This window comes from Kitasatospora sp. Root107, assembly GCF_001424875.1.
Taxonomy (GTDB): Bacteria; Actinomycetota; Actinomycetes; order Streptomycetales; family Streptomycetaceae; genus Kitasatospora.
The window spans coordinates 559,894-609,499 of the sequence record NZ_LMCT01000012.1 but is presented as its reverse complement, the minus strand read 5'-3'; the positions used below and the strand labels follow the sequence as shown (position 1 = coordinate 609,499).

At 72.2% G+C, this 49,606-nt stretch carries 48 protein-coding genes and 2 pseudogenes (1 of these 50 cut by a window edge); 24 read left to right on the top strand and 26 right to left on the bottom strand.

The window, feature by feature from the left end; genetic code table 11:
• Window positions 1-29 precede the first annotated feature (29 nt).
• The 3 genes from ASC99_RS14560 to ASC99_RS14550 all read right to left on the bottom strand — a co-directional run bounded on the left by ASC99_RS14560 (window position 30) and on the right by ASC99_RS14550 (window position 1,630).
• The gene (locus ASC99_RS14560; RefSeq protein WP_057231973.1) at window positions 30-698 is read right to left on the bottom strand and encodes a response regulator transcription factor; all 669 of its coding nucleotides are present in this window, start codon (window positions 696-698) and stop codon (window positions 30-32) included.
• 86 nt (window positions 699-784) lie between these two features.
• On the bottom strand, window positions 785-1,036 hold the full coding sequence (locus ASC99_RS38510) for a hypothetical protein (RefSeq protein ID WP_057231971.1): 252 nt from the start codon (window positions 1,034-1,036) through the stop codon (window positions 785-787).
• 270 nt (window positions 1,037-1,306) lie between these two features.
• The gene (locus tag ASC99_RS14550) at window positions 1,307-1,630 is read right to left on the bottom strand and encodes a hypothetical protein (RefSeq protein ID WP_157531522.1); all 324 of its coding nucleotides are present in this window, start codon (window positions 1,628-1,630) and stop codon (window positions 1,307-1,309) included.
• A 296-nt stretch (window positions 1,631-1,926) separates the two neighbouring features.
• Here ASC99_RS14550 and ASC99_RS14545 point away from each other — a divergent pair, with 296 nt between their 5' ends.
• A complete protein-coding gene (locus ASC99_RS14545) occupies window positions 1,927-2,931 on the top strand; it encodes a LuxR C-terminal-related transcriptional regulator (protein ID WP_235502500.1) in 1,005 nt (334 codons plus the stop codon).
• A 138-nt stretch (window positions 2,932-3,069) separates the two neighbouring features.
• Window positions 3,070-4,233 carry a low temperature requirement protein A gene (locus tag ASC99_RS14540; protein ID WP_162257877.1) on the top strand — a complete coding sequence of 388 codons (1,164 nt, stop codon included), beginning with the start codon at window positions 3,070-3,072 and terminating at the stop codon, window positions 4,231-4,233.
• Here the strand turns inward: ASC99_RS14540 and ASC99_RS14535 are convergent.
• Complete coding sequence (locus ASC99_RS14535) at window positions 4,223-5,203, bottom strand: DUF5937 family protein (RefSeq protein ID WP_057231963.1); 981 nt, start codon at window positions 5,201-5,203, stop codon at window positions 4,223-4,225. The two genes, ASC99_RS14540 and ASC99_RS14535, sit on opposite strands and share 11 nt — an antisense overlap.
• A gap of 131 nt (window positions 5,204-5,334) precedes the next feature.
• Here ASC99_RS14535 and ASC99_RS14530 point away from each other — a divergent pair, with 131 nt between their 5' ends.
• Window positions 5,335-6,573, top strand: coding sequence for an MFS transporter (locus ASC99_RS14530; RefSeq protein ID WP_063857080.1), 1,239 nt, complete (start codon window positions 5,335-5,337; stop codon window positions 6,571-6,573).
• 52 nt (window positions 6,574-6,625) lie between these two features.
• On the opposite strand, the gene ASC99_RS14525 is transcribed toward ASC99_RS14530, so the two are convergent.
• Entirely contained in the window at window positions 6,626-8,107 is a 1,482-nt protein-coding gene (locus ASC99_RS14525) for an MFS transporter (protein ID WP_057231960.1), read from the bottom strand.
• 88 nt (window positions 8,108-8,195) lie between these two features.
• Between ASC99_RS14525 and ASC99_RS14520 the strand changes: the two genes are divergently transcribed.
• On the top strand, window positions 8,196-9,164 hold the full coding sequence (locus tag ASC99_RS14520) for a YafY family protein (protein WP_057232197.1): 969 nt from the start codon (window positions 8,196-8,198) through the stop codon (window positions 9,162-9,164).
• A 128-nt stretch (window positions 9,165-9,292) separates the two neighbouring features.
• Here ASC99_RS14520 and ASC99_RS14515 read toward each other — a convergent pair whose 3' ends face one another.
• Window positions 9,293-9,844 carry a heme-binding protein gene (locus ASC99_RS14515; RefSeq protein WP_057231958.1) on the bottom strand — a complete coding sequence of 184 codons (552 nt, stop codon included), beginning with the start codon at window positions 9,842-9,844 and terminating at the stop codon, window positions 9,293-9,295.
• A gap of 242 nt (window positions 9,845-10,086) precedes the next feature.
• On the opposite strand from ASC99_RS14515, the gene ASC99_RS14510 reads away from it, so the two are divergent.
• From ASC99_RS14510 to ASC99_RS14500, 3 genes are all read left to right on the top strand, one after another.
• Window positions 10,087-10,320: a hypothetical protein gene (locus tag ASC99_RS14510; protein ID WP_057231956.1), complete on the top strand. Its 234-nt coding sequence runs from the start codon at window positions 10,087-10,089 to the stop codon at window positions 10,318-10,320.
• Window positions 10,321-10,412: 92 nt separating this feature from the next.
• The gene (locus tag ASC99_RS14505) at window positions 10,413-10,688 is read left to right on the top strand and encodes a hypothetical protein (protein WP_057231954.1); all 276 of its coding nucleotides are present in this window, start codon (window positions 10,413-10,415) and stop codon (window positions 10,686-10,688) included.
• Window positions 10,689-10,788: 100 nt separating this feature from the next.
• Complete coding sequence (locus ASC99_RS14500; RefSeq protein WP_057231952.1) at window positions 10,789-11,286, top strand: NUDIX hydrolase; 498 nt, start codon at window positions 10,789-10,791, stop codon at window positions 11,284-11,286.
• Window positions 11,287-11,293: 7 nt separating this feature from the next.
• On the opposite strand, the gene ASC99_RS14495 is transcribed toward ASC99_RS14500, so the two are convergent.
• On the bottom strand, window positions 11,294-11,992 hold the full coding sequence (locus ASC99_RS14495) for a class I SAM-dependent methyltransferase (protein ID WP_057231950.1): 699 nt from the start codon (window positions 11,990-11,992) through the stop codon (window positions 11,294-11,296).
• Window positions 11,993-12,050: 58 nt separating this feature from the next.
• Here ASC99_RS14495 and ASC99_RS14490 point away from each other — a divergent pair, with 58 nt between their 5' ends.
• Window positions 12,051-12,614 (top strand): GNAT family N-acetyltransferase, encoded by a 564-nt coding sequence (locus ASC99_RS14490; protein ID WP_057231948.1) that lies wholly within the window; start codon window positions 12,051-12,053, stop codon window positions 12,612-12,614.
• Window positions 12,615-12,651: 37 nt separating this feature from the next.
• On the opposite strand, the gene ASC99_RS14485 is transcribed toward ASC99_RS14490, so the two are convergent.
• Window positions 12,652-13,353: a hypothetical protein gene (locus ASC99_RS14485; RefSeq protein WP_057231946.1), complete on the bottom strand. Its 702-nt coding sequence runs from the start codon at window positions 13,351-13,353 to the stop codon at window positions 12,652-12,654.
• 160 nt (window positions 13,354-13,513) lie between these two features.
• Between ASC99_RS14485 and ASC99_RS14480 the strand changes: the two genes are divergently transcribed.
• The 3 genes from ASC99_RS14480 (at window position 13,514) to ASC99_RS14470 (ending at window position 16,633) form a co-directional block, all read left to right on the top strand.
• Window positions 13,514-14,191, top strand: coding sequence for an RNA polymerase sigma factor (locus ASC99_RS14480; protein WP_235502499.1), 678 nt, complete (start codon window positions 13,514-13,516; stop codon window positions 14,189-14,191).
• Window positions 14,188-15,069, top strand: a complete 882-nt coding sequence (locus tag ASC99_RS14475) for a hypothetical protein (RefSeq protein WP_057231941.1) — start codon at window positions 14,188-14,190, stop codon at window positions 15,067-15,069. The genes ASC99_RS14480 and ASC99_RS14475 overlap by 4 nt, the downstream gene beginning before the upstream one ends.
• Window positions 15,070-15,190: 121 nt before the next feature.
• A complete protein-coding gene (locus tag ASC99_RS14470; protein WP_157531521.1) occupies window positions 15,191-16,633 on the top strand; it encodes a protein kinase in 1,443 nt (480 codons plus the stop codon).
• Between the two features lie 67 nt (window positions 16,634-16,700).
• Here ASC99_RS14470 and ASC99_RS14465 read toward each other — a convergent pair whose 3' ends face one another.
• The 4 genes from ASC99_RS14465 to ASC99_RS14450 all read right to left on the bottom strand — a co-directional run bounded on the left by ASC99_RS14465 (window position 16,701) and on the right by ASC99_RS14450 (window position 20,352).
• Window positions 16,701-17,225, bottom strand: coding sequence for a potassium channel family protein (locus ASC99_RS14465; protein WP_235502498.1), 525 nt, complete (start codon window positions 17,223-17,225; stop codon window positions 16,701-16,703).
• A gap of 64 nt (window positions 17,226-17,289) precedes the next feature.
• Window positions 17,290-18,060 carry a hypothetical protein gene (locus tag ASC99_RS14460; protein WP_057231938.1) on the bottom strand — a complete coding sequence of 257 codons (771 nt, stop codon included), beginning with the start codon at window positions 18,058-18,060 and terminating at the stop codon, window positions 17,290-17,292.
• Between the two features lie 156 nt (window positions 18,061-18,216).
• The gene (gene tatA, locus ASC99_RS14455) at window positions 18,217-18,507 is read right to left on the bottom strand and encodes a Sec-independent protein translocase subunit TatA (RefSeq protein ID WP_057231936.1); all 291 of its coding nucleotides are present in this window, start codon (window positions 18,505-18,507) and stop codon (window positions 18,217-18,219) included.
• 270 nt (window positions 18,508-18,777) lie between these two features.
• Window positions 18,778-20,352, bottom strand: a complete 1,575-nt coding sequence (locus tag ASC99_RS14450; protein WP_057231934.1) for an MFS transporter — start codon at window positions 20,350-20,352, stop codon at window positions 18,778-18,780.
• 85 nt (window positions 20,353-20,437) lie between these two features.
• On the opposite strand from ASC99_RS14450, the gene ASC99_RS14445 reads away from it, so the two are divergent.
• Window positions 20,438-21,016, top strand: a complete 579-nt coding sequence (locus ASC99_RS14445) for a TetR/AcrR family transcriptional regulator (protein ID WP_057231932.1) — start codon at window positions 20,438-20,440, stop codon at window positions 21,014-21,016.
• A gap of 4 nt (window positions 21,017-21,020) precedes the next feature.
• Here ASC99_RS14445 and ASC99_RS14440 read toward each other — a convergent pair whose 3' ends face one another.
• On the bottom strand, window positions 21,021-21,347 hold the full coding sequence (locus tag ASC99_RS14440) for a hypothetical protein (RefSeq protein ID WP_057231930.1): 327 nt from the start codon (window positions 21,345-21,347) through the stop codon (window positions 21,021-21,023).
• A gap of 101 nt (window positions 21,348-21,448) precedes the next feature.
• Between ASC99_RS14440 and ASC99_RS14435 the strand changes: the two genes are divergently transcribed.
• A complete protein-coding gene (locus ASC99_RS14435; protein ID WP_057231928.1) occupies window positions 21,449-21,724 on the top strand; it encodes a hypothetical protein in 276 nt (91 codons plus the stop codon).
• Between the two features lie 137 nt (window positions 21,725-21,861).
• Here ASC99_RS14435 and ASC99_RS14430 read toward each other — a convergent pair whose 3' ends face one another.
• Both ASC99_RS14430 and ASC99_RS14425 read right to left on the bottom strand, forming a co-directional pair.
• The gene (locus ASC99_RS14430; protein WP_057231926.1) at window positions 21,862-23,502 is read right to left on the bottom strand and encodes a class I adenylate-forming enzyme family protein; all 1,641 of its coding nucleotides are present in this window, start codon (window positions 23,500-23,502) and stop codon (window positions 21,862-21,864) included.
• A gap of 122 nt (window positions 23,503-23,624) precedes the next feature.
• Complete coding sequence (locus ASC99_RS14425) at window positions 23,625-24,782, bottom strand: acyl-CoA dehydrogenase family protein (protein ID WP_057231923.1); 1,158 nt, start codon at window positions 24,780-24,782, stop codon at window positions 23,625-23,627.
• 189 nt (window positions 24,783-24,971) lie between these two features.
• On the opposite strand from ASC99_RS14425, the gene ASC99_RS14420 reads away from it, so the two are divergent.
• Window positions 24,972-26,141 carry a TetR/AcrR family transcriptional regulator gene (locus ASC99_RS14420; RefSeq protein WP_063857079.1) on the top strand — a complete coding sequence of 390 codons (1,170 nt, stop codon included), beginning with the start codon at window positions 24,972-24,974 and terminating at the stop codon, window positions 26,139-26,141.
• A 58-nt stretch (window positions 26,142-26,199) separates the two neighbouring features.
• Here the strand turns inward: ASC99_RS14420 and ASC99_RS14415 are convergent, their stop codons facing one another.
• On the bottom strand, window positions 26,200-26,517 hold the full coding sequence (locus tag ASC99_RS14415; protein ID WP_057231919.1) for a hypothetical protein: 318 nt from the start codon (window positions 26,515-26,517) through the stop codon (window positions 26,200-26,202).
• A 305-nt stretch (window positions 26,518-26,822) separates the two neighbouring features.
• Between ASC99_RS14415 and ASC99_RS14410 the strand changes: the two genes are divergently transcribed.
• Both ASC99_RS14410 and ASC99_RS14405 read left to right on the top strand, forming a co-directional pair.
• Entirely contained in the window at window positions 26,823-28,727 is a 1,905-nt protein-coding gene (locus ASC99_RS14410; protein WP_057231917.1) for an ATP-binding protein, read from the top strand.
• A gap of 43 nt (window positions 28,728-28,770) precedes the next feature.
• Window positions 28,771-31,095, top strand: coding sequence for a hypothetical protein (locus ASC99_RS14405; RefSeq protein WP_057231915.1), 2,325 nt, complete (start codon window positions 28,771-28,773; stop codon window positions 31,093-31,095).
• 186 nt (window positions 31,096-31,281) lie between these two features.
• Here ASC99_RS14405 and ASC99_RS14400 read toward each other — a convergent pair whose 3' ends face one another.
• Window positions 31,282-31,467 carry a hypothetical protein gene (locus ASC99_RS14400; RefSeq protein ID WP_057231913.1) on the bottom strand — a complete coding sequence of 62 codons (186 nt, stop codon included), beginning with the start codon at window positions 31,465-31,467 and terminating at the stop codon, window positions 31,282-31,284.
• A 111-nt stretch (window positions 31,468-31,578) separates the two neighbouring features.
• On the opposite strand from ASC99_RS14400, the gene ASC99_RS14395 reads away from it, so the two are divergent.
• The 4 genes from ASC99_RS14395 to ASC99_RS41920 all read left to right on the top strand — a co-directional run bounded on the left by ASC99_RS14395 (window position 31,579) and on the right by ASC99_RS41920 (window position 36,640).
• Complete coding sequence (locus ASC99_RS14395; RefSeq protein WP_082598315.1) at window positions 31,579-32,214, top strand: DedA family protein; 636 nt, start codon at window positions 31,579-31,581, stop codon at window positions 32,212-32,214.
• 86 nt (window positions 32,215-32,300) lie between these two features.
• A complete protein-coding gene (locus tag ASC99_RS14390) occupies window positions 32,301-34,082 on the top strand; it encodes a threonine/serine exporter ThrE family protein (RefSeq protein ID WP_235502497.1) in 1,782 nt (593 codons plus the stop codon).
• A gap of 46 nt (window positions 34,083-34,128) precedes the next feature.
• Window positions 34,129-35,199 (top strand): hypothetical protein, encoded by a 1,071-nt coding sequence (locus tag ASC99_RS14385; RefSeq protein WP_200948331.1) that lies wholly within the window; start codon window positions 34,129-34,131, stop codon window positions 35,197-35,199.
• A 205-nt stretch (window positions 35,200-35,404) separates the two neighbouring features.
• Window positions 35,405-36,640, top strand: a complete 1,236-nt coding sequence (locus tag ASC99_RS41920) for a C40 family peptidase (protein WP_057231910.1) — start codon at window positions 35,405-35,407, stop codon at window positions 36,638-36,640.
• 13 nt (window positions 36,641-36,653) lie between these two features.
• On the opposite strand, the pseudogene ASC99_RS41710 reads toward ASC99_RS41920, so the two are convergent.
• From ASC99_RS41710 to ASC99_RS14365, 5 genes and pseudogenes are all read right to left on the bottom strand, one after another.
• Window positions 36,654-36,809, bottom strand: a pseudogene (locus tag ASC99_RS41710) (non-reducing end alpha-L-arabinofuranosidase family hydrolase); the annotation flags it as partial.
• Between the two features lies 1 nt (window position 36,810).
• Window positions 36,811-37,142, bottom strand: a pseudogene (locus ASC99_RS38505) (non-reducing end alpha-L-arabinofuranosidase family hydrolase); the annotation flags it as partial.
• A gap of 1 nt (window position 37,143) precedes the next feature.
• Window positions 37,144-39,404 (bottom strand): non-reducing end alpha-L-arabinofuranosidase family hydrolase (locus ASC99_RS14375; protein ID WP_157531546.1); only part of this gene is annotated, 2,261 nt, incomplete at its 3' end.
• Window positions 39,405-39,587: 183 nt separating this feature from the next.
• Window positions 39,588-41,102, bottom strand: a complete 1,515-nt coding sequence (locus ASC99_RS14370) for a sigma-70 family RNA polymerase sigma factor (protein WP_057231908.1) — start codon at window positions 41,100-41,102, stop codon at window positions 39,588-39,590.
• Between the two features lie 92 nt (window positions 41,103-41,194).
• Window positions 41,195-42,724 (bottom strand): UDP-N-acetylglucosamine 1-carboxyvinyltransferase, encoded by a 1,530-nt coding sequence (locus ASC99_RS14365; RefSeq protein WP_057231907.1) that lies wholly within the window; start codon window positions 42,722-42,724, stop codon window positions 41,195-41,197.
• A 97-nt stretch (window positions 42,725-42,821) separates the two neighbouring features.
• Between ASC99_RS14365 and ASC99_RS14360 the strand changes: the two genes are divergently transcribed.
• Window positions 42,822-44,090: a GNAT family N-acetyltransferase gene (locus ASC99_RS14360; RefSeq protein WP_057231905.1), complete on the top strand. Its 1,269-nt coding sequence runs from the start codon at window positions 42,822-42,824 to the stop codon at window positions 44,088-44,090.
• A gap of 7 nt (window positions 44,091-44,097) precedes the next feature.
• Here the strand turns inward: ASC99_RS14360 and ASC99_RS14355 are convergent, their stop codons facing one another.
• The gene (locus ASC99_RS14355; protein WP_235502496.1) at window positions 44,098-44,871 is read right to left on the bottom strand and encodes a TetR/AcrR family transcriptional regulator; all 774 of its coding nucleotides are present in this window, start codon (window positions 44,869-44,871) and stop codon (window positions 44,098-44,100) included.
• Between the two features lie 46 nt (window positions 44,872-44,917).
• Between ASC99_RS14355 and ASC99_RS14350 the strand changes: the two genes are divergently transcribed.
• Entirely contained in the window at window positions 44,918-45,448 is a 531-nt protein-coding gene (locus ASC99_RS14350; protein ID WP_057231903.1) for an N-acetyltransferase, read from the top strand.
• On the opposite strand, the gene ASC99_RS14345 is transcribed toward ASC99_RS14350, so the two are convergent.
• The gene (locus tag ASC99_RS14345; RefSeq protein WP_063857078.1) at window positions 45,429-46,652 is read right to left on the bottom strand and encodes an MFS transporter; all 1,224 of its coding nucleotides are present in this window, start codon (window positions 46,650-46,652) and stop codon (window positions 45,429-45,431) included. The genes ASC99_RS14350 and ASC99_RS14345 overlap by 20 nt on opposite strands.
• A gap of 125 nt (window positions 46,653-46,777) precedes the next feature.
• Here ASC99_RS14345 and ASC99_RS14340 point away from each other — a divergent pair, with 125 nt between their 5' ends.
• Window positions 46,778-47,746: a LysR family transcriptional regulator gene (locus ASC99_RS14340; RefSeq protein WP_057231901.1), complete on the top strand. Its 969-nt coding sequence runs from the start codon at window positions 46,778-46,780 to the stop codon at window positions 47,744-47,746.
• A 7-nt stretch (window positions 47,747-47,753) separates the two neighbouring features.
• On the opposite strand, the gene ASC99_RS14335 is transcribed toward ASC99_RS14340, so the two are convergent.
• Window positions 47,754-48,368: a YceI family protein gene (locus ASC99_RS14335; RefSeq protein ID WP_057231900.1), complete on the bottom strand. Its 615-nt coding sequence runs from the start codon at window positions 48,366-48,368 to the stop codon at window positions 47,754-47,756.
• A 93-nt stretch (window positions 48,369-48,461) separates the two neighbouring features.
• Window positions 48,462-48,992 carry a DinB family protein gene (locus tag ASC99_RS14330; protein WP_057231898.1) on the bottom strand — a complete coding sequence of 177 codons (531 nt, stop codon included), beginning with the start codon at window positions 48,990-48,992 and terminating at the stop codon, window positions 48,462-48,464.
• Between the two features lie 133 nt (window positions 48,993-49,125).
• Here ASC99_RS14330 and ASC99_RS14325 point away from each other — a divergent pair, with 133 nt between their 5' ends.
• Window positions 49,126-49,606, top strand: the start of a protein-coding gene (locus tag ASC99_RS14325) for a DEAD/DEAH box helicase (protein ID WP_057231895.1). 2,603 nt of this gene lie beyond the right edge of the window; only the first 481 of its 3,084 coding nucleotides appear in the window; its start codon is at window positions 49,126-49,128; its stop codon lies beyond the right edge, outside the window.

Below are 49,606 nucleotides of genomic sequence, written 5' to 3'. Positions count from 1 at the left end.
GCATCGGCATGTCCGGGCTGGGTGTCGGCTCAGAGCCACCCGTGTTCGCGGGCGATCCGGATCGCGTCGCAGCGGTTGCGCCCGTGGGTCTTGGCGATCGCGGCCGAGACGTAGTTGCGCACCGTCCCGGGGGAGAGCGAGAGGGTGGCCGCGACCTCGTTGATGGTCGCCCCCTCGGCCACGTGGCCGAGCACGGTCAGCTCGCGCGGGGTGAGCGGCATCGCGGCAGGCCGGACCACCTCCGCCACCAGCCTGGGGTCGTAGACCCGTCCGCCCCGGGCGAGTTCGCGGACCGCCGAGATCAGCGCGCCCGGCGGTACGTCCTTGAGCAGTACCCCGGCGACGCCGTCGGCGACCGCGCGCTGCAGGTCGGAGGAGCGCGGCACCGCGATCAGCAGCAGCACGGCGGTGGCCGGTGCGTGGTCGCGGATCAGGGCGGCGGTGGCGGGTCCGCCGGGGCCGGGCAGATCCGGGTCGAGGACGGCGACGGTCGGCCTGGTCCGGGCGGCTTCGGCGGCGGCCTCCTCGGCGGTGGTCGACTCGGCGACGACCGCGAGGTCGGCCTCCCGGTCGAGCAGGGCGCCGAGCCCCGAACGGAACAGGTGGTGTCCGTCGGCGAGCAGGACGCTCACGGTGGGGGTCCCGGCGGTGGGGGCCGGGGCCGAGCGGAAGGGAGGGTGGTCCAGGAGGGTGATCATCCGGCTACCTCGGTGGCGTTGAAGTGTCGGGCGAACAGGCGGACTGACGAATGGTCAGGCGGAGCCGCGGGGTGCGGCGGGACGGCTCAGCCCCAGCCCCAGGTGTCCTGCGGGCCGGTGGGCAGCGGGGACGGCACAGCGGTGGCGGCGGGGATGGGCAGCGGGGTGGGCAGGCCCGTCGTGATGTTGTCGGTCATGGCCACGTCCCCCGGAGCGCCGTCGGCGGTCAGGACGACGGCGGTCGGAGCGGAACCGGCCACCTGGGCGGTGACGGCGGCACCGGTCAGAACGCTGAAACCAAGAGTGACAATCGTGATGAAACGGACCTTCTGCGACATAAGGGTGCCCGAACCTCTCGCGTTTGGCTGAACCCCGGGCTGCTTCCGGGGATCTGAGGGTGTGCGGCCGACGGTCCGTACCGGGCCCCCTGAGGGGCTGCTGTCCCGGTGTTCCGGTCCGTCGTTCTTGCCGACACCATGAGAGTGGCCGCCCGCAGTGGTCCGTGTCTCTACTCGGAGCTGGCACCAGAGTGCCGTGACACTCTGAGGCCAGCTCGGGTCACCTGCTGCCAGGGCGGGCAGAACTGCCCTGGCCTGCGCGGATGCCGGTCAGGGGTGGCTGGGCAGCTCGTGCAGACCGAGCGCGATCCTGGAGTCGGCCTCGCAGTGCAGAAGGTGCCAACCACTCAGCACGCCGCCGGTGCGGGTCAGTTCGTGCCAGGCATCGCGCAGTCCGTCCTCGGCGTCCAGCAGATTGCCGGCCGCGACGAACACCACGGCGTCCAGCACCTGCGGCGTCACCCGGATCCGCGCGTGGCTGAGCCGGGCCGGCCCCCGGAGCCCGCGCTCCAGGCCGTCCCGTACGACCGGTGCCACCGGGTGGCCGGCCGGTGGACCGGCGGGCGTCTCCAGATGGGCTCGAATCGCATACACACCTGCCAGCCTAGGCACCGACAGCGCGTCGACCGGAAGTTCGAGGTGGCATCTCTCCGCCTGGCAGCAATATGTCGCGGGTCCCGGCCCCGGACGGCAGCTTCTGTCACCGGGAGACCCGTTCGGTGTCCGGTCCTTCACGATTCGTCCATCGGACCACCGTGATTGTCCGTAAGACTGTTCTATGTTCCTGCTCGTGACGGTACGCTGACCGCCTGTCAGGGCCTGTAGATCGACCGGTTCGATTCCGGTCACGGGGAGGGTGTGATGTGGTCCGCACTTCTGGTGACAGGGCGTTGACCGCGTCCCAGCCGATGGGCCTCGACCCGTTCGGCGAAGCGGTGTACCGGACGATGCTGCTCCACCCCGAGCTGGACACCCAGGGCATCGCCGACCGGCTGGAGGCGCGCGAGCCCGAGGTCAGGGCGGCGCTCGACCACCTCGCCGACCTGGCGCTCACCAGGCCCACCGGCGCCGAGGACCGCTGGCGGGCCGTCAATCCCGAACTCGGGCTGGCCACCCTGCTGGCCCGCCAGGAGGCCGAGGCGGCCCGCCGCCAGCAGGAGATCGAGCGCAGCCGCGCCGCGATGGCCGGCCTGATCGCCGAGTACGCGAGCGTGCGCGCCCCCAGCAGCCAGTCCGGGGTCGAGCTGATCGCCGACCTCGGCGAGGTCCGCGGTCGGCTGATCCAACTCGCCTCCGACGCCGCCGTCGAGGTGCTCGCACTCGCTCCCGGCGGCCCGCAGCCGTTACAGGTCATGGAGGCCAGCCGTACCCTCGACCAGGAGACCCTGGAACGCGGCGTCCGGATGCGCACCATCTACCAGGACAGCGTCCGCAACGACCCGGCCACCGTGCAGTACGCGCGCTGGCTGCACGGCCTGGGCGGCGCCGTCCGGACCACGCCCACGCTGCCGCTGCGGATGATCCTGGTCGACAACGCCACCGCGATCGTCCCGATCGACCCGGAGGACCCGCGCAAGGGCGCCGTGCTGCTGCACAGCCCCGGCGTGATCGCGGCCCTGCGCGCCCTGTTCGAGCAACTCTGGGACCAGGCCATCACGTTGGGCGAGACCGTACAGCGCGACCCGCGCGGGCTCACCGCCCAGGAGCGCGAACTGCTCCGCCTGCTCGCCGAGGGCCTCACCGACGAGCGGGCCGGCCAGCGGCTCGGCGTCTCGCTGCGCACCGTCCGCCGGATGATGGCCGACCTGATGGTCCGGGTGGACGCCCGCAGCCGCTTCCAGGCCGGCATCCAGGTGGCCGCCCTCGGCTGGCTCGGCGAGACCACCGCGCGCTGACCGGAGGTCACCTCCGCTCCCCGTCCCGACCCTTGGACCATTGTGGTTGCCCGGAAGTGGGGCGACTGAGCACGATGGGGCCCGTGCGGGCGGGGAGCCGCCCGAGGGCCGAAGGGGGCAACGGGGATGTCGGACGACGTGGGAGACAGAGCAGAGCGGGTCGAACAGCGGGTCACCTGGGCGGAGTTGTTCTTCGACCTGGTGTGGGTCTTCGCCATCACCCAGATCGCGGTGGCGCTGGCACACGCGCACTCGCTGCTGGAGGTGGCGGCCGCGATCATGCTGTTCCTGCCGCTCTGGATGGGCTGGGTCGGGGCGGCACTGCTCGGCAACGCGACGGGGGAGAGCCTCGACGGGGTGCACGGGCGGCTGCTGGTGTTCGCGCTGGCGGCCTGTGGGCTGGGCATGAGCGTGGCGGTGCCGGACGCCCTGGGGGACCGGGGTGTGCTGTTCGGGGTCTGCTACGTGCTGATGCGGCTGATCCTGTGGCAGCGGATGCGGCGCTGGCCGACCTTCGGCGGGCTGCGGATCGAGCCGTTCTCGGTCAGCCTGCTGGTGAGCGGGCCGCTGTTCCTGCTCGGCGCCTTCCTGGACAGCGGACCGCGCCAAGTCCTGTGGGCGGCCGGGGCGCTGATCGAGGTGCTGGGCACCACACTGCTGGGCAAGCGGCTGGACCGCGCCAGGTTCGAGACCTCCCATCTCCCGGAGCGGTTCGGCCTGTTCGTCATCATGGCGCTCGGCGAGACGGTGATCGCCTCCGGCGGGCACGTCTCGGACGGCCACCTCGGTACGGTCGCCCTGCTCACCCTGGGAGTGGCGTTCGTACTGATCGTGCAGCTCTGGTGGGCCTACTTCCACTACAGCGCCCCGGCCGCCCGGCACAGTCTGGACGTCGACCCGGTGCAGGCCAGGATCGTCCGGGACGTGTTCAGCTACGCGCACCTGGCGTACGCGGTGGCCATCATCCTGATGGCGGTCGGGCTGGAGGAGCTGCTCGCGCACCCACGTCAACATCCGCACGAACTCCCGCAGTTCATGCTGGCGCCGGGAGCGGCGCTCTACCTGGCCGGGTTCTGCTACGCCCGCTGGCGGATGTTCGGCGCGGCCGCGGTGCCGCGTACGGCGGGCGCCCTGGCCTGTCTGGCCCTGGCCTCGGTCGCCTCGGCGCTGCCGCAGGCGGTCACGGCGGTGCTGGTGGTGCTGGTGCTCGGTGCGGTCAACGGGGTGGAGGCGTTCATCGTCGAGACCGGCCGCCCGCTGCTGCTGCTCCGGATGCCGGGCCGCCGGAGGGTCACGGAGTAGGGCTCGCGCCGAGCAGCGCCTCGCCGAGCGGGGTGCGCAGGTAGAGCACGGTGCGGCCGGTGCGGTGCGAGACGGCCAGGCCGGCCGCGCGCAGTGTGGTGAGGTGGTGCGAGACGGTGGGGGCCGGCATGCCGGTGCGGGCGGCGAGTTCGGTGGTGGAGGCGGGTGCGCCGAGCTCGGCCAGCAGGGCGGCCCGGGAGCGGCCGAGCAGGGCGGCCAGCGCGTCGGGCGCCCGGTCGCGGGGGCTCTCCCAGAGCGTGGCGATGCCGCGCGGCGGGTAGACCAGGCCGGGCTGACGGGGCGGGGTGCTCTGGGAGAAGACGCCGGGCCAGACGAAGACGGTGGGGACCAGGATCAGACCCCGGCCGCCGTCCAGGGTGCGGGTGGCCTCGTAGAAGCGGTGCCTGACCCGGAGGGTGTCGTCGGACCAGCTGACCTGGGGGTGCAGCGCCTCGAAGAGTTCGGCGGCGCCCCCGTGCGCTATCGACCGGGCGCGGTACAGGACTTCGCCCTCGACCAGGCGCTGGATCCGGCTCCAGTGCGGCCGGATGGCGACCTCCCAGTAGGCCCAGATCTGGTCGGCGAGCCGGGCCAGCCCGTCGGCGGGGTTGCGGTGCAGGGCGGTGAGCGGGGCGGGAAGCGGGCCGGTGAGCAGCTCCAGGTCGGCCCGGACGGTCTCCGGCGGAGTGACCTCCAGCGCGGCCAACTCGTCCTCGAGGGACGGGGATTGGGTCTGCGGGACGGGCGTGAGGAAGCTCGGCACGTAGTAGGTGGGGATCGGCACCAGGGCGAACAGCAGCGAGAGGTCCACCGCCGGGAGGGCGGCCCGGGTTTCGCGGGCCCAGCCGAGGTGCAAGGGTTTGCCGCCGGGGTCCTTGAGGGCCTCGATGCTGGTGACCACCTCCCAGAGCGGCGAGTGGCCGAACCGGGTCCGGGCCAGGTCCTGGGCGGAGAACTGCAGGCTGAGCACGGTCCGCCTCCGGACGATTCGAGCAGGATGAAATCTGTGGGCGGCCCGGGGCGGCGCTGGCAGGGTCGTCCCCGCGACCGGCACTCATTTCAGCAGACCGGTCCGCGTTCTGGATGAGGGGGCCGTCGGCCATGCGTACCTTGCGGAGATTCGGCCTGCCCCGGGTGGCGGGGAACGGCGGGCTGGTCGGTGCCAGCGTGATCGACAGCCTGGGCACCGGGCTGGTGCTGGCGTTCGTGCTGGTCTACTTCGCCCGCACCACCGAGCTCGCGCTGCCGGTGATCGGCGGGGCACTCACCCTGGCCCGGCTGCTCGCGGTGCCGACGGCGGTGACGGTGGGTCCGCTGATCGACCGCTGGGGCCCGCGCAGGCTGGCGCTGGCGGGCAACCTGATCTCGGCGGTCGGCTACACGGGCTTCCTGTTCAGCCAGCAGGTCTGGCAGATCGTGGCGGCCGCCTGGCTGGCCCAGGTCGGCGCGGTGACCTACTGGACGTCGAGCACCGGACTGGTGGTGCTGGCGGCGGACGGGGCGGAGCGGCCGCGCTGGTTCGCGATGATCCACATGCTGCGCAACGTCGGCCTCGGGCTCGGCGGCGCACTCGGCGCCTTCCTGGTCGGCATCGGTGGCACCGCCGGGCTGCGCGGGGTGGTGGCGGCCAACGCGGTCAGCTACCTGGTCGCCGTCCTGCTGCTGTGGCGCTGGCGCCCGGCGGCCCGGGCGGTACCGGGCAAGGCCCCGGCCGGGGGCGGCTACCGGACGGTGCTCCGGGACCGGCGCTACCTGCTGCTGGTGGCGATCAACGTCTGCTCCGTCTTCTCGGCGCTGATCCAGAGCCTGCTGGTGGCCGTCTACATCACCGAGGGCCTGCACCGCGAGGCCTGGATCGCCGGTGCGCTGCTGGTGCTGAACGGTGCTCAGGTCGCGCTCACCCAGACCCTGGTGAGCAAGTGGCTGGAGCGGTTCCGGCCGACCAGGGTGATCGCCGTGGCCTGCGGGATCAACGCGCTGGCCTTCGGCATCTTCGCGGTGCTGACCCGCACCCCGGGCTGGGCGGTGCCGGCCGGTCTCTTCCTGGCCATGCTGCTCTACACGCTGGCGGAGACCGCCGCGACACCGTTCGCCGAGGAGCTGAGCGTCTCGCTCGCTCCCGAGCAGCTGCGCGGCCGCTACCTGGCGGTCTATCAACTCTCTTGGACCCTGGGCCAGACCGTGGCCCCCGGCCTGCTGACCCTGCTGCTCGCCGGGGGCGCGACCCGGCCGTGGCTCTTCCTGATCGGCCTCAGCCTGGCGGCGGTGCCCGCACTGCTGCTGCTGGAACGGCTGACCACCACCCGGCCGGCGCCCGCCGAGCTGGTCGCGGCGGCCTGACCACGCGGCGGGCCCGGTACGGATGCTCCGTACCGGGCCCGCTGAGCGGTCGTCAGACCAGTACGAGCTCCTGCTCCGACGCCTCGGTCTCGACGGCCGCCTGCGGCGCCCGCCGGGGCAGCGCGAAGACCAGCGCGAAGACCAGCAGCAGTCCGCCGGTCACCCACCACAGCGCGTGCTGGAAGGCGTTCACGAAGACCGGGCCCATCGCTTGGACGGCCGGGTCGGCCGCGTCCACCACGGTGAAGAACGCCACCGAGGAGAGCCCGAGGCCCAGCGCGACACCCAGCTGCTGGGTGGTGTTGATCAGCCCGGAGGCCGATCCCGAGTGCTCGCGCGGCACCTCGGAGAGCACCAGGTCGGTCAGCGGGGCGACGATCAGGCCCATCCCGAGGCCCATCACCACCAGCGGCAGCGCCATCTGCCACGGCTCGATCCCGGTCCCGTACCGGCCCGCCTCGGCCAGGTAGAGCAGCGCCCCGGCCGCCATCACCAGCGCTCCGGCCTGCAGCACCCGCCGTCCGAACCTCGGCACCAGCATCTGCACCGACAGCCCCGCCGCCACCGACACCGCGAGCGAGAACGGCACCCCGGTCAGCCCGGCCCGCAGCGCGCTCCAGCCGAGGCCGAGCTGCATGTAGAGGGTCCACACCATGAAGAAGATGCCGGAGGCGATCCCGAAGCTCAGCTGCACCCCGATGCCCGCCGCGAAGCTCTTCACCCGGAACAGCGCCAGCTCCACCAGCGGCGAACCGTCCCGCCGGGTCTTGGCCTTCTCGTACGCCACGAACAGCACCAGCACCGGCAGGCTGAGCCCCATCGAGACGAAGCCCCAGACCGGCCAGCCCGACTCCCGGCCCTGGGTCAGCGGGTAGAGCAGCATCAGCAGCCCGGCCCCGGCCAGCAGCATCCCGACCAGGTCCAGCTTCAGCGCCTGCGGAGCCCTGGACTCGCCGACGTACTTCGCGCCGAGCAGCAGCCCGGCGATCCCGATCGGCAGGTTGACCAGGAAGATGGGCCGCCAGCCCAGGCCGAACAGGTCCCACTCCGTCAGCAGCGCGCCCAGCAGCGGCCCGAGCACCGCCCCGAGCCCGACCATCGCGCCGAACATCCCGAACACCTTGCCGCGCTCGTGCGCGGGGAAGGTGACATGGATGATCGACAGCACCTGAGGCACCATCAGCGAGGCCGTCGCACCCTGCAGCACCCGGGCGGCGACCAGCATCTCCGGACTGCCGGCCAGCCCGCAGAGTGCGGAGGCCAGGGTGAAACCGGTGATCCCGACCAGGAACAGCCGTTTGCGGCCGTAGATGTCACCGAGTCGCCCACCGGTGATCAGACCGATCGCGAAGGCCAGCGCGTACCCGGCGGTGATCCACTGGAGCGTGCTGTACGTCGCGCCCAGGTCCTGCTGGATGCTCGGCATGGCGATGTTGACGATGGTGACGTCGACCAGGTCCATCAGACTGGCCGTCATCACCACGGCGAGCGCCAGCCAGCGGCGGCGGTCGAGGGCGTCCGTGACGGGTGACATGAGGGGTAACTCCTTCGGCTGGGAACGGACCGAAGGTAGCGGGCAACTAGGTCAGATCCTGACCGCTTGGTACGGCATGCTGGCCCGCATGACCGACACCCCCGCGAGGCTGCTCAGCCTGCTCTCGCTCCTCCAGACCCCGCGCGAGTGGCCAGGCAGCGAGCTGGCCGACCGCCTGCGGGTCAGCCCGCGCACCATCCGCCGGGACATCGAGCGGCTGCGCGACCTGGGCTACCCGGTGGAGGCCAGCAAGGGCGCGATCGGCGGCTACCGGCTGGTGGCCGGCGCCGCGATGCCGCCACTGCTGCTGGACGACGAGGAGGCGGTGGCCATCGCGGTCGGCCTACGGGCCGCCGCCGGGCAGGCGGTCGAGGGGATCGAGGAGGCCTCGGTACGCGCGCTGGCCAAGCTGGTCCAGGTGCTGCCCGCCCGGCTGCGCCACCGGGTCGGCTCGCTCAACGCGGCCACCGTCCCACTGGTCGGAGGCGGCCCCCGGGTCGACCCCGAGGTGCTCACCACGCTGGCCTCGGCCGCCGCCGGGCGGGAGAAGCTCCGCTTCCAGTACCGGGCCGGGGACGGCGCCGAGACCAGGCGGCTGGTCGAACCGCACCGCCTGGTCGCGACCGGTCGCCGCTGGTACCTGGTCGCCTTCGACAACGAACGGGACGACTGGCGGATCTTCCGGGTCGACCGGGTCCGCGAACCACAGCCGACCGGGGCCCGCACCCTGCCCCGCGAACTCCCGGCCGAGGACGCCGGCGCCTACGTCGCGGCCCGGCTCAGCAACCGCGCCCGCAGCTACACCGCCGTGGCCACCCTGCACGCCCCGCTCCACCGCCTCCAGGACCGCCTGGGCTACCCCGGCGACGAGGTCGAAGCCCTCGACCCGACCCGCACCCGCCTGCGCACCCGAGCCGACTCCCTGGAGTGGCTCGCCCTCCGCCTGGCGAGCCTCGGCTGCGAGTTCGAAGTCCACGAACCTGCCGAACTCCGCAGCTACTTGACCGACTTGGCCGCCCGAGCCGCTCGCGCAGCTTCGCAAGGTGGCACCACCTAGGGGCTCGGGGAACTGCGACGCCGGCCTCAGGAAAGGTCACGTATGCGTGGGTGGTCAGGCACTTTCGCATTTTGCCCGCCAGCCACGAACCATCGCAGTTCCCCGAGCCCCTGGCGTGTGGCAGCTGGTCACTTGCCGAGCGCGGCCACGCCTGCCTGGGCGAACTTCTCGTCGAGGTCCCCGCTCGGCGCGCCCGCCACACCGATGCCCGCGATCGGTGCGCCCTGGACGGCAACCGGAGCACCCCCGCCGAGGAACAGCGTGCCGGGGATGTCCTTCAGGTTCGGAGCCTGGGCGAGCCGCTTGACCAGCTCGGAGGTCGGCGCGTTCCAGGACACCGCGGTGAACGCCTTGCGCTCCGCCGACTCGTACGACTGCGGGCCGGCCCCGTCGCCGCGCAGGGTGACCAGGGTGTTCCCGTTCCGGTCCACCACCGCGACGGTGACCCGCTGGTTCTCCTGCTCGGCGGCGGCCAGCGCGGCCTGGGCGGCCTTGGTGGCGGCGGCGATGCTCAGGTGGGTGCTGGTGACCGTGTCGGACTTCTTCACGTCGGCGGCCGGCCGGGCCTCGGCGGTCTGCGGGGCGGCGGAGGCCGACAGCGCACCGAACGTGCCCGCCCCGACCGCTGCCAGGGCCACCGCGCCGGTCAGGACCCGGGTCCGAACGCTCATCTTCTGCATGGGAGTTGCTCCTCGTCGGATCGCCTTCGGAAGCCTGTGGCTCCCGCTCTGCTTCGATCCTCACCCGGCCGCAGCCCCGACCCCGTCGACGCGACAGCCGACCCGGATATCAACCGATCGGCTGATACGACACCACCCGCCCGGCGAGGGTGCGCAGTCGTGCGACCAGAGTCGGATACTGCTAGAGGGTGTCTAGGACCCCCGGGGCAAGCCGGGGCTCCGCATCAGCAGGGACGGACGTCATGCCCCAGAATCCCGAGAACCCCGAATTTCCCGAGGACTTCGACGACTTCGAGGAGGAGGCGGTGCCGGTCGTCCAGGAGGCGGTGGACAGCGAGCGGGAGGTCGACGAGCACCTGGGCGACGACTACGAGCAGCTCAGGGAGCGCCGTTCGCTCGGCGCCGATGCGGCGGACGACGCGGATGCTTCCGAGCAGGTCCGGGTGGTGGAGCTCGACGAAGACGAGTACCGCTAATCGGATAAAAGCTTAGAATCCGGGCATAACTGCCAGGCGTCCGGATCGCCGTGCACACCGCGGGGCGATCGTTCGCCGAACGGAGGTCGACGATGACCAAGCGATCCACGGGCAAGATGACCAAGCTCCGCCGGGGCACCCAGGAGCTGCTGCAACGCCGCGGCATGGTGGCCGATCCGGGACCGCAGCCACCGATGATGGCCGGCCACGCGATGGGCGCCGACTCCGGTCCCCGGCTCGGTGACGCCGCCTTCAGCCACGGCGGCCGCCGCTCGTTCGCTGCCCCGGCGATGCAGGGCGGCCCGGCCCACCACGCCGAGCTGCCCGGTCACCGGCACCGGGGCGCCGAGAAGCACTCCGCCCACTGAGCCGAGCGGGGCGGGCGTTCCGGTGATCCGGGCGCCCGCCCCGGTGCGTGCCCGGGTACGGGAGAGTGGGGGCGACACGTCGTCTGCCTGAGGAGAGTGCATGTCCGAGGAGAGCAAGACCCTGCAGCCCCGCGACCAGTGGCTGGCCTCGCTGCCCCGGGTGTACGCGGCGGCGGGCTGTCTGATCCGCGATCCGGCGGGCCGGGTGCTGATCGTGAAGGCGGGCTACCGCCCCGACTGGCAGTTCGTCGGCGGCACGGTGGACCGGGGCGAGGACGCCGCCCAGTGCGCGAGCCGGGAGCTGCTGGAGGAGACCGGCCTGGTGGGGCAGGCCGGACCGCTGCTTGCGGTGGCCTGGACCCACCCGACCGACGACCTCGAGCACCCGGCCGTGCACTTCCTGTTCGACTTCGGCACCATCCCGGCCGACAGCCCGATCACTCTCCCGGCGGGTGAGCTGGACGACTACCGCTGGGTCACCGTCGAGGAGGCGTACACCCTGCTCGGTGCGACCCGGGCGCCCCGGCTGGAGGGCGGTCTGGCCGCCCTGGCGGACGGCCGGACCAGGATGGTCACCACCCCCGCCGGCGGCTTCTGACGTACGGTCAGGCCTTGCGCCAGACGTAGGCGGCGGAGACCGGGATGCCCCGGAACCGGGACCACTTGGGCTTCAGCGCGATCCACTCGTCGCCGACCGTGCCCTCCCGCATCTCGGACAGCTGCCACCCCTCGGCCAGTGCGGCCGTGAGGTGGTCGCTGACCAGGTGCAGGTGGGTGTCGATGGCGACGTCCTCGCCCCCGTCGGTGGTGAAGTGGGTGGGCATCCCGGCCGCCATGATGAACTGCGGGTGCAGGCCGACCAGGACGCACAGCCCGCCGGGGGCGGCCAGCCGGTACGCCTCCCGGTAGAACGGGGTGAGGTCGGCCAGGTGCTCGTCCACCAGGGAGGAGATCACCAGCCCGTACCCGCCGTCCGGCAGCCCGGTGGCGGCCAGGTCGGCCTCCACCAGCCTGTCGTGTGCGCCCTTGGCGCCGGCCAGCGCGAGCATCTCGGGGGTGAGGTCGACACCGTCCACCGCGCCGACGCCCTGGGCGCGCAGCCACACCCCGGTCCGTCCCGTCCCGCAGCCGAGGTCGGCGGCCCGCCCGGCCGACGCCCAGTCGGGCACCGTCAGCCGGTCCAGCACCGCGAGGTCCATCAGGTCCTCGACGGTCCGCTCGTAGCTGCCGACCCACTGTCCGTATCCCGTCCGGACATCCACCATCGGATAGCCACGGGAGTCAAAATCCGCGAATTGCGCCATGCTCCAGAGTGTTCACGCCCCGGCGGCCCGGTCGCCAGCGATTAAAACGGAGAGACCGATGCAGCTCCTGAGCTGGCCAGAGGCCCGGCTTCCTGTCGAACTGCGCTCGCAGGTATGGGAGTTGCAGGAGTCGACATGGCCGAGCGGGCAGCCCGACCCCGGGGTGAGTCACGACCCGGTGCTGGCACCGGTGAGTCTGCTGCTGCTGGACGGCAGCCGGGTGCTGGCCGCGCTCGACCTGCTGGAGAAGGAGATCGAGCAGGCCGGTGAGCGCTATCTGGCCCGGGGGCTGAGCTGTGTGGTCACCGACCCGGCGGAGCGCGGGCGGGGGTACGGTGGACGGCTGGTGGCGGCCGCCCGGGAGGTGATCCGGGCGGGCGGGGCCGATCTCGGGATCTTCAGCTGCGACCGGCCGTTGCAGGAGTTCTACCGGTCGGCGGGCTGGCGGCCGCTGCCCGGGGCGGTCCTGGTCGGCGGTACGGCGGAGGAGCCGTTCCCGACCGACCAGCCGGGGTTCGACAAGGTGGTGCTGGCCGACCTCTGCTCGGCCCGGGCCAGGGCGGCGGGGTTCGAGCGGAGCCGAATCGCCCTCCACCCGGGCACGCACGACCGGCTCTGGTGACCCGATCGCAGCAGCCCGGCAGTCGCAGAGCCGCCGGTCAGCTGCCGGAGCCCCGGAACAGCCAGAGTTCCCGGCCGAGCGAGTCCACGCAGCTGACCTGCCGGAAGCGGTCGTCCCCGGCGGTCAGGAAGCCCTGGGCGACGCCGGTCAGCACCTCCTGCGCCACCGGGTCGGACCGGCTCCAGGCGCCGGTCAGCTGCAGGGTCTTGTCGACCAGCTCGGCCCGCTGGATCCGGGCCACGGCGGCGGTCAGCAGTGCGGCGTTGACCTCCTCCAGCTCGGCGGGGGAGAGGTAGGTCTCGGCGAGCCGGACCGGCCCGGTCGCGGCCGCGGCGGTCAGCCGGCGGCGGAGTTCGGGCAGTGCGTAGTGCCGGACGGCGGCCACCGAGTCCTCGACCGCGACCAGCCAGCGCGGTCCGGGTGAGACCTCCCAGCAGATCTCGCCGTCCACCGGCATCAGCTCGCCGATCCGGGCGTGCCAGAGCTCGGCCCCGGTCGGGGTGTTCGGGTCGGGGCGCTCGCCCGGACCCGGCCAGTCCGCCTTGGCGGTCAGGCTGAGCGTGACGGTGTAGCGCAGTGCGTACTCGTCCTGGCCGATCGGCTGTACGCCGAGCAGGGCCCAGTGGTCGGGGGCGGGGAGGCCGAACGAGCCGCGCTGGTCGGTCAGCCCCAGCGCCCGCAGGGCGGGAGCGAAGTGCTCGCGCATCCCCTCGGCGAAGAGTTCCTGAGCAGCGGTCATCGCGGCGTCCTCAATGGTGGGTGGCGGCGGAGACGCACTGGGAAGGCGTTCCGCTTCGTGTACCACCAAGTTATGTCGGGGGCAGAGCTATCCGCTGCGGGCGAACGGCCACAGTCAGGGGGTCTTTGGACCTGCCCGGGTATGCCGCATGATGTGGCGGGTGCACAGTCCCGAACCCCCGGCCCCCGACCTCGCCGAAGCCGTCCGTGCGGCGCAGCGCGGTGACGAGGACGCCTTCCGGCTGCTCTTCCGGACCGTCCAGCCCGGCCTGCTGCGCTATCTGCGGGTGCTGGTCGGCGGTGGCCCCGAGGACGCCGAGGACATCGCCTCCGAGGCATGGCTGCAGATCGCCCGTGACCTGGGCAGCTTCCAGGGGGACGCGGACGGCTTCCGGGGCTGGGCGGCGACGGTCGCCCGGAACCGGGCGATGGACCACCTGCGCCGGGTCCGCCGCCGTCCGGTCGCCGACCTGCCGGTCGAGTACCTGGCCGAGCTCGCGGCGGCCGAGGACACCGCGGGCAGCGCGGTGGCCCTGGTCTCCACCGGCGACGCGCTCGCGCTGATATCCAGGCTGCCGCCGGACCAGGCCGAGGCGGTGCTGCTCCGGGTGGTGGTCGGGCTGGACGCGGCGGGGGCGGCCCAGGTGCTCGGAAAGCGGGCGGGTGCGGTCCGGATGGCCTCGCACCGGGGTCTGCGGCGGCTCGCCAAGCTGCTGGAGCAGAGCGGTGGCCGGTCGGCCGGCATCCCCGCGCAGCAGGCCCCCGGGCCCGCCGCCGAAAAGAACTCTCCGCAGGGTGTGACAGCAGGCCGGTCCGCGACGCTGAAGGACATGAGATGAGCACCAACCGATCCCGGCGGATCGACCGGGCCACCGCCGAGCAACTGCTCGCCGGAGCCCCGGGCGACCCGTCGGCCGGTCAGGACCGGCTCGCCGGCCGTACGGTCCCCAGTGACCACGCGGCCCTCGCCGGGCTGATCGCCTCCGCTGCTACCCCCGGAGCAGGCGGCGGCGAACTGCCCGGCGAGACGGCGGCCCTGACGGCTTTTCGGACGGTGCGGGACCAGCCGACCGCAGCACCCCGGAGACGGACCACGATGGCCGCCGCCGCAACCGCGCGGGCCAGGGCATTCAGCGCAAAGGCGCTGCTCGCCGCAGGTGTGGCCACCGCGCTCGGCGGCGTCGCGGTCGCGGCGACCACCGGCGGTCTGAGCCATCTGCCGGGCGGTCTCGGCGGTGGTCCGGTGGCGCAGGCGTCGGTGAGCACGCTCCCGAGCGCGTCCGTGCCCTGGACCGAGGCTCCGAGCGGGCAACCGTTCAGCCGGTCGTCCGCCAGTGCCTCGGCCGCCAAGTCCAAGTCCGCCCGGCCCGACCCGAGCCGCAGCGACCCGGCCAGCCCGGCAGCGCCGAGCGGTACGGCCACCCCGCCCGGTACCGCTCCAGGCGCCGTGGTCGCCCCGGCCGAGCTGGAGCGGCTCTGCCGGAGCTTCACCGAACGGCAGTCGGCCGGTGACCGGGCCAAGGCCCTGCTCGGCGATCCGGCCTTCGCCCCGCTGGTCGACGCGGCGGGCGAGCCCGAGAACGTCCCGGAGTACTGCGCCCGGCTGCTCAACGCCCCGGTCTCCGGCGGCAAGTCCCCGAGCGCCCGCAGCGGTAAGAACGACTCACCGACCGCCCACCCGACCCACGAGGGTGCGGACGGAGCCGCCCAGCGGTGACCCGGGACTCCGGACGGACCACGACCCGGACCGGCTGCCCGTACGGGAGCAGCCGCTATCGTGCTCACAGCGCGAGGCGATCCGACGGCCTCCGGCCGAGTGCGGAAGGGAGCTGGTGGCGGTGATCGGACGTGCGCTGAACGGGCGTTACGAGTTGGGGGAGATACTCGGCGTCGGTGGCATGGCCACCGTCTACCGGGGCCACGACCACCAGCTGGGCCGCCCGGTCGCGGTCAAGGTGCTGAACGGCGGCCTGGCGGACGACCCCCGGTTCGCCGACCGGTTCGGCCAGGAGGCCCAGCACGCCGCCCGGCTGCACCACCCGAGGATCGTCACCGTCTTCGACTCGGGCGTCGACCAGGGCTCGCCGTACATCGTGATGGAGCTGGTGCACGGCCGGCCACTGAGCCAACTCATCGCCGAGACCACCTGGTTGCCGGTCGAGCGGGCGGTCGGGATCGCGGCCGCGGTCTGTGAGGCGCTCGAAGTCGCGCACGCCGCAGGGCTGGTGCACCGGGACATCAAGCCGGGCAACATCATGATCACCCATGACGGCGGGGTGAAGGTGGTGGACTTCGGTATCGCCAGGGCGAGTTCCTCCGGAGCCCAGCTGACCCAGACCGCCGCCGTGCTCGGCACGGCCGGCTACCTCTCGCCCGAGCAGGCCACCGCGAGCCCGCTGGACGGCCGCTCCGACCTGTACGCCGTCGGCTGCGTGCTGACCGAAATGCTCACCGGGGAAGCGCCGTTCACCGGCGACACCTCGGTCGCCATCGCCTTCCGGCACGTCACCGAGCAGCCCGCCCCGCCGTCCTACCGGCGGCCCGGACTGCCGCCCGCGCTGGACGACGCCGTGCTCCGGCTGCTCGCCAAGAACCCGGCCGACCGCCCGGCCGATGCGGCTGCGGCACGGGCCGAACTGCTGTCCGCCGTACCGGTGTTCACTCCCGCCGACCGGACCGGCGAGCTGCTCGCCGAGACCCGGGCGATGCCTCCGGTGACCGCGCCGTACCAGGACCCGCAGCGCACCTCCTTCCTGTCGCCGACGTCGTACCCGGCCGACCCCGAGCCTGGGCCTGGGCTCAGCCGACGCGCGTTCGCCTATGCGGGGGTGGGGCTGGTGGCCGTCGCCGGTGCCGCGGTGATCGGACTGCTCACGCTCGGCGGCCCCGACCCGTCCGGCGCCAGGGCGGCCTCGACGCCGAGCCCGAGCGCCAGTGAATCGGCCTCGCCGAGCCCGAGCGTCACGCCCTCCGCCAAGGCGTCCCCGAGCGTAAAGCCCTCCGCCACCCCCAAACCGGGCCCGGCCGCCGCCGTGGTCGCACTCCGCGCCGCCGTGGCCCAGGCCGACCTCGGCAAGGAGCGGGACCGGTACCGCGCCCTGCTCGACGAACTCGACCAGGCAGCCCAGGCCTTCGTCGCCCAGGAGCCGGAGGACGCCGAGAGCGCACTGCGCAACGCCCAGCGCCTGGTCCGCGACCTGGCCAAGAAGCACGCCATCGACAACGCCACCAGCCAGGCCTGGCAGACCAAGATCGGCGCCCTGATCTCCACCATCGACTGACAGCCGCTCGGGCACTGTGCTCAGGCGTCGAGCCCCTGGGCCGTAGCACTGGAGCGTCTGCCAAAAGTCACCGCTCCCGCTTGTCGGCTCGCTCGACGAAGCGGCCCCGCATTCGCCGGGTGATCGCGGTGGCCCCCGCCGTCAGGAAGACCAGCGTGTAGACGATCTGCAGCATCACCACCACCCGGGACTGCTGCCCGAGCGGCACGATGTCGCCGTAGCCCACCGTCGACATCGTGATGATCGTGAAGTAGAGGGCGTCCGTCCGCGTGTACAGGCCGAGGAACTGGCCCGGTGTCTTGGCCAGGCCGTAGTAGGCGGAGGCGAAGATCACCAGGGTCAGGCAGATCAGCAGCAGGATCATCAGGGTCGGCCGCCCCGGCAGGCCGAGCAGCTCGCGCCGGATCTCCCGCAGCAGCAAGCCCGCCAGCACGGCCAGCCCGATCGCGAAGCTGACCCAGCCGAACACCGGGTGCTCGGGGCCGAACAGGTCCAACGGCAAGGTGAAGTACAGCGTCAGCAGGACCGCCGGCCCGACCACGCAGAGGGTCAGGACGAACCGGTCCGCCACTTTGTCGGACGGCAGCTGCACTCTTCGGTCCTCTCCCAGGTGATCCGCAGTAAATCCGCTCTCCGTCGCCGCCCCGGACGCTCCGTCAGACGGTGGCGTCCGGCCGGTCGTCCAGCAGCTCCAGGACGGCCAGCGCGCCGAGCAGCCAGGCCTTGAACCGGTGCACGAACCGGCCGACCGGCCCGAGCCGCAGCCCGGCCTTCCCGGCCGCCACCCGGACGGCGCCGAACCCGGCCTCCCAGAAGCCGCGTACGGTGCCCGCCCAGCGTCCGCCCCCGCTCACCCAGGCGCCGAACGCGACCAGCACACCGAGCACCAGCACAGCCCGTACGGTGCTGCGCAGGTAGTGCACCAGTGCGTCGAAGACGGCGGTGGCCGCGTCCTGGTTCACCCCGGCGGGCAGCCGGTCCAGGTAGAGCGTGCGGGCGGCGGCCAGCGCGAGGCCGAGCACGGCGGCCCCGGCGGCCAGCCCCAGCGCGGTTATCGCGCTGCTCACCCGGCCGAGCGCGGCGTCCAGCAGCGGCCGCTGCTCCGGGGCCACCTCGTCCAGCAGGGTGCCGACCGGCAGGTGCTTCATGATCTCGGTGGTCACCCGGTCGGTGACGGCGGCCCGGACGCCCGGGTCCTCGGCCAGCGGGGTGACGGTGGCCAGGTACTGGTCGGTGTCAGTGACCTGCGAGCTGGTCCAGGCGGCGACGGCGCTGAGCGGGGTCAGCACACAGGCCAGCAGGATCAGCAGGACGGCGCAGAGAGACCTGATCCGGTGCCGTTTCCGGGGGTGCCCGGTGCCTTCCTCCAACAGGGCCAGCCGCCGGCGCAGTTCCTCCAGCTCGGCGGTCCGGTCACTGTCGGCCATCCGGTACCTCCTGATAGGTGATCAGTTCACACCAGGAGATACCAGATCAATTCGGACAGCCAGTCAGGCGCGCCGCAGCACCCGCCACGGAGACGACTCGGGCCGCCGACCCGTCACGTGGACGGATCGGCGGCCCGGGAGGACCGACCGCTGGGGTCAGGCCTTGTCAGTCGTCTTGGTGGCCTCGGCCGCCGTGGTGACGGTGGTCGGGTTGACCGCCGGCCGGGGCTGCTCGGTGGCGGTGCTCTGCGCCGTGCCGTCGGCCGGAGCCGCCGCACCGGCCGCAGGGGCGTCGTCCTCGCGCAGGGCCTTGGTCTCGGCCTTGAGAATGCGCATCGACTTGCCGAGTCCACGCGCCATGTCGGGCAGCTTCTTCGATCCGAAAAGCAGGATGACGACAGCCAGCACCACAAGGAGGTGCCAGGGTTCGAAACCGTTGCGCAGCATCCCTGACCACCGGTCCCTTCGGAAAACTCGCTGTTCATGGGCCGCGCGAGCTGCCCGGCCTCGGCCAGTATGCCTGGCAGATACCGCGAACGTATACATCGGTCGTGAAACATCGGTCAAAAACCAGGTGTTCACATGCGGTTTTCCCTGAAGGTGGTCTGGACCACTTGTCAGCCGCCGTACGCGATGATCAGGGCCGCGAAGGCGAGCGAGATCAATCACTGTAGCCACGGGCCCCCAGGGGGCTCGTGGCCAAGTGAGCGTGCCGGATCAGGCAGCCGGGATGTGCTGGGGAGCCGCGGCGAGCTGCTCCTCGGGGATCTCCTCGGCGCGGTTGGCAGGCAGGCTGCCGAGCAGGCGGTAGGCGACCGCCGCGCCGGCCAGCAGGCAGAGCACTCCGACCGCGGCGGCCAGGTGCAGGCCGTCGGTGAAGGCGATCCGGGCGGCGCCGAGCAGCTGCTCGGCGAGGTCGGCGGGCAGTTCGGTGGCGACCGTGACCGCACCGCCGAGGGTGTCCTGAGCGACCGTCAGCGCACCGTCCGACAGGCCGGCCGGCAGCGTGCCGTCCAGTCGGGCGGAGTAGACCGCCGCACCGGCGGCGCCGAGCACCGCGATCCCGAGCGATCCGCCCAGCTCGCTGGCGGTCTCCGAGGTGGCCGAGGCGGCACCGGCCTGGTGGGCCGGGGCGGCCGAGACCACCAGTTCGGCGGTCTGCATCACGGTGCTGACGCTGCCGGCGGCCAGCACCCCGGCGCCGACCAGGATCAGCGCCAGCGGCGAGTCGACCTGGACCTGGGTCAGGATGCCGAAGCCGGCCGCCCCGACCAGCATGCCGCCGGCCATCTGCACGGCGGGCCGGATCTTCCCGGCCAGCGCCCCGGAGATCCCGACCGCCGCACCGACACCGACGCTGGGCAGCAGCGCCCAGAGTGCGGCGGTCAGCGGGCTGAAGCCACGGACCAGCTGGAGGTACTGCGAGGTGAAGAGGGAGAAGCCCATCATCGCCAGCATCGCGATGGTGTTGACCGAGATCGCCCCGGTGAAGATCGGGTTGCGGAACAGCGCCAGGTCGACCAGCGGGGTGGCGGCGGTGCGCAGTCGTAGGACCAGCAGGCCGACCAGCACCAGACCGCCCACGATCGACAGAGCGGCCGTCAGGTCCCAGCCCTCGACCGCCAGTTGCTTGATGCCGTAGACCACCGGCAGGACGGCGGCGACCGAGAGCACCGCGCCGAGCAGGTCGAAGCTTCCGGCCTTGGGAGCCTTGTACTCCGGCAGCAGCGCGGGGGCGGCGAGCAGGACCAGCAGCATCACCGGCACGGCGCAGAGGAAGACCGCGCCCCAGTGGAAGTGCTCCAGCAGCAGCCCGCCGGCCACCGGGCCGAGGGTGGCGCCGGCCATCAGCACACCGCTCCAGGCGCCCATCGCGGCCTGCCGCTGCTTCGGGTCGTGGAACATGTTCCGGATCAGCGCCATGGTCGAGGGCATCAGGGTCGCCCCGGTCAGTCCGAGCAGCGCCCGGGCCGCGATCAGCTGCCCCGCGCCGTCCGCGGTGGCCGCCAGCACCGAGGCGGCCGCGAAGCCGGCCGCGCCGGCCATCAGCAGCTTCCGGCGGCCGATCCGGTCGCCCAGCGCGCCCATCGGGATCAGCAGCCCGGCCAGCACGAACGAGTACATGTCCATGATCCAGAGCTGCTGGGTGCCGCTCGGCTGCAGCTCCTTGCTGATGAACGGCAGGCCGAAGAACAGGATGCCCATGTCCATCGAGAGGACGAGGGTCGGCAGGAGGAGGACGGCGAGTCCGGTCCATTCGCGGCGGCCGGCGAGGCCGTGGGTTGCGGTCATGAGGGCAACCATACGTATGTGTCAGACGGTTGTCTAGTACGGACGTGCAAGACAATCGTCTGTTCGGACGCGTAGGCTTCCGGCCATGGGAAATCGAGAGGATCTGCTGGCCGGCGCCAAGCGCTGCCTGTTCGAGAAGGGCTACAGCCGGACCACCGCCCGGGACGTGGCCGCCGCCGCCGGGGTGAGTCTGGCCGCCATCGGCTACCACTTCGGGTCGAAGGAGGCGCTGCTCAACACCGCGATGATCGAGGCGATCGGCGGCTGGGGGGACGTGGTCGAGAAGGCGGTCGCCGAGGCCGTGCCCGAGGGGGCCACCCCGCGCGAGCGCTTCGTCGCCACCTGGGACTGCGTCCGGGGCACCCTGATCGAGTACCAGGGCCTCTGGGCGGCACAGTTCGAGGCGCTGGCCCGGCTGGACGACATGCCCGAGATTCGCGAGGCCTTCAAGGCGGTCCAGCGGGACGCCCGGCTGGGGATGGCCGCGATGTTCTCCGAGCTGACCGAGGTGCCCGACACCGAGGACGAGGTGGTGGTCGGGGCCTTCCACCAGGCCCTGCTGGCCGGCCTGGTGAGCCAGTGGCTGATCGACCCGGCCCAGTCGCTGACCGGCGCCGAGGTACTGCGCGGGCTGGAGCTGACCAGCGCCCGGGTGCTGGCCTGAGCTGCTACCCGGTGACGGTGGTCAGCAGCACCACGGCGTCGGTGTGCGCGAGCAGGCCGTGCCGCTCCTGCGGGACCGGGTGGAGCTGACCGGCCGTCAGCTCCACCCGGCGTCCCGCGATGGTCAGCGACACCCGGCCGCGCAGCACCTGGAGGCCGGCCGCGACCGGGGCGTTGTGCTCGTCCAGCGCGGTGCCCGCGGTCAGCGCGATGACGGTCTGCCGCAGCACGCCGTCGTGCAGCAGGAGGTGTGCGCTGCGCCCGTGCGGCGAGGCGGCCGCCTTTGCGGCGTGCTCCTCGGTCGCGGCCGCCAGGTCGATTCCCGTACCCATGCCGCGACCCTAGCCCGCCGGGGGCCCGGCGGCCCGGCGGCGCAACCCGAACGGGGGCGTCCGGGATGCGCGGGCGCTTCGGTGAGCCGAGGCTGGAGCACATGGCGACGTATCAGAAGTTCATGGGCGGGTTCGAGGTCAATCGAGGGCTGCTGAGCACCGGAGTGGTGCTCACCGGGGTCGGTGCGCTGGTCGGTCTGGCCGGCACCGCGATCGTCGGGGCGGCCCTGCTGTCCGCGGGTCGGGGGTGGGTCCGGCAACTGGACACCCCGCCGAGCGAGCTCGCGCACCGCACGCTCCACCAGGCGCGGGCCGCCTCGCTGGCCGGCCTGGAGGCCTGGCGGGCCGAGCAGCCGGGCGAGGTAAGCCACAACTGACCGGCTCTCTTCGGGCAGTTGCTCCACCATCTACGGCCCAGGGGCTCGGGAAGCTGCGAAAGTGCCTGACCAGCTACGTTCGGATCACCTGTTCCGAGGTCGGCGTCGCAGTTCCCCGAGTCCCTGGCGTGTGCCACTCAAGCGTGGTGCGCCAGCTCTTCGCGGAGCTGGCGCTTGAGGAGCTTGCCGGTCGGGTTGCGGGGCAGTGCCCCCGTCCGGAGGACCAGGTGCGTGGGCACCTTGAAGGCGGCCAGCCGCCCGGCGACGTGGGCCCGCAGCTCGTCCGGGCCGGCCGTCGCGCCGGGCCGCAGCACCACCACGGCCGCCACCTCCTCGCCGAGGGCGGGGTGCGGGACGCCGAGCACCGCGGCGTCGGCGACGTCCGGATGGGCTGTCAGGACGCCCTCCACCTCGATGCAGTGCACGTTCTCGCCGCCGCGGATCACCAGGTCCTTGAGCCGGTCCAGTACGTACACCTCGCCGTCCAGCACCTTGGCCAGGTCGCCGGTGCGGAACCAGCCGTCGGCGAAGGCCGCCGCCGTGGCCTCCGGGTTGCCGCGGTAGCCGCGGAACAGTGACTGGCCGCGCAGCCGGAGTTCGCCGATCTCGCCGTCCGGCAGGGTGCGGCCGGCGGGGTCGGTGATCCGCAGTTCCAGGGCGGGGGAGGGGCGGCCGATGCTCTCGGGGTGCGCCAGGTAGCGGGCGCCGAGGTTGGCGAGCACCCCGCCGCAGGTCTCGGTCAGGCCGTAGCCGTTGCGGGCCTCGACCCGGCCGTCGAAGCGGCGGGCGATCCGGCCGGCCAGCCCGGGCGGTGGGGCTGCCCCGCCGGTGTTGATCATGGTGAGTCCGGACAGCCGGTCCCCGGCGGCGTCGGCCGCGTCCAGCAGACCGAGCGCGGTGGTCGGCACCCCCGCGTACGTGGTGACCCCGTGTTCGGCGATCAGCCGACGGGCCTCCTCGGCGTCCCAGCGTGGCATCAGGACCGCGCTGCCGCCGCTCGCCATCAGCGGGAACATCGTGGTGAACGCGGCGACGTGGAAGAACGGGAAGGTCATCAGGACGGTGTGCGGCCGGACCGCCGCCAGGTCGCCGCCCGCGCAGAGCACCGAGGTGGCCGCGAAGAACCGGGGTGCGGTGGCCGCAGCGCACCAGGCCGCGTGGGTGGCCTCGACTCCCTTGGGGCGACCGGTGGTTCCGGAGGTGTAGAGCAGGGTGGCCAGGTCGGTCGGCTCGACCCGGGTCTCGGGAGCGACGCCGTCCCGGGGCAGGCCGGTCAGGTCGGTCAGCACCGGGACGCCTTGGCGGGTGGTCCAGGGCGCCACCCGCTCGGCCCGTTCCGGGTCGGCGACCACCAGTCCCGGTGCGCAGTCGTCCAGCGCGTACGCCAGCTCCTCCGCCGTCCACCAGGCGTTCAGCGGCACCGCCACCAGGCCAGCCAACTGGCAGGCCCAGAAGGCGATCTGCCACTCCGGCAGGTTGCGCATGGCGATCGCCACCCGGTCGCCCCGGCGCAGCCCGTACGCCCCCAGGCAGTGGGTGGCCAGCGAGGCGGCGGCGCCGTGGTGTTCGGCGAAGGTGTACCGGCCGGAGTCGGCGATCAGGAAGGGGCGGTCGCCGTGCGCGAGGGTGGCGTCCAGCAGCTCGCGCAGGGTGCGAGGCGCTCGCAGGTAGCGCGGGCCCTCGGGGGTGGACTCGACCTCGAAGGGCATGCCGGGGGCGCGCAGCGCGGCCTGCACCCGGGTCACCAGGGCGAGGGAGTCGGCGGGTCGAGGTGTCATCAGGTCCCCTGCGGCTGAGACGGTCGGACGGAGGTGGCAGCGGGCCGATGGGGGAACGGCCCGCTGCCGGGGCCCGGCGGAGTGGGGGTGTGGGGTCGGCCCGCCGGGCTGGTACAGGAGGCTTACAGGCCGAGCGACTTGGCGATGATGGTCTTCATGACCTCGCTGGTGCCGCCGTAGATCCGGAACACCCGGTTGTCGGTGTAGAGCCGGGCGATCGGGTACTCCAGGATGTAGCCGTAACCGCCGTGCAGCTGGAGGCACTTGTCGATCACGACGGAGGCCGACTCGGTACAGAACAGCTTGGCCGCGGCGGCGTCCGCGACGGTCAACTCACCCTGCTGGTAGAGCTCCAGGGCCTGGTCGACCATGGCCTGCTGGGCCAGCACCTGGGCCTGGCAGTCGGCCAGCGTGAACTTGGTGTTCTGGAACTCGGCCACCGCCTGGCCGAAGACCTTGCGGTCCTTCACGTACTGCACCGCGAAGCGCACCGCCGCGGCGGCCGAGGCGTACGCGCCGACGGCGATCGCCAGCCGCTCCTGCACCAGGTTGTGGGTCAGGTAGGCGAAGGCCTTGCCCTCCTCGCCGAGCAGGTCCGCCACCGGCACCTTGACGTCGGTGAAGGAGAGTTCGGCGGTGTCCGAGGTGCGCAGGCCGATCTTCTTCAGCTTGCGGCCGACGGCGTAGCCCTCGGAGGTGGTGTCCACGCAGAGGATGGAGAGCCCGGCCCGGCGGTCGGCCGGGTCGTAGGGGGCGGTGCGGCAGACCACCAGCACCAGGTCGGCCAGCACGCCGCCGGTGATGAAGGTCTTGGCACCGTTCAGGACGTAGTGGGTACCGTCATCGGCCAGCTTCGCGGTGGTGGTGATGCCCGCGAGGTCGGAGCCCGCGCCGGGCTCGGTCATCGCGATCGCGGTCATGATGTCGCCGGAGACGAAGCCGGGCAGCCAGCGCTGCTTCTGCTCCTCGTCGGCGTACTCCATCAGGTACGGGAGCACCAGCCCGGTGTGCACGCCGGACGAGCCGAAGGTGACGCCCGCCCGGGCGCACTCCTCGGTCACCACGGCCTGGTACTTGAAGCCGGTCTCGCCCGCGCCGCCGTACTCCTCGGGCACCTCGATGCCGTAGACGCCGAGCTCGCCGAGCTTGCGGTAGAAGTCCCGGGGCGGGTGGCCCTCGTTCTCCCAGCTCTCGTAGACCGGCACGACCTCCTTGGCGATGAAGTCCCGGATGGTCTCCCGGAACGCCTCGTGGTCCTCGTTGAACACGGTGCGGCGCACGCGGCGCTCCCTTCGTGGTGCCCCCTGATCGCTGGTTAAGTTAATCGCCGGTAGCTTCTGCTGTCCAGCGTTCACGCCGGTGGTTCTTCGTGCCGTTTCGCCGCTGCCTGAGCTTCTCCCGGCTGGTCAAGTGAATCCTTGCTACCCTGGGCCGACGACCGTGGGTGATCGCTTGCAGGGGGCGAGAGGATGACGACGGAGCGCGGCGTGGTCCGCCGTCCGCCGGGGCGCAAGGCGCAGATCCTGGCGGCCGCGAGTGAGCAGTTCCACCGCTCCGGGTACCACCAGGTGTCGATGGCCGAGGTGGCGGCCGGAGTCGGTATCACCGCCCCGGCGCTCTACCGGCACTTCAGGAACAAGCCCGAGCTGCTCCGCCAGACGGTCGGGGCCGAACTCGCCGGGCTCCGTAGGGCGGTGGCGGCCGGCCGGGCCGGGCCGACCGAGCTGTGCGCCCGGCTGGCCGCCGCCGCGATCGACCACCGCGCCCTGGGCACGCTCTGGCAGCGGGACACCCGGCTGCTGCCCGCCGCCCAACGGGCCGAGCTGCGCCGGGAGTTGCGGGCGGATGTCCGGCGGATGGCCGAGGTGCTGGGTGCGGCCAGACCCGAACTGGCGCGGGCCGACGCGGAGTTGCTCTGCTGGTCGCTGCTCTCGGCGTACGGCGGCCTGTCGTACCACACCTTCGCCCCGCCCCGGCGGCGGTTCGAGCGGCTGCTGACCGAGCTGGGTGCGGCGCTGCTGGACGTCCCGTTCGGCCCGCCGGGCCCGGCGACGGCACCCGCCGGGTCGGCGGAGCAGGTGGCCGCCGACAGCCGGCGGGAGGAACTGCTGGCCGCCGCCGCCCGACTGTTCCACCAGCGTGGCTTCGACAACGTGAGCACCGACCGGCTCGGGGCGGCGGTCGGTATCTCCGGGCCCAGCGTCTACAAGCACTTCGACACCAAGGCCGAGCTGTTGGCCGCCACCCTGGTACGTGGCCGGGAGCGGCTCTGGCACGAGATCTCCGGTGCGCTGGCCGGGGCCGCCACCCCGGCCGTCGCGCTGGACTCCGGGCTGCGGGCCTATCTGGACTTCGCCCGACGGCACGTCGACTACCTGGGCGTGACGGTCAGTGAGACCGAACGGCTGGCCGAGCCGGATCGGAAGGCGGCGATCGACGCCCGGCGGGACTTCCTGCGGACCTGGGTCGGGCTGCTCCGACAGGTGCGGCCCGAGTACGACAAGGCCGAGGCCCGGATCCGGGTGCACGCGATGTTCTCGCTCGTCAACGACGGAGTGCGGAACCGGCCGGGCTGTCAGCGGCCGGATCTGACGAAGTGTCTGGAAGCTTTTGCCAGAGCGGTGTTGGGAGTCGGCTGAGCAAATGCCCGTGCGGGGCAGGCCCGTTGTGGACCTGCCCCGCACGGCATGAATCGGCCTAGTAGAGCACGAAGGGGTAGTAGACGTTGTGGGCGAAGGCGCCGTTGCCCTGGATCACGCCGATACCGCCGGAATTCCCGGCCACCCCCGAGTTGTTGTTCTGGTTGGCCGCACCGGATCCGGTGGCGGCCTGCTGGGTCGCGTTGCCGTTGCCGTTGACGCTGCCGACGACGTTGCTGGAGCCGATGTTGCTCACGACGCTGCTGTTGGAGCCGTGGGCGGCACCCGCGCCGTTGTCGGCGTGGGCGGCGCCGGCTCCGAGGAGCAGAAAGGCGGCGAGGGCGGTGACGGTGGCGGCTGCGCGAATTCGGGACACGGTGGTCTCCCTGTAACTGGTGCGAATGTGGCACGTGCGGGGTGGCCGCCCCGTAACGCACCGTTGCCTGACGTCGCATGACCAGCATTCACCAGAGGCTCGGCCGACTTCAATGGTCGGCCACCCGGTTCGCCCGAACGTGTCACGGTCGGTGGCCGACTTGTTGTGAAGGCATTGTCGAAGCTGCCCGGAACGGGCAATTCCCCCCCGTCCGACCTGGTACGCAGCCGAGAATGTCCGTACCGGGCAACGGTAAAGCACAAAAAGGTAGTAGGTGGATTGTCTTACTGGCAGACTTGGGCCTCATGTCAGAAGGTCTTCAGCCCGGTCGGCTGCCGGAACAGAATCTGCGTACGACCGAGGTCGACCTCGGGGGTCTGGTCGGTGTGCTGGCCACTCATCTCTACTCCACCCCCTTGGTAGCGCTGCGCGAACTTGTCCAGAACGCCCACGATTCACATACCCGACGTCTGTTGGAGGACCCGGGCAGCGCCGCCGGGGTGATCCGGGTGCGGGCCGACCAGGCCGGCCGGACGATCTCGATCGAGGACGCCGGAGCCGGGCTGACCGAGCCGGAGATCCACGCCTACCTGGCCACCGTGGGCACCGGATACACCCGGCTGCTGCGCGATCTGACGGGTGACCAGAGCCTGATCGGCGCCTTCGGCCTCGGCTTCCTGTCGGCCTTCTCGGTGGCCGACGAGGTCACCGTCACCACCACCTCGCACCGCGAACCCGGGCTCGGCCACCGCTATCGGAGCCGGGGCGGCGAGCAGTACAGCGTCGAGCAGGTGCCGGCCCGACCGGCCCCGGGCACCGTGGTCGAGCTGCTGCTGAAGCCCGAGCACGCCCGACTGGCCGACGAGTACGCGCTCCGCGAAGTGCTCGGCAGGTACTGCGTGCTGCTGCCGATCCCGGTCCTCGTCGGCGAGGACGAGCAGCCGGTGAACGGCGTCCAGGTGCCCTGGCGCGCGGAGCTGACGGGCGATCAGTCCCCGGCTCGGATGCGGTTCGCCGCCGCCTTCGGACGGCACTTCGAGCCGCTCGCCACCCTGCCGGTCGCCCCGGTGGAGGGCGTCACCGACGCGGTCGGCCTGCTCTGGGTGCAGGACGGCGGCAGCTACGGGTCCAGCGACAACCGCGACCTCGCGGTCTACCTGCGCGGCATGCTGCTGGCCGAGGACGCCCGCGATCTGCTGCCGCCCTGGGCCGGCTTCATCGGCGGCGTGATCGAGTCGAACCGCCTCACCCCGACCGCCGGCCGGGAGGACCTGCAGCGCGACGAGCAGTACCGCGCGCTGCAACGCGTACTCGCCGACGCGGTGGTGGAGGGCCTGTACGAGATCGCCAGGCTGGAGCCGGCCGCCTGGCGGCGGATCCTGGCCCGGCACGGCCAGGAGCTGCTGGGCGCCGCGCTGGTGGACGACCGGCTGTTCACCCTGCTCGCCGACGACGTACCGGTGCCCACCTCGCAGGGTGAGCTGACGGCCGGTGCGCTGAGGGCGGCCGGGGACGGCGCGGTGCACGTCGCGCTCGGCGCGGGCGGCGGCTTCGAGGAGATGCTCTACCGCGCCATGCAGGTGCCGATCGCCAGGGGCGACCGGTACGCGGTGCTGCCGTTCCTGCGCCGGTACGCCGCGCTGCGGGAGTGCCGGCTCGTCGAGCTGGGCAGTGAGAGCGGCGACCGCGAGCTGTTCCGCGATCCCGAACGACCGCTGCCCCGGGAGGAGTTCGCCTGGCTGTCGGGTGCACTCACCGATCCCGGCGAGCGACTGGTGCCGGCCCGCTTCGATCCGCCGGGGCTGCCGCTGGTGCTCGTCCCGGACCGGGAGGCCGAGCTCAAGGCGCGGATCGAGAACGACCAGGCGGACGCCCGGATACCGTCCGCCGCACTGCAGTTGGCCCGCGCCTTCACCGCGCGGACCGACGGCACGGTCAAGGCCAGGCTCTATCTCAACCTGGCCGCACCCGCCGTCCAGCAGCTGCTGGCGGCGTACCGGGCGGGGCACACCGGCAGCGCCACGGCGGCCGGGCTGCTCCGCTCACTGAAGGTGATCATGGCGGCGGCCGCAGGCTCCGCCGCCGGGGATCTGGCCGCCGCGCTGGGGGGCGTGGGCACTGCGGTGGCGGCGCTCACGGCGGCCGTTCCCGAAGGCCCCGCCACGCCGGACGGGCCGACGGACGACCAGGACGGAACGCCGAACCGATGACCGCAGTGAACGGCCCGGGCACGCCCGGCAAGGGGGAAGCCGCATGAGCACCGACATCTGGGCCTGGGTGCACGACAGCCACGCCCGCCTGGTGGAGGCCGGCCAGCACCGGTTGGCCGCCGCACTGGCGGAGATCGCCGGGCACGCCGTCGAGGGGCGGAACGAGCAACTGGACGCGGTCTTCCCGGAGGCGCTGGCCGCCGCCCGCGCGCTCGACCTGCCGTGGGTCGAGGTCTTCCTGCGGCACTGGCGGCTGCAGAACCTGCTGAACAAGCGTCACCAAGGCGAGGCGGCGCTCGAAGAGGCGGTCTCGCTGCTGGAGTTCGCGCACCGGCCGGAGACCGAGTCCTGTCCGCAGTCGGTCTGCGCGGTGCAGGACTTCACCATCTGCCACGCCAACATCGACGGCCCCGGCTACGTGACCGAGCGGCTCGCCGTGCTGGAGGAGACCCTGGAGCGGGTCGAACCGGCCCGGGCCTGCTTCGACTGCCTCTCCCGGGAGTACGCCGACACCCTGGAGGACGACGACCGGGCCGAGGCCGCCCTCGCCCACCTGGACCGGGCCCAGGCCCGGATCCTGGCGGCGGGGGAACAGGTCTCGCTGGCCTTCGGTCACAGCCGGGCCTCCGCGCTGCACCGGCTCGGCCGGCACCAGGAGGCGCTGGACGCGTACGACACCGCCGAGGCCGGATTCCTGGCCACCCGGCGGCAGTTGGACGAGGACGACCGCCGAAAGCTTTCGGTCGGGCGGGCGCTGATGCTGGCCTCGCTGGGGCGGACCGAAGCCGCACTGGTGCAGCTGCCCGAGCCGGAGGAGGCGGAGAACTTCGCCGACATCCGGTACCGCTGGGCCTCCGCGGTGGCCGCGCTGGTCGAGGCCGACGCCTACCTCAACGACGCCGAGCTGGGTGCCCGGCTGGCGCACTGGGTCGGCTACCTGGACGCGGCCGGGTCCCACCGCCCCTGCCTGGATCTGCTGTTGGTGGCCGGACGGCTGGCCGTCCGGCGCGGCGCCCGGGAGGTGGCCAGGACGCTGGCCGGTACCGGCGAGCGCAAGCTCGGCCTGCTCCGCCGTACCGACGGAGTGGCGGACCGGGTGGCCGCGCTGCGGGCCGCTGCCGAAGCCCTGCCGGTGGCCGAACTCCCGGTGCCGGTCGAGAAGTTCCGGGACTGGATGGCCGGCCACTCGCTGGCCGGCGAGCAGGCCGCCGACCTGCTGGCCGCCGCCCACGCGGCCGCTCCGGCGACCGATCTGCTGACCGGTCTGGCCGGTGCACTGGGTGGGCTCGGCCATGCCAGGGCGGCCGCCGACCTGCTCTGGGCCCAGCTCGAAGTCGACCCGGCCAACGGGCAGTTGGCCCGGGTGCTGTTCGCCGCACTGATCGACGCGGGGGACGGCGACGGGATCCGCCGGCTGGCGGACCGGCTGATGGCGGACAGCCCAGCCGACGCGTACTGGGCCAGGGCCCGCTGGGCCGCCGCCGAAGGCCGCTGGGCCGAGGTCGGTGAGCACTGCGCCGCGATGATCGCCGAGGACCCGAGCCGGATCAACCCGCGCCGGCTCGGCGCGCTGGCCGCCGGCCGGCTCGGCGACCACGTCACCGCCCAGCGCCTCTACCAGGAGCTGCTGGAGCACGCCCTGCCGGCCGAGGGCACACCCGCCGAGCTCCAGTACCGCACCGTGCACGGCGCCGACCTCTGGCAGCTGGTGACCGCCGCCACCGCCAACCGGGACTGGGCGGTGGTCCGCTCCACCGGTGCCCTGCTCGGCATCGACTTCGAGCAGGACAGCGGACCGGTGGACGAGGAGTGGCAGGTCGTCACCGTCCGGGCCCGGCGCAGCAACGGCACCCCGGCGGATCTCCCGGCGATCCGCACCGGACCGGCGACCGCCCGGATCATGCCGGTGCTCGGCGACGACCTGACGGTCAATCACGGGGACGTGGTCGTCTTCGGCCCCACCCTGCTGAACGAGGCACCCGAGGACCAGGGCCTGGACTGGCGGCCGGCCTTCGAGCTGCTCACACTGCTCGACCCGGCGGGCTTCACCACCTGGTGGCTGGACGGGGTCTGGCCGGGGACGGTGCAGTGGGTGACCTTCCGCGAGGCGCTCACCGACGCGGGTTTCGCGGTCTGGGCCCACAGCGGGGACGGCTACACGCTGCTGGACCCGGAGACGGGGGCCTCGCTGCCCGGGGTCTACGCCGCACTCGGCGTGCCGCCGCTCGCCTCGGCGGCGGAGGCCGACGCGATCCTGAACACCCTGACCAGGGGGTGGGACCACCCGCTCAGCTGGCCCGAACTCGCCGCCGCCGCAGGGGTGGACGTGGGGCCGCACCGGGAGATCGTCGAGCGGTACGACCTTTAGCTTTTGGCAGGTGCTCAACCATTTGCGGTCCAGGGGCTCGGGGCTCTGCTGATGTGCGGCTCCGCCGCGTGGGCGAGGAGATCTGGCGTGCGGGTCACTGCGAAAGTGCCTGACCATTTACGCGCGGATCGCCTTTTCTGAGGTCGGCGTCGCGGTTCCCCGAGCCCCTGGACCGTAGATGCCGAGCTAGGCGGGTCCAGGGGTGGGGCCGTACAGGATGGTGATCAGCTCCAGGACGGCGTCCACGTGCGGCTGTTGACGGAGGGTCTGTTCGATCCGGTCCTCGATCGACTGGGGCAGCGAACGCCCGATCAGCAGGCCGCCGCGTTTGATCGAGGCGAACAGCAGCAGCTCGGCTTCGTTACTGCTCATGATCGGACAGAATGTCCGGTATGCCGGGAATCTCGGCCCTCACGCGTCGCTTACTTGGTCGATGCTTTACTGTTTCTTTGCCTAAGCTGCCGCCCTGAGGAGCGCCTGCCCGTGACCAGCCTTGCCCTCGGTCCGTCCTGGCTCGACCCGACCACGCTGATATCCACCTTCGGGCCGGTCGGCATCCTGGCCATCGTGTTCGCCGAGTCGGGCCTGCTGATCGGCTTCTTCCTGCCGGGTGACTCGCTGCTGTTCACCGCAGGGCTGCTGGTGGCGGACGGCACGTACCTGACCCAGCCGCTCTGGCTGATGTGCGTGCTGATCGTGCTGGCGGCGGTGGCCGGCGACCAGGTCGGCTATCTGTTCGGCCGGAAGGTCGGCCCGAGTCTGTTCCGCCGCCCGGACTCGCGGCTGTTCAAGCAGGAGAACGTGGAGAAGGCCGCCGCCTTCTTCGACCGGCACGGGCCGAAGGCGATCGTGCTGGCCAGGTTCGTGCCGATCGTCCGGACCTTCACGCCGATCGTGGCGGGCGTGAGCCGGATGAACTACCGCACCTTCGTGGTCTACAACATGGTCGGCGGCGTGCTCTGGGGTGCCGGGGTCACCGTGCTCGGCTACTTCCTCGGCCAGATCCCGTTCGTCCGGGAGAACATCGAGGCGATCCTGGTCGCGATCGTGCTGGTCTCGGTGATTCCGGTCGCGGTCGAACTTCTGAGGGCCCGTCGGACCGCGGCGGGGACGGGCTGACCTCAGGCTGTTGTGCATCCGGCCGTCCGATCAGGCAAGGTGGGACCGACGATCACCATGCGGACCGGGGCGGCGGAGGAGCGGCAGTGCCGAAGCGGGGCCGGGGCCGACCCGGTGGCGGCAAGAAGGTCAGGGGCGGTAGGCCGCCCCGGCCGGTGCCGAAGAAGCCGGTACTCCCAGGTGAGGCCCCGCCCACCGAGGGCCTGCTCGGCTCGGCCGCGCCCCCGCTCGAGCAGCAGACCGTCATCCCGCTGGCTCCGGCGCCGCAGCAGACCGAGGGCCTGCTCAGCCCGGCCGAGGCGGCCGAGCCGGTCTACAACCCCGAGGACACGCTGACTCCCGAGGTCTGGAAGGCGGTCGGCTTCAGTCCGCCGACCGGGATCGCCGTCCCGACGCTCCGTCAGGGCGCGCCCGGCGAGGCCCCCTGGCCGGACCGGATGCGCACCCTGCTGCGCACCCCGATGGCAGAGCGGCCGGCCTACGAGCGGACCCAGCGGGAGCAGAAGCCCGAGTCCGCGGTGAAGCGCAACGTGCCGCGGGTGCTCGACCTGACGCTGCGGATCGGCGAACTGCTGCTGGCCAGCGGCGAGGCCGCCGAGGACGTCGAGGCCGCGATGCTCGGCATCGCGCACGCCTTCGGCCTCGACCACTGCGAGCCGCAGGTCACCTTCACGCTGATCGGCATCTCCTACCAGCCCTCGCTGGTCGAACCCCCGGTCACCGCCGACCGGGTGGTCCGCCGCCGGACCTCCGACTACACCCGGCTGGCCGCCGTCTACCGGCTGGTCGCCGACATCACTGCCGAGCAGCTGACGGTGAACGACGCCTACCGGCGGCTCGCCGAGATCCGCCGCAACCGGCACCCGTACCCGGGCTGGCTGCTGGCGCTGGCCACCGGGCTGCTGGCCGGGGCGGCCACCTTCCTGGTCGGTGGCAAGCTGGACGCCAAGGCCTGGCTGGTCTTCGCGAACGCCTTCGTGGCGGCGATACTCGGTGACCGGCTGGCCTCGCTGGTGGCCCGGCGCGGGCTGCCGGAGTTCTACCAGTTCGTGCTGGCGGCGATGCCCGCCGCGGTCTCCGGCATCATCCTGTCGCTCAATCACCTCGGCCTGCGCGGTTCGGTGGTGATCACCGGTGGGCTGTTCGCGCTGCTGCCCGGCCGGGCCCTGGTGGCCGCCGTGCAGGACGGTCTGACCGGCTTCTACATCACCGCCGCCGCCCGGCTGCTCGAGGTGCTGTACCTGGTCGCGGGCATCGTGATCGGCGTGATGCTGGTGCTCTACGCGGGCTCCAAACTCGATCCGAACCTGAACCCGAGCGAGAGCCTGATCGGGATCAGCCACCCACCGGTGCAGCTGGTGGCGGCGATGGTGCTCACACTGGCATTCGCGATGCTGCTGCAGACCGACCGCAGAATCCTTCCGCTGGTCACCCTGAACAGCGGCATCGGCTGGTCCACGTACGGGGTGCTGGCCTACAACGCGGAGGTCTCCCCGATCGTCGCCACCGGGATCGCGGCCGGCCTGGTCGGCCTGTTCGGCCAGCTGGCCGCCCGTTACCAGGCGACCTCCGCGCTGCCGTACATGACCGCCGCGCTCGGGCCGCTGATGCCGGGTTCGGCGATCTACCTCGGGATGCTGGCCTTCACCCAGAACAACCCGGTCGGCGGCGTGGTCCAGGTCGGCCGGGCCGCCGCCCTGGCGCTCGCCCTGGCGGTCGGGGTCAACCTCGGAGGGGAGATCGCGCGTCTCTTCATGAAGATGCCCAGCACCCTGTCGGGCACCCGGGGCCTCGGTACGGCTGACGAACGGCTTGCCCCCTACCTGTTGGTGCCGCGCCGGGCGGCCAAGCGGACCCGCGGTTTCTGATCCCCGGTCACCGGCCCGGGGTCAGGACGGAACGAAGGTACGACCCATGATCGAAGCCCTGCTGGACGGCTACCGGACGCATATCGTGGCCGCGCACAAGCAGCCGCTGTTCCTACTGCTGGCGGGCTTCATCCTGTCGTTCGTGCTGATCCGGGTCAGCGTGCGGATGATCCGGGCGAAGGTGCGCTGGTGGCCCGGCAACATCACCCCCGGCGGCCTGCACATCCATCACATGGTGTTCGGCCTCGGCTTCCTGCTGCTCGGCGGGATCGGGGTGTTCGCCACCAACGGCGCGACCCCGTGGATCGACTGGTTCGGGTTCAGCTTCGGCATCGGCTGCGGGCTCGTGCTGGACGAGTTCGCGCTGATCCTGCACCTGGACGACGTGTACTGGAGCGCGCAGGGACGGAAGTCGGTGGACGCGGTGATCTTCGGCATCCTGTTCACCGCGCTGCTGCTGACCGGGTACGTGCCGCTCGGCGTGGTGCCGGGGCAGGACACCCGCTGGGGCCTGGTCGCGGTGATCAGCGTGAACGCGCTGGTCTCGATCGTCGCGCTGTTCAAGGGCAAGGTGTGGACCGGGCTGCTCGGCATCATGGTCCCCGGCCTGTCCTGGATCGGCGCGATCCGGCTGGCCCGGCCGACCAGCCCCTGGGCCCGCTGGCGGTACGCCACCCGGCCACGGCGCAGGGCACGGGCGGTCCGGCGCGAACGGCTGCTGCACGCCCGCGCGGACCGCGCGCGCACCTGGCTCTTCGACCTGATCGCAGGGGCCCCCGACAAGGTCCCCGCCCACCACACCGCCACCCACCGGGTCGCCGAACGGATGGCCGCCCGGGCCACCGCCCACCTGGACGCCCACGAGGCCCGGGCGCTGGCCCGCCGCTCCGCCCGGCTGGCCGACCGCCGGGCCCACCCGCTGGCTCCCGGCCCCGCCGCCGGTCCGGAACGGACCTTGCCTGCAGTGGCCCGGCGCCGGACGGTCCGGGCCGGGCGGGCCCGGACGTACGCCGTCCGGCCCTCCTCGCCGGCCGGGCCCGAGCCGCACGCCCCGTACCGGCGCCTGCGGACCGCCGCCCCTCGGCTGCCGCACCCGCAGGCCCGCCGCCCGCACTGACCGTCCCGGGGGCTCGGGCTGACGGGCGGTCATGCGCGCCCGGCGCCGCCGCCCGAACGAGGCTGACAATCCGACATCTCACCCGCCCGGCCGTGTGGGGATGGCGCTGAGGCACCGTCAGGTCTGAAACTATGACAACGAGTGACCGATTTGTCACTTGATGAGATATTTGATCCACCGTCAGCCGGCGCGAGAGGGACACCCCGTGGCTCGCAGAATCCTCCCGACCCTCCTGCTCACCCTCTCCGGCCTGTTCGGTCTGCTGCCCGCCGCGGGTGCGGCCGCCGCACCCGGCATCGCCGCCCCGGCCGACGATCCCTACCCCACTGCCGACGACATCGCCGCCGCCCAGGCGGAGGAGAGCGCCCGGGCCGCCGACACCACCGCGATCGAGGCCCGGCTCACCGCGGCCCAGGCCGATCTCGAGCGGGCCGGCCGGGAGGCCGAGCAGGCGGTCGAGTCCTACAACGGCGCCCAGGCCCGGCTGACCCGGGTCCGGGCCGAGGCCGCCAGGGCCGGAGCGGTGGCCGCGGTCGCCGCCGCCGCCAGGGTGGCGGCCGCCGAACGGGCCGCCGAGCTGGCCGCCGAGACCTACCGGCAGGGCGCCAGCGCCCAACTCTCCGCCCTCGACGCCCTGCTGGGCGCCGACGGACCCCGGGCGATCGGTGCCCAGGCCGCCGCGATCGGCATGGTCGGCGCCCGGACCAGGGAGATCCTGGACACCGCCACGGCCACCGCCGCCGAGGCCGCTCGCACCGCCGAGGCCGCCGGAGCGGCCGAGGCCGAGGCGGTCAGGGCAGCCGACGCCGTCCGGCTGGCCAAGGAGCAGGCCGAGGCCCGGCTGGCCGCCCAGCAGACCCAGGTCACCGAGATCGCCGCCCGCCGCGAGCAGCTGCTCGCCGCCCTGGCCGCCGCCCGGAACAGCACCCTGGACCTGGAGCGGCAGCGCCGGGAGGCGCTCGAAGCGATCGCCGCGGCCCAGGCGGAGGAGGCTGCCCGGGCTGCGGCTGCCGCGGAAGCCGCAGCCGCCGCGGCCCGCCCCTCCGCCGACGCTGCTGTCGAGTCCCCCTGGTCGGCCGGTGGCGCCGAGGCCGCCATCGCCTTCGCCCGCTCCAAGATCGGCCTGCCCTACATCTGGGGCGGCGAGGGCCCGGCCGGCTACGACTGCTCCGGGCTGACCATGATGGCCTGGCGCCGCGCGGGCAAGAGCCTGACCCACTTCGCCGCCGACCAGTACGCCGAGTCCACCCCCGTCAGCTACGCCCAACTCCGCCCAGGCGACCTGGTCTTCTGGACCGACACCGGCCGCGCCCGGGACATCCACCACGTCGCCCTCTACATCGGCGACGACCAGATGATCGAGGCGCCCCGACCCGGGATGGCCATCAAGCAGGCCAGTCTCTGGATCATGGGGCGCCCCGACTTCTACGGCCGCCCGTGACGGCGGTGGTGGGTCAGCGCTGCAGGGTGAGGACGCCCGGCCGGTACGGCAGTTGGTCGTAGGGGCCGCCTGCGGTGGGGGACTTGCCCTGGTAGAGGAGTTGGAGGTTGCAGGGGTCGATGGTCATGGTCTGGTCGGGGTTGTTGCGGACCAGGTCGCCGTGGCTGATNGCGGTGGGGGACTTGCCCTGGTAGAGGAGTTGGAGGTTGCAGGGGTCGATGGTCATGGTCTGGTCGGGGTTGTTGCGGACCAGGTCGCCGTGGCTGATGTCGTTGGTCCAGGTGGCGCCGCTGTTGGCCTTGCCGGCGAAGGGGTTGGCTTCGGTGGCGGCCTGCGGGGTCCAGTTGCCGTTGAGGCTGGTGGCCGTGAAGGAGCGGAAGAAGCGCTGCTCGTTGGCACCCCGGGCCTCGACGATCATGAGGTACTGGTTCTGGTCCTTGACCTTGTAGACCTGCGGTGCCTCGAACAGGTTCTTCACCGTGTCGCTCATGACGGTGGTGTANATGTCGTTGGTCCAGGTGGCGCCGCTGTTGGCCTTGCCGGCGAAGGGGTTGGCTTCGGTGGCGGCCTGCGGGGTCCAGTTGCCGTTGAGGCTGGTGGCGGTGAAGGAGCGGAAGTAGCGCTGCTCGTTGGCACCCCGGGCCTCGACGATCATGAGGTACTGGTTCTGGTCCTTGACCTTGTAGACCTGCGGTGCCTCGAACAGGTTCTTCACCGTGTCGCTCATGACGGTGGTGTACGAGGAGCCGAAGTTGCCGGGGAAGTTCCCGATCGGCATGCTCGCCCKGTAGATGCTGCCGTTGTCACCGGCGAAGAACAGGTACATGTTCTGGCCGTCGGCRATCAGGGTCTGGTCGATCGGGGCGGCGCCGCCCGGGAGGCTGCCGGTGAACAGCGGCTGAGGCGCGGACCAGCCGTTGGGGTTGGTCGGGTCGCTGGAGGTSCGGTAGATGAACGGCCACGCACCCCACTGGTAGGCCAGCACCCAGAGGTTCTTGGGCGCGAAGTAGAACAGCGTGGGCGCCACGGTGGACTGGTTCATCCCGACCTGCCCGGCCGACGCCATGTCGGACCAGTTGGTGAACGGGCTGAACGCCATCGAACCGTACGACGAACCCGACACGTCGGACGCGTAGACCAGGTGCTTGCCGTTGTACACCACGTTGGTGAAGTCCTTCACCGACTTCCAGCCGTTCGCCGGCTGCGCCAGCGCGCCGGTCGAAGACCAGCGGTAGGTGGAGGGAAGGGCGCAGGTGGCGCCCGTCGGCGTGGGCGACGGGGTCGGCGTCCCGGACAGGCCGGTCCACTTCTGGTTGCTGCCGGTCCAGCAGGAGTACAGCTGGATCTTGGTGCCGTTGCCGGTGGCCGCGCCGACGGCGTCGAGGCACAGCCCGGACTGGACGCCGGCGATCGTGCCGTCGGCGTTGAGGTTCCACTGCTGGCCGGCGCCGCTGTTGCAGTCCCCGATGACCACCGCGGTGCTGTTGCCGGTGCCCTTGGCCTCCAGGCACTTCTTGCCGTAGATCTTCAGCTGCTTGCCGGGGGTGTAGGTCCAGCGCTGGTTGGTCTGTCCGTTGCAGTCCCACAGCTGAGCCTGGGTGCCGTTGGCGGTGGTGAAGCCGTTGATGTCGATACAACGGCCGGAGGCGGCGCCCTTGATCTCACCGGTTCCGTTACCCGTACCGGTCCCGCCGGTCGTCCCGCCGGGGTTGGTACCGGGAGCGGCCTTCAGGGCGTTCATGACGGCGGTGTAGGCGGCCTTGGGGTTGCCGCTGTTGTCGAACAGCAGGGGGCTCTCGCCGCTGCGCCAGGAGTCCTTGTCGCGGATGCCCCAGACCGTGATGCCGGTGCACCGGGCCACGGACAGGCAGGCGTTGACCGCGTTGGTGTAGTTGGTGGACGACGCCTGGGCGATGTCCAGCTCGGTGAGCTGGACGTCGACGCCCAGGGCGGCGAAGCTCGACAGGGTGGTCTGGAAGTTGGACGGCGGGCCGCCGGTGCCGAAGTGGCTCTGGAACCCGACGCAGTCGATCGGCACGCCACGGGACTTGAAGTCCTTGACCATGCTGTAGACGCCCTGCGTCTTGGCGTCCGACCAGTTCTCGATGTTGTAGTCGTTGTAGCAGAGCTTGGCCACCGGGTCGGCCGACCGCGCGGTGCGGAACGCCTCCTCGATGAAGCCGTTGCCCAGCACGTTCTGGAACACCGAGCTGCGGTGCTGGCCGCTGCCGCCGTCGGCGAACGCCTCGTTGACCACGTCCCAGGCGTAGATCTTGCCCTTGTAGTGGGTCATCTCGGTGGTGATGTGATTGTTCATCACACTGCGCAGCGTGTTCGCGTCGCCGATGGAGCTGACCCAGGACGGGAGCTGCGAGTGCCAGACCGTGGTGTGGCCGCGCATGCGCTGGCCGTGTGCCAGGGCCCGGTCGACGATCTGGTCGGCGGGACCGAAGTTGAAGTTGCCGCGGGACGGTTCGATGGCGTCCCACTTCATCTCGTTCTCCGGGGTGATCATGTTGAACTCCCGGTCCGAGATCGCGGCGTACGCCGAGTCACCGAGCCTGCCGGCCGCCACCGCGGTGCCGAAGTACCTGCCCGAGGGGGCGGCCTGCGCACTCAGGGCTGCGGCTCCGGCGGCGCTGGGAAGGAGCGTCACGACACCGGCCACCAGCGTCACGGCCGACAGTCCTATCGTCAGGTTTCGGCGACGCCGGCCGAGCCGGTGCAGGCCCTTCGCCCGGGGTTCGTGGGTGTGTCGCGTCATGGGAGCGGCTTTCTTCCAGGGAATACGTCAACGGGGAACTCGGGAACCCGCCACACCGGAACGTCATGGTGAGTGGCGGGAAGAGCACTCCAGAAGTGGAGGCCCCCGAAACCGCGGTCTCGTAACAGAAAAGTGGCGCCGCCCGGACGATTGCCCGGTGATGCATCTCGCAGGCAGAAAGCGTTATGCCGCGCCCTGCGCCCTGCGGACGATGAAGGAGGCCTGGCCGGCGAAGGCCGGAGTGCCGTTGGAACCGTCGAGCCAGATGCCGCCGTCGCGGTGGCGGAGGACCGAGCCGGGATAGTTGTGCGCGTGCAGCGTGACCGACGCGGCTACCGCCCCGGGTGTGGGACAGAAGGTGGCGTCCTCGCGGAACAGTTCGCTGCCGTCGTCGCCGCTCAGCCGTAGCCGCAGTTCACGGTGGCGCAGATAACGCCCGTCGGCGGCACGGAAGGTGACGCACCGTGGGTCGGCCAGCCCCCCGATGACCGTGAAGGTGACCCGCTGCCTGGCCTGTGCGCTGCTGGACGCGGAGACCGGTCCGAGCGTCGCGAAGTCGCCGGCGTACGTGAGGTACTGGGCGGGGGCGTCCACGGACTCCAGCGACTGTGCGCCCAGCGGAACAGTGCTCGCGACGGCGGACGGACTCGGCGCGGGATCGCCGACCGTGGGAGCGGCGATGACGTCGGGCGCCCGATGCGCTGGTTCGGGCCAGGTCGCGTAGGTGGCGGTCCCGGCGACGAGCACCGCACCGGTGGCGAGGCTGACCAGCGGATGAGCGGTCACCGCGTGGAGTTTGCCGATCAGCGAGCCGTGCAGGCCGCCTCCCGCCGTCGCCGTGCCGGCGGCGACGTGTGCGGAGGCCAGCCCGGTGGCGTTCGCGGCCGTACCCGACAGCAGGCCCTTGGCGGCCAGCGCGGTGATGAGTCCGGCCGGGACCGCCAGTGGCGTGAGGGTGAGGAGCAGTCGTTCGACCGGAACCCGTTCCGGCGTGGTCGCCAGGCAGAGCGGGCAGTCCCGGGTGTGCCGCGCGATCCGCTTGCGCCACACCGACGCCCGGAGACCGTCCCAGCCCACGACGGTCTCGTCCAACTGCGGACAGCGCGGGTCGGCCTTCAGCGCGGCGGCGATCGTCCGGCTGAGTTCCAGCTGCTCGCGCATGCGTTGCAGGCGTACCCCCACGTGGGCGGCGGTGAGCCCGGTCGCGGCGGCGATGTCGTCACGGCTCAGCGAGCCGGCGCACTCCTGCAACCAGAGCGACATCAGCACCTGATGGTCCGGGTCGAGCCACCGGCCGGCTTCGACGACCTGACGGCGCTCGTCCGACACGTGCAGACGCAGGACCGTCACGTCCGCGGGTTCGGCGCGGGCGTCCGGTATCTCGCGCGCCTCGTCGATGACCGTGGTCCGGTCGGCGAAGGTGCGTTGCCGGTGCCAGTGGGTGTTGATCTGGCGGAGCGTGATCGAGACCAGCCAGGACCGGAAGCTCTCCGGGGCACGCAGGGCGGGCAGGTCGCGCACCACGCGCAGCAGGGTCTCCTGGACGACGTCGTCGACGTCGGCATGTCCGCTCAGCGCTCGCCCGACGATGTTGTAGAGCAACGGCAGGTACGCGGCGATCAGTTCCTCGCGCGCCCGATCGTCACCGGCCTGCGCCGCGACGACCAGCCCCGCGTGGTCCGCATCCATGAGCCCCATCCCCACCTCCCTCAGGGGAGTGATCCACCGAGTAGGCGGCACACCTTAGCGTCGGCAAAGGTGTGCGGCCAAAGGCGGCGTACAGCGGTCGGTCAGATGTCCCGGAAGGTCTCGATGTTGGCGCCGATCGAGTTGAGGCGTTCGGCCAGGTCCTCGTAGCCGCGGTTGATCACGTAGACGTTGCGCAGCACCGAGGTGCCCTCGGCGGCCAGCATGCCGAGCAGCATCACCACGGCGGGGCGCAGGGCCGGCGGGCAGACGGTCTCGGCGGCCCGCCAGCGGGTCGGGCCCTGGACCATCACGCGGTGCGGGTCGAGCAGGGTGACCTGGGCGCCGAGCCGGGTGAGGTCGGTCAGGTAGATGGCGCGGTTGTCGTAGACCCAGTCGTTGATCTGGGTGGTGCCGTGCGCGGCGGCGGCGATCACGGCGAAGAACGGGACGTTGTCGATGTTGATGCCGGGGAACGGCATCGGGTGGATTCGGTCGATCGGCGCGGTCAGCTTGGACGGACGGACCGTCAGGTCGACGAGGCGGGTGCGGCCGTTGCGGGCCGGGTACTCCGGGGTGCGGTCGTGGTCCAGGCCCATGCCCTCCAGCACCGCGAGCTCGATCTCCAGGAACTCGATCGGCACCCGGCGGATGGTCAGTTCGGAGGAGGTCACCACGGCGGCGGCGAGCAGGCTCATCGCCTCGACCGGGTCCTCGGCCGGGGCGTAGTCCACGTCACAGGTGATATCGGCGAGCCCGTGCACGGTGAGCGTGGTGGTGCCGATGCCCTCGATCTTCACGCCGAGCTGCTCGAGGAAGAAGCACAGGTCCTGGACCATGTAGTTCGGGCTGGCGTTGCGGATCACGGTCACGCCGTCGTGCCGGGCGGCGGCCATCAGCGCGTTCTCGGTCACGGTGTCGCCGCGCTCGGTCAGCACGATCGGCCGCCCCGGCGAGACCCCGGCCTCGACCCGGGCGTGGTAGCTGCCGTCGGTGGCGGCCACCTCCAGGCCGAACTGCCGTAGCGCGGCCAGGTGCGGCTGCACCGTCCGGGTGCCGAGGTCGCAGCCGCCCGCGTACGGGATCCCGAACTGCTCGGCCCGGTGCATCAGCGGCCCGAGCAGCATCAGCACGCTGCGGGTCCGCTTGGCGGCGGCCTCGTCCATCGAGTCCAGGTCGAGCCGGGCGGGCGGGGTGAGTTCGAGGTCGCGGCCGTCGTTGGTCCAGCGGGCCTTGACGCCGATACTGGCGAGCACCTCGAGGATCCGGTACACCTCCTCGATCCTGGCCACCTGGCGCAGCGTGGTGCGGCCGGTGGTGAGCAGCGAGGCGCAGAGCAGTGCGACACCGGCGTTCTTGCTGGTGCGGACGTCGATCGCGCCGCTCAACTGCCGCCCGCCGTCGACCCGCAGGTGCATCGGGCCGGCGTAGCCGAGCGAGACGATCTCGCTGTCCAGCGCCTCGCCGATCCGGGCGACCATCTCCAGCGTGAGGTTCTGCTGGCCCTTCTCCATCCGGTTGACCGCGCTCTGGCTGGTGCCGAGGGCTGCCGCGAGCTGGCCCTGGGTCTTGCCCTTGTGCTCGCGGGCGGTGCGGATGAGACCGCCGATGCGCTTGAGGTAGTCGTCGCTCATCGGGCAGACGATATCTCATATGTGAGATGAGGGAAGCCTGGGAGGGGTGCCGAAAAAACCGGATGCCGCTCCTGACGGGGCGTCGTACCGTGACGGGATGGGCAACGAGCGAAGCGGCACCACGGACATCCGGTACATCGCGGAGGACGAGCTTCCGGCCTGGGGCCGGGCGCTGGCCCGTGGGTTCCTCCGACCGCAGGCCGGGGACGGGGTCGAGTACCGCCGGCTCCAGTTCGAGCCGGACCGCTTCCAGGGCGCCTTCGACCCGTTCGACCCGACCCGCTGCGTGGCCACCTTCCGCAGCTTCGACGCCGAGCTGACCGTCCCGGGCGGCGGCACCGTCCGGGCCGACGCGATCACCGGTGTGACGGTTAACTCCACCCACCGCCGACGCGGCCTGCTCAGCCGGATGATGGCCACCGACCTGGCGGACGCGCACCGGCGCGGCTGCCCCGTGGCGATCCTGATCGCGGCCGAGTACAACATCTACGGCCGGTTCGGCTTCGGCCCGGCCACCGTCAACGGCGGTCTGCGGATCGACGTCCAGGAGTCCGGCGGCCTGCGCGCCGACCTGCCGGAGAGCCCAGGTGGCCGGATCGACTTCGCCACCATGGCCGAACTCCGCGAGCTGGGGCCCGAGCTGCACGAACGCTGGCGGCGCAGCCAGCCCGGCGCGATCACCCGCAAGCCGGTCTGGTGGCGGCTGGCCACCGGGGAGGTGACGCTGCCGGGCCACGAGTGGAAGGAGCCGTTCGCCGCCCTGCACCGCGACGCGAGCGGCACCGTGACCGGCCTGATCGTCTACCGGGTGGACGACAAGTGGGACGGCCCGATCCCCAACTGCACCCTCACCGTGAGCGACTTCCTCGCCCTGGACGCCCCGACCGCGGTGGCGCTCTGGCGGCTGGCCTTCTCGGTGGACTGGGTCCGCACCGTCGACATCGAGAACCTCGCCCCGGACGACCCGCTGCCGCTCTGGCTGAACGACCCCCGGATGGCCAGGCCGGGCCGGGAGAACGCCGACTTCACCTGGCTCCGGGTGATGGATGCTTCTGCCGCCTTCGCCGCCCGCCGCTACGGCGCACCCGGCCGGACGGTCCTGGAGGTCACCGACCGGGACGGCTGGACCGAGGGCCGCTGGGCCCTCGAGGTGGCCCCGGACGGCACCGGCAGCTGCGCCCGCACCGAGGACCTGGCCGACCTGGCGCTCGGCGCAAGCCAGTTGGGCAGCCTCTACCTGGGCGCCGAGACCCTGCCCCGGTTGGTCGCGGGCGGCCTGGTCACCGAGCTCCGCCCGGGCGCGGCGGCCGAGGCCGACCTGCTGCTCCGTACGCCGCTGCGAGCCTGGAACCCGGACAGTTTCTGACGGGTGGTCAGGACTTCGTCCGCCCGATGGTCGGCAGGATGAAGTCCTGGATCAGGCCCTTGGCGTCCCGGACGATCGGCCGGAACACCCGGTAGCGGGAGAGGGTCAGGATCCGGGCCGCCATCGGGGTCGAGCGGCGGACGAACTCCCTGGTCCGCTCGGTGTCCGGAGTGCGGTCGAAGACCCAGTACAGGACGACCACCATCAGGTGCAGCCAGAGCAGGTCGGGCAGCAGCTCGACCAGCTCGGCGTCCAGCTTGCTGCTCAGGTCGGAGCCGGCCAGCACCTCGCGGAACAGCTCGACCGCCGTGGCCCGGGCCGGGTGCGACTCGTTCGAGAACGGGCTGAGCGAGCTGTTCGGGTCCGCGGCGGTGCGGAAGAACTGCGAGGCGAAGGAGTGGTAGTCCGCCGCACAGTCCAGCCAGGAGACCAGCGCGATCTCCAGCCGGTCCGCGAACTCGGTGTGCCCGGCCATCCTGGCCCGGGCGTCCCGGGCGTGATCGTGCGTCATCAGGTCGTAGAAACCCTGGATCAGGAATTCCTTCGACTCGAAGTAGTAGTAGGCGTTGCCGACCGAGACCCCGGCCTCGGCGGCGATCGCCCGCATGGTGGTCTTGTCGTACCCGCGCTCCCGGAACAGCCGCATCGCGGTGTCCAGGATCAGGGCCCGGGTCTGCTCGCTCTTGTCGGTCTTCGGTCTGGCCCGACCACCCGGCAGCTCCGCGTTGCCGGGCTCGCTCGGGTTCGGTACCGGGTCCGTGACATCGTTGGGCTGCTCCACGCCTGTGGAGCCTACCTTGGCGACCCGGTGTGACAGGCTCGGAGCCATGCACCACGAGATCCGACCGGGCACCGCCGCCGACGCTCCGGCGGTCGCCGCCCTGCACAGCGCGAGCTGGCTGTCCGCGTACACCGGCATGGTCCCGGCCGAGGCGCTCGGCGACGGCCTGGCCGAGGAGCGCCGCGAGCTCTGGGAGCTGCGGCTGAGCGTCGACTACGGGGAGCCCGCCAACACGCCGCTGCTGCTGCTCGCCGGGCGCGGGGGAGAGCTGGACGGCTTCGCGTACCTGGTCCCGCAGCCGGACGGCCGGGTGCTGCTGGACAACCTGCACGTCCGCCCCGGCCTGACCGGCGGCGGGATCGGTGCCCGGCTGCTGGCCGAGTGCCGGGCGAACTGCCCCGACCGCGTCCTCTACCTGGAGGTGCTGCAGGCCAACACCCGGGCGATCGCCTTCTACGAGCGCGCGGGCGGGGTGCGCACCGACGACCGGATCGGCTGGTTCCCCGGCGGGTATCCGCTGCCCGAGTACGAGTACAGCTTCCCGGCTGCGATCCCGGTCATGCCGCCAGCGCGCTGACCTGCGGTGCGGGGCGGACGCGCAGACGGCGGCGCCCGGCCAGCGCGGTCAGCAGGGCCACCCCGGCGGCCCCGGCCGGCACCAGGAAGCCGGTGCCGGGGGCGGCCTGCTGGGCGACCACCCCGCCGAGCGCCGCCCCGGTGGAGATGCCGACCAGGATGCCCGCCACGGCGACGCCCATGCCCTCGTTCAACTGCCGTTCGGGCAGCACTTCCTGAACCATCGTCATCCCGGCGACCATGGTCGGCGCGGTCCCCGAACCGGCCACGAACAGCGCCGCCCCGAGCAGCCCGAGCCCCGCCCCGGAGACCCCGGCGGCCAGCGGGAGCAGCAGCAGGACGGTCATCGCCGCCACCCCGAGCAGCAGCCGCCCGGTGGTGCCGACCCGGCCCCGGACCAGCCCGAGGACCAGCCCGGAGACGCAGGACCCGGCCGCCACCAGCGCCAACAGCCCACCGGCCAACGGCTTCTGGCCGAGCGCGTCGGCGTACGCGATGGTGGTGACCTCCATCGAGCCGAACACCACCCCGGTCGCGGCGAAGACCAGCACCAGGACCCGCAGCCCGCCGTCCCGCAGCGCACCGCGTTCGGGACCGGCCGCCGGTGGCTGCACCGGCGGTTCGGTCCGGCGCTGGGCGGCGAACAGCAGCAGCCCGGCCGAGCCGAGCACCGCGCCGGCCAGCAGCCCGGCCTCCGGGAAGAGCGAGGTGCAGAGCAGCATGGCGAACACCGGACCGCCCATGAAGCAGAGCTCGTCCAGTGCCTGTTCGAGGGAGTTGGCGGCGTGCCGGGCCGCCGGGTCGTCCCGGTGCAGGTGCGCCCAGCGGGCCCGGGTCATCCCGCCCAGGCTGGGGAGCACCGAGGAGGTGGCGCAGCAGACGAAGAGCGTCCAGGCGGGCGCGCCGAAGTGCGCGCAGAGCAGCAGCCCGGCCGTCGGCCAGGCCGCCAGCAGCACGGCGCCGACCGAGACCCTGGCCTGTCCGTACCGGTCCACCAGCCGCCCGATCAGCGGCAGCCCGACCGCGATCGCCACCACACCGGTGGCCGAGACCGCCCCGGCCAGCGCGTACGAGTCGCGGCGGGTGGCGATCAGCACCACGGTGCTGACCCCGGTCATCGCGAAGGACAGCCGGGCGAACAGCCCGGTCAGCGTGAAGGCGAGCGCGCCGGGGGCGGCGAACAGGCGGCGGTACGAGGCGAACACGGAACTCCTGGGGTGGGCACGGGGTGTGCGCCCAGCCTCCCGGCGCTCAGCCGGTCCGGTCCAACACCTGTTCGGGGCGATTGACGCAGTTCTGTTGTCAATGGCCGAGGGTCTAGGGTGCGGGGATGCCCCGTGACCTGCATCCGCGTCTGCTGCGCGGCTTCGCCGCGACCGCCGAGACCCTGCACTTCGGCCGGGCCGCCGAGCGGCTGCACGTGGCGCAGCAGGCGCTCAGCCGGGACGTCCGCACGCTGGAGCAGACGCTCGGGCTGCGGCTGTTCGACCGGAGCACCCGCAGTGTGCGGCTCACGCCGGAGGGGGAGCGGCTGCTGCCGAAGGTCCGTCGGCTGCTGGCGCTGCACGACGAACTGCTGGCCGAGCAGGCCGGTCACCGGCCGCTGCTGGTGGACCTGAACAACGACGTCACCGGGGACGACCTGACCGCCGTCCGGCTGCTCGCGGCGGCCCGGGCGGCCCGTCCCGAGCTGGAGCTGCTGGCCCGGTTCCACGGCGGGCTGGCCGCTGCGGCGGCGGAGCTGACGGCCCATCGGCTGGACGTCTCGTTCGGCCGGTTCGCCGGTCTGCCGGACGGTCTGCGGTCCCAACTGGCGCAGTTGCCGGTGCGGTTCGAGGCGATGGCGGTCTTCCTGCCGCGACGCCACCCGCTGGCCGCGCTGTCCGAGGTGCCGTTGAGTGCGCTGGCAGGGCACCCGGTGGACATCTGCGCGGGGAATCCGGCGACCACCGAGTGGACCGAGCTCGGCCGGCAGTTGCTGGGCGCGCACGGTCTGCTCGCGGCGGCCCCGCACAGCCCGCCGGTCGGGGTGGAGGAGGTCGGGCACTATCTGGCCCGGCACGGTGAGGCGATGCTGACCACGACCGGCGGCCCCGGGATACCCGGGGCCGTCACCCGTCCGCTGGTCGATCCGGTGCCGCTCAGCCTGGTGAGCCTGGTGCACCGCCCGGAGCTGCGTCATCCGGGATTCACCGCGTTGCGCGAGGCGACGGCCGAACTCGGCTCGCGCGAGGGGTGGTTGCGGCGTCCGCCGGTGAGCTGGCTGCCCGCCGAGGATGCCGCGCTGCTGACTTCGTGAGGAGGGGTCAGACGCTCTTCACGGCGGAGATGTCGAAGTTGAGCTTCACCTTCTCGCCGATCAGCACGCCGCCGGTCTCCAGCGCGGCGTTGTACGTCAGGCCCCAGGCGGTGCGGTCGACGGTGGTGCTGCCCTCGAAGCCGACCCGCTGGGCGCCGTAGACGTCCGTCGCGCTGCCGGTGTACTCCAGGTCGAGGACCACCTGGCCGGTGGTGCCCTTGATGGTGAGGTCACCGGTCATCCGGTACGAGTCGTCGCGCACCCGCTCGGCCGAGGTGGAGCGGAAGGTGATCTCCGGGAAGGTCTCGGCCTCGAAGAAGTCGCCGGTGCGCAGGTGCTCGTCGCGCTGGGTGTTGCTGGTGTCGATGCTGGCGACCTTGATGGTCAGCGCGGCGGTGGAGTTCTCCGGGTGGCTGCCGTCCAGGTGCAGCAGGCCGTCGTGCTCGGCGAACACGCCGCGCACGTTGGTCACCATCGCGTGGCGGACCGCGAAGCCTATCGCGCTGTGCGAGGCGTCGACCGTGTAGTCGCCGGTCAGGTGCGCCAGGTCGGGGCCGGCGGGGGTCTCGGCGACGGCGGTGCTGGTGGTGGCGGCCTTGCTGTTGCGGTTGAAGATGCCCATGGCTTCTCCTCGGGTCGGAAGCCATTTGTTTAGGCTTCAACTTGTTGGCGTGCCACCACCATAACCCCATTTCGTTCAATGTTCAACCAAGGCTCAGGCTGTGTCCTGCTTGACCGCCGCGACCAGCTCCAGGGCGGTGCGGCCGTCCAGGGTCTCCCGGATGATGTCCGCGTGGCCGGCGTGCCGGGCCACCTCGGTGCACAGGTGGGTGAGGATCCAGCGGGCCGTCCGGCGGCTGTTCGGCGGGAACCAGGGCGCCTCCGGCAGGGCCGCGTCCACCTCCAGGTCCGGCAGCGACCGGATGATCCGCTCGGTCTCGTCGGCCACCTCCTCGTACTGCTTCAGCCAGTCGGCCACGGTCTCGCCGTCGAGCAGCCGGTGCTGGTCCGCCCAGGGCTGCTGCGTCAGCTCACGGCCCATCAGGGTGCCCTCGATCCAGTGCTGCTCGCAGGTAGCCACGTGCTTGAGCAGGCCGCCCAGCGACAGGCTGCTCGCGCTCGGGGTGGCCCGCGCCTGCTCCTCCGTGAGGCCGTGCACCGAGCGGCGCACCGCGCCCCGGTGCGCCTCCAGGAAGGCCAGCAGACTCTCGCGCTCGTTGCTCTCCGCCGCCACCAGAACCACCATGTCGATCACCTTTTCGTCAGGCGGGTCTGCCCCCGCTTCGGTACGACCAAAGGTAGAAGAGAACTAGGTCAGAACATGTCCGCTATGGCCCAGGCTAGGGTGAGAGCCTGCTGCCGTCCCGGGAGGCCCGTCGATGTACGCCCTGCACGCGCTCTGGCGGGCCGACGGGCGGCTGGCGCTCTGGGCCGAGGACGCCCGCGCCTACACGGCGGCCCGCCTGCACCGCCCGGCCACCGCGCCGGTGGCCGCCACCGCGCACCCGTTCGCGGCTCCGGCCGCCGAGGTGGCCCGGCTGCTCGCCGCCCTCGGCCCCGGCCCCGGCTGGCTCGCCGAACAGGCGCCCGAACGGTGGAGCACCCTGCGGCTGCCCAGCCTGAGCGGCGCCCCCACCCCCTCGCCGCAGCTGCCGATCGGCGCCACCGGCAGGGGCGTCTCGCTGACCGCCTGGCGGGTACCGGTACTGCTCTTTCCGCAGCCCGAGGCGGCCCAGCTGCTCGGCGAGCTCTTCGACCCGTACTGGTCCGGCGCCAGCCTCGAACTCCCGGGCACCGAAGGGTCGGTGGAGCTCGCGTACGGCGCCTCGCTGCGCTGGCTGACCGCTGTCCACGATCTGG

Coding starts and splice junctions, on each gene's coding strand:
- ASC99_RS14430 (WP_057231926.1), bottom strand. CDS start 23,502: ATGACACCTCGACCCGCCGACTCCCTCGCCCTGGTGACCCGGGTGCAG.
- ASC99_RS14445 (WP_057231932.1), top strand. CDS start 20,438: ATGGGAAATCGAGAGGATCTGCTGGCCGGCGCCAAGCGCTGCCTGTTC.
- ASC99_RS14485 (WP_057231946.1), bottom strand. CDS start 13,353: ATGACCGCTGCTCAGGAACTCTTCGCCGAGGGGATGCGCGAGCACTTC.
- ASC99_RS14510 (WP_057231956.1), top strand. CDS start 10,087: ATGCCCCAGAATCCCGAGAACCCCGAATTTCCCGAGGACTTCGACGAC.
- ASC99_RS14500 (WP_057231952.1), top strand. CDS start 10,789: ATGTCCGAGGAGAGCAAGACCCTGCAGCCCCGCGACCAGTGGCTGGCC.
- ASC99_RS14435 (WP_057231928.1), top strand. CDS start 21,449: ATGGCGACGTATCAGAAGTTCATGGGCGGGTTCGAGGTCAATCGAGGG.
- ASC99_RS14440 (WP_057231930.1), bottom strand. CDS start 21,347: ATGGGTACGGGAATCGACCTGGCGGCCGCGACCGAGGAGCACGCCGCA.
- ASC99_RS14340 (WP_057231901.1), top strand. CDS start 46,778: ATGCCCCGTGACCTGCATCCGCGTCTGCTGCGCGGCTTCGCCGCGACC.
- ASC99_RS14520 (WP_057232197.1), top strand. CDS start 8,196: ATGACCGACACCCCCGCGAGGCTGCTCAGCCTGCTCTCGCTCCTCCAG.
- ASC99_RS14400 (WP_057231913.1), bottom strand. CDS start 31,467: ATGAGCAGTAACGAAGCCGAGCTGCTGCTGTTCGCCTCGATCAAACGC.
- ASC99_RS14460 (WP_057231938.1), bottom strand. CDS start 18,060: ATGGCCGACAGTGACCGGACCGCCGAGCTGGAGGAACTGCGCCGGCGG.
- tatA (WP_057231936.1), bottom strand. CDS start 18,507: ATGCTGCGCAACGGTTTCGAACCCTGGCACCTCCTTGTGGTGCTGGCT.
- ASC99_RS14365 (WP_057231907.1), bottom strand. CDS start 42,724: ATGAGCGACGACTACCTCAAGCGCATCGGCGGTCTCATCCGCACCGCC.
- ASC99_RS14405 (WP_057231915.1), top strand. CDS start 28,771: ATGAGCACCGACATCTGGGCCTGGGTGCACGACAGCCACGCCCGCCTG.
- ASC99_RS14495 (WP_057231950.1), bottom strand. CDS start 11,992: ATGGCGCAATTCGCGGATTTTGACTCCCGTGGCTATCCGATGGTGGAT.
- ASC99_RS14385 (WP_200948331.1), top strand. CDS start 34,129: ATGATCGAAGCCCTGCTGGACGGCTACCGGACGCATATCGTGGCCGCG.
- ASC99_RS14370 (WP_057231908.1), bottom strand. CDS start 41,102: ATGGGGCTCATGGATGCGGACCACGCGGGGCTGGTCGTCGCGGCGCAG.
- ASC99_RS14450 (WP_057231934.1), bottom strand. CDS start 20,352: ATGACCGCAACCCACGGCCTCGCCGGCCGCCGCGAATGGACCGGACTC.
- ASC99_RS14530 (WP_063857080.1), top strand. CDS start 5,335: ATGCGTACCTTGCGGAGATTCGGCCTGCCCCGGGTGGCGGGGAACGGC.
- ASC99_RS14420 (WP_063857079.1), top strand. CDS start 24,972: ATGACGACGGAGCGCGGCGTGGTCCGCCGTCCGCCGGGGCGCAAGGCG.
- ASC99_RS14525 (WP_057231960.1), bottom strand. CDS start 8,107: ATGTCACCCGTCACGGACGCCCTCGACCGCCGCCGCTGGCTGGCGCTC.
- ASC99_RS14475 (WP_057231941.1), top strand. CDS start 14,188: ATGAGCACCAACCGATCCCGGCGGATCGACCGGGCCACCGCCGAGCAA.
- ASC99_RS14360 (WP_057231905.1), top strand. CDS start 42,822: ATGGGCAACGAGCGAAGCGGCACCACGGACATCCGGTACATCGCGGAG.
- ASC99_RS14505 (WP_057231954.1), top strand. CDS start 10,413: ATGACCAAGCGATCCACGGGCAAGATGACCAAGCTCCGCCGGGGCACC.
- ASC99_RS14560 (WP_057231973.1), bottom strand. CDS start 698: ATGATCACCCTCCTGGACCACCCTCCCTTCCGCTCGGCCCCGGCCCCC.
- ASC99_RS14490 (WP_057231948.1), top strand. CDS start 12,051: ATGCAGCTCCTGAGCTGGCCAGAGGCCCGGCTTCCTGTCGAACTGCGC.
- ASC99_RS14515 (WP_057231958.1), bottom strand. CDS start 9,844: ATGCAGAAGATGAGCGTTCGGACCCGGGTCCTGACCGGCGCGGTGGCC.
- ASC99_RS14330 (WP_057231898.1), bottom strand. CDS start 48,992: ATGGTGGTTCTGGTGGCGGCGGAGAGCAACGAGCGCGAGAGTCTGCTG.
- ASC99_RS14410 (WP_057231917.1), top strand. CDS start 26,823: ATGTCAGAAGGTCTTCAGCCCGGTCGGCTGCCGGAACAGAATCTGCGT.
- ASC99_RS14335 (WP_057231900.1), bottom strand. CDS start 48,368: ATGGGCATCTTCAACCGCAACAGCAAGGCCGCCACCACCAGCACCGCC.
- ASC99_RS38510 (WP_057231971.1), bottom strand. CDS start 1,036: ATGTCGCAGAAGGTCCGTTTCATCACGATTGTCACTCTTGGTTTCAGC.
- ASC99_RS14350 (WP_057231903.1), top strand. CDS start 44,918: ATGCACCACGAGATCCGACCGGGCACCGCCGCCGACGCTCCGGCGGTC.